At 70.3% G+C, this 52,966-nt stretch carries 67 protein-coding genes and 1 pseudogene (1 of these 68 only partly in view); 54 read left to right on the forward strand and 14 right to left on the reverse strand.

Annotated features, from left to right (window positions below):
• The 34 genes from rplD to glmM form a co-directional block, all read left to right on the forward strand.
• Positions 1–328, forward strand: partial view of a 50S ribosomal protein L4 gene (gene rplD / locus ACFY0I_RS00275; protein WP_030725940.1) — the 3' portion only. 323 nt of this gene lie to the left of the window's left edge; the window shows 328 of its 651 coding nt (coding positions 324–651); the start codon falls outside the window, past its left edge; it ends in the stop codon at positions 326–328.
• Positions 328–651: a 50S ribosomal protein L23 gene (gene rplW, locus ACFY0I_RS00280; RefSeq protein WP_037792012.1), complete on the forward strand. Its 324-nt coding sequence runs from the start codon at positions 328–330 to the stop codon at positions 649–651. Before rplD ends, rplW begins: the two co-directional genes overlap by 1 nt.
• A gap of 39 nt (positions 652–690) precedes the next feature.
• Positions 691–1,527: a 50S ribosomal protein L2 gene (gene rplB / locus ACFY0I_RS00285; protein ID WP_031146577.1), complete on the forward strand. Its 837-nt coding sequence runs from the start codon at positions 691–693 to the stop codon at positions 1,525–1,527.
• 12 nt (positions 1,528–1,539) lie between these two features.
• Positions 1,540–1,821, forward strand: a complete 282-nt coding sequence (gene rpsS, locus ACFY0I_RS00290; protein ID WP_008739713.1) for a 30S ribosomal protein S19 — start codon at positions 1,540–1,542, stop codon at positions 1,819–1,821.
• A 43-nt stretch (positions 1,822–1,864) separates the two neighbouring features.
• Positions 1,865–2,212 carry a 50S ribosomal protein L22 gene (gene rplV, locus ACFY0I_RS00295; RefSeq protein ID WP_007265904.1) on the forward strand — a complete coding sequence of 116 codons (348 nt, stop codon included), beginning with the start codon at positions 1,865–1,867 and terminating at the stop codon, positions 2,210–2,212.
• Positions 2,212–3,054 carry a 30S ribosomal protein S3 gene (gene rpsC / locus ACFY0I_RS00300; RefSeq protein ID WP_008739710.1) on the forward strand — a complete coding sequence of 281 codons (843 nt, stop codon included), beginning with the start codon at positions 2,212–2,214 and terminating at the stop codon, positions 3,052–3,054. Before rplV ends, rpsC begins: the two co-directional genes overlap by 1 nt.
• A gap of 5 nt (positions 3,055–3,059) precedes the next feature.
• On the forward strand, positions 3,060–3,479 hold the full coding sequence (gene rplP / locus ACFY0I_RS00305) for a 50S ribosomal protein L16 (RefSeq protein ID WP_030026326.1): 420 nt from the start codon (positions 3,060–3,062) through the stop codon (positions 3,477–3,479).
• Entirely contained in the window at positions 3,479–3,703 is a 225-nt protein-coding gene (gene rpmC, locus ACFY0I_RS00310) for a 50S ribosomal protein L29 (RefSeq protein ID WP_008739703.1), read from the forward strand. The genes rplP and rpmC overlap by 1 nt, the downstream gene beginning before the upstream one ends.
• Positions 3,703–3,987 carry a 30S ribosomal protein S17 gene (gene rpsQ / locus ACFY0I_RS00315; RefSeq protein WP_008739702.1) on the forward strand — a complete coding sequence of 95 codons (285 nt, stop codon included), beginning with the start codon at positions 3,703–3,705 and terminating at the stop codon, positions 3,985–3,987. Before rpmC ends, rpsQ begins: the two co-directional genes overlap by 1 nt.
• A gap of 109 nt (positions 3,988–4,096) precedes the next feature.
• On the forward strand, positions 4,097–4,465 hold the full coding sequence (rplN, locus tag ACFY0I_RS00320) for a 50S ribosomal protein L14 (protein WP_053682618.1): 369 nt from the start codon (positions 4,097–4,099) through the stop codon (positions 4,463–4,465).
• Between the two features lie 2 nt (positions 4,466–4,467).
• Positions 4,468–4,779, forward strand: coding sequence for a 50S ribosomal protein L24 (gene rplX / locus ACFY0I_RS00325; protein ID WP_030008468.1), 312 nt, complete (start codon positions 4,468–4,470; stop codon positions 4,777–4,779).
• Entirely contained in the window at positions 4,779–5,330 is a 552-nt protein-coding gene (rplE, locus tag ACFY0I_RS00330; RefSeq protein WP_030008469.1) for a 50S ribosomal protein L5, read from the forward strand. The genes rplX and rplE overlap by 1 nt, the downstream gene beginning before the upstream one ends.
• A 5-nt stretch (positions 5,331–5,335) precedes the next feature.
• On the forward strand, positions 5,336–5,521 hold the full coding sequence (locus ACFY0I_RS00335; RefSeq protein ID WP_003956452.1) for a type Z 30S ribosomal protein S14: 186 nt from the start codon (positions 5,336–5,338) through the stop codon (positions 5,519–5,521).
• A gap of 223 nt (positions 5,522–5,744) precedes the next feature.
• Positions 5,745–6,143 (forward strand): 30S ribosomal protein S8, encoded by a 399-nt coding sequence (gene rpsH, locus ACFY0I_RS00340; protein WP_007265911.1) that lies wholly within the window; start codon positions 5,745–5,747, stop codon positions 6,141–6,143.
• A gap of 20 nt (positions 6,144–6,163) precedes the next feature.
• Positions 6,164–6,703 carry a 50S ribosomal protein L6 gene (gene rplF / locus ACFY0I_RS00345; protein WP_281204234.1) on the forward strand — a complete coding sequence of 180 codons (540 nt, stop codon included), beginning with the start codon at positions 6,164–6,166 and terminating at the stop codon, positions 6,701–6,703.
• A gap of 2 nt (positions 6,704–6,705) precedes the next feature.
• Positions 6,706–7,089, forward strand: coding sequence for a 50S ribosomal protein L18 (gene rplR / locus ACFY0I_RS00350; protein ID WP_008739696.1), 384 nt, complete (start codon positions 6,706–6,708; stop codon positions 7,087–7,089).
• A 45-nt stretch (positions 7,090–7,134) separates the two neighbouring features.
• Positions 7,135–7,737, forward strand: coding sequence for a 30S ribosomal protein S5 (gene rpsE, locus ACFY0I_RS00355; protein WP_073912880.1), 603 nt, complete (start codon positions 7,135–7,137; stop codon positions 7,735–7,737).
• Complete coding sequence (rpmD, locus tag ACFY0I_RS00360) at positions 7,737–7,919, forward strand: 50S ribosomal protein L30 (RefSeq protein ID WP_053682614.1); 183 nt, start codon at positions 7,737–7,739, stop codon at positions 7,917–7,919. Before rpsE ends, rpmD begins: the two co-directional genes overlap by 1 nt.
• Before the next feature lies 1 nt (position 7,920).
• Positions 7,921–8,376 carry a 50S ribosomal protein L15 gene (rplO, locus tag ACFY0I_RS00365; RefSeq protein ID WP_008739693.1) on the forward strand — a complete coding sequence of 152 codons (456 nt, stop codon included), beginning with the start codon at positions 7,921–7,923 and terminating at the stop codon, positions 8,374–8,376.
• A gap of 187 nt (positions 8,377–8,563) precedes the next feature.
• Positions 8,564–9,880 carry a preprotein translocase subunit SecY gene (gene secY, locus ACFY0I_RS00370; protein WP_362882671.1) on the forward strand — a complete coding sequence of 439 codons (1,317 nt, stop codon included), beginning with the start codon at positions 8,564–8,566 and terminating at the stop codon, positions 9,878–9,880.
• The gene (locus tag ACFY0I_RS00375; protein WP_388888068.1) at positions 9,880–10,527 is read left to right on the forward strand and encodes an adenylate kinase; all 648 of its coding nucleotides are present in this window, start codon (positions 9,880–9,882) and stop codon (positions 10,525–10,527) included. The genes secY and ACFY0I_RS00375 overlap by 1 nt, the downstream gene beginning before the upstream one ends.
• Positions 10,528–10,625: 98 nt before the next feature.
• Positions 10,626–11,477, forward strand: coding sequence for a type I methionyl aminopeptidase (gene map, locus ACFY0I_RS00380; protein WP_388888070.1), 852 nt, complete (start codon positions 10,626–10,628; stop codon positions 11,475–11,477).
• Between the two features lie 138 nt (positions 11,478–11,615).
• Positions 11,616–11,837: a translation initiation factor IF-1 gene (gene infA, locus ACFY0I_RS00385; RefSeq protein WP_003956442.1), complete on the forward strand. Its 222-nt coding sequence runs from the start codon at positions 11,616–11,618 to the stop codon at positions 11,835–11,837.
• 73 nt (positions 11,838–11,910) lie between these two features.
• The gene (rpmJ, locus tag ACFY0I_RS00390) at positions 11,911–12,024 is read left to right on the forward strand and encodes a 50S ribosomal protein L36 (protein WP_003956441.1); all 114 of its coding nucleotides are present in this window, start codon (positions 11,911–11,913) and stop codon (positions 12,022–12,024) included.
• A gap of 199 nt (positions 12,025–12,223) precedes the next feature.
• A complete protein-coding gene (gene rpsM / locus ACFY0I_RS00395) occupies positions 12,224–12,604 on the forward strand; it encodes a 30S ribosomal protein S13 (protein ID WP_150518306.1) in 381 nt (126 codons plus the stop codon).
• Between the two features lie 54 nt (positions 12,605–12,658).
• On the forward strand, positions 12,659–13,063 hold the full coding sequence (rpsK, locus tag ACFY0I_RS00400; RefSeq protein WP_003956432.1) for a 30S ribosomal protein S11: 405 nt from the start codon (positions 12,659–12,661) through the stop codon (positions 13,061–13,063).
• Positions 13,064–13,213: 150 nt separating this feature from the next.
• On the forward strand, positions 13,214–14,236 hold the full coding sequence (locus ACFY0I_RS00405) for a DNA-directed RNA polymerase subunit alpha (protein WP_008739666.1): 1,023 nt from the start codon (positions 13,214–13,216) through the stop codon (positions 14,234–14,236).
• Between the two features lie 97 nt (positions 14,237–14,333).
• Entirely contained in the window at positions 14,334–14,798 is a 465-nt protein-coding gene (rplQ, locus tag ACFY0I_RS00410) for a 50S ribosomal protein L17 (RefSeq protein ID WP_281204238.1), read from the forward strand.
• Between the two features lie 179 nt (positions 14,799–14,977).
• On the forward strand, positions 14,978–15,829 hold the full coding sequence (truA, locus tag ACFY0I_RS00415) for a tRNA pseudouridine(38-40) synthase TruA (protein ID WP_388888074.1): 852 nt from the start codon (positions 14,978–14,980) through the stop codon (positions 15,827–15,829).
• 43 nt (positions 15,830–15,872) lie between these two features.
• Positions 15,873–17,501, forward strand: coding sequence for an ABC-F family ATP-binding cassette domain-containing protein (locus tag ACFY0I_RS00420; RefSeq protein WP_388888078.1), 1,629 nt, complete (start codon positions 15,873–15,875; stop codon positions 17,499–17,501).
• Positions 17,502–17,608: 107 nt separating this feature from the next.
• Positions 17,609–18,886, forward strand: a complete 1,278-nt coding sequence (locus tag ACFY0I_RS00425) for a glycosyltransferase family 87 protein (protein ID WP_388888081.1) — start codon at positions 17,609–17,611, stop codon at positions 18,884–18,886.
• 232 nt (positions 18,887–19,118) lie between these two features.
• Positions 19,119–19,562 carry a 50S ribosomal protein L13 gene (gene rplM / locus ACFY0I_RS00430; RefSeq protein ID WP_073912858.1) on the forward strand — a complete coding sequence of 148 codons (444 nt, stop codon included), beginning with the start codon at positions 19,119–19,121 and terminating at the stop codon, positions 19,560–19,562.
• A 42-nt stretch (positions 19,563–19,604) separates the two neighbouring features.
• Positions 19,605–20,120, forward strand: coding sequence for a 30S ribosomal protein S9 (gene rpsI, locus ACFY0I_RS00435; protein WP_388888084.1), 516 nt, complete (start codon positions 19,605–19,607; stop codon positions 20,118–20,120).
• A 135-nt stretch (positions 20,121–20,255) separates the two neighbouring features.
• Positions 20,256–21,614 carry a phosphoglucosamine mutase gene (glmM, locus tag ACFY0I_RS00440; RefSeq protein ID WP_388888087.1) on the forward strand — a complete coding sequence of 453 codons (1,359 nt, stop codon included), beginning with the start codon at positions 20,256–20,258 and terminating at the stop codon, positions 21,612–21,614.
• A gap of 41 nt (positions 21,615–21,655) precedes the next feature.
• On the opposite strand, the gene ACFY0I_RS00445 is transcribed toward glmM, so the two are convergent.
• From ACFY0I_RS00445 to ACFY0I_RS00455, 3 genes are all read right to left on the reverse strand, one after another.
• Positions 21,656–22,618: a DUF389 domain-containing protein gene (locus tag ACFY0I_RS00445; protein WP_388888089.1), complete on the reverse strand. Its 963-nt coding sequence runs from the start codon at positions 22,616–22,618 to the stop codon at positions 21,656–21,658.
• Between the two features lie 45 nt (positions 22,619–22,663).
• Entirely contained in the window at positions 22,664–23,683 is a 1,020-nt protein-coding gene (coaA, locus tag ACFY0I_RS00450; protein WP_388888092.1) for a type I pantothenate kinase, read from the reverse strand.
• Positions 23,684–23,763: 80 nt separating this feature from the next.
• Positions 23,764–23,979, reverse strand: a complete 216-nt coding sequence (locus ACFY0I_RS00455) for a hypothetical protein (RefSeq protein ID WP_388888095.1) — start codon at positions 23,977–23,979, stop codon at positions 23,764–23,766.
• 14 nt (positions 23,980–23,993) lie between these two features.
• Here ACFY0I_RS00455 and ACFY0I_RS00460 point away from each other — a divergent pair, with 14 nt between their 5' ends.
• The 8 genes from ACFY0I_RS00460 (at position 23,994) to ACFY0I_RS00495 (ending at position 31,911) form a co-directional block, all read left to right on the forward strand.
• Positions 23,994–24,767, forward strand: a complete 774-nt coding sequence (locus ACFY0I_RS00460) for a hypothetical protein (protein WP_388888097.1) — start codon at positions 23,994–23,996, stop codon at positions 24,765–24,767.
• A gap of 131 nt (positions 24,768–24,898) precedes the next feature.
• Positions 24,899–26,746 (forward strand): glutamine--fructose-6-phosphate transaminase (isomerizing), encoded by a 1,848-nt coding sequence (glmS, locus tag ACFY0I_RS00465; RefSeq protein ID WP_388888099.1) that lies wholly within the window; start codon positions 24,899–24,901, stop codon positions 26,744–26,746.
• Positions 26,747–26,772: 26 nt separating this feature from the next.
• On the forward strand, positions 26,773–27,141 hold the full coding sequence (locus ACFY0I_RS00470; RefSeq protein WP_388888102.1) for a holo-ACP synthase: 369 nt from the start codon (positions 26,773–26,775) through the stop codon (positions 27,139–27,141).
• A 35-nt stretch (positions 27,142–27,176) separates the two neighbouring features.
• Complete coding sequence (locus ACFY0I_RS00475; RefSeq protein WP_388888105.1) at positions 27,177–28,589, forward strand: NAD(P)H-hydrate dehydratase; 1,413 nt, start codon at positions 27,177–27,179, stop codon at positions 28,587–28,589.
• A gap of 103 nt (positions 28,590–28,692) precedes the next feature.
• The gene (gene alr, locus ACFY0I_RS00480) at positions 28,693–29,841 is read left to right on the forward strand and encodes an alanine racemase (protein WP_388888108.1); all 1,149 of its coding nucleotides are present in this window, start codon (positions 28,693–28,695) and stop codon (positions 29,839–29,841) included.
• Between the two features lie 17 nt (positions 29,842–29,858).
• Entirely contained in the window at positions 29,859–31,046 is a 1,188-nt protein-coding gene (locus ACFY0I_RS00485) for an alpha/beta fold hydrolase (protein ID WP_388888111.1), read from the forward strand.
• Positions 31,003–31,560, forward strand: coding sequence for a tRNA (adenosine(37)-N6)-threonylcarbamoyltransferase complex ATPase subunit type 1 TsaE (tsaE, locus tag ACFY0I_RS00490; RefSeq protein WP_388889262.1), 558 nt, complete (start codon positions 31,003–31,005; stop codon positions 31,558–31,560). The genes ACFY0I_RS00485 and tsaE overlap by 44 nt, the downstream gene beginning before the upstream one ends.
• Positions 31,561–31,725: 165 nt before the next feature.
• Positions 31,726–31,911 carry a hypothetical protein gene (locus tag ACFY0I_RS00495; protein WP_388888114.1) on the forward strand — a complete coding sequence of 62 codons (186 nt, stop codon included), beginning with the start codon at positions 31,726–31,728 and terminating at the stop codon, positions 31,909–31,911.
• A gap of 94 nt (positions 31,912–32,005) precedes the next feature.
• Here ACFY0I_RS00495 and ACFY0I_RS00500 read toward each other — a convergent pair whose 3' ends face one another.
• Positions 32,006–32,563, reverse strand: a complete 558-nt coding sequence (locus tag ACFY0I_RS00500; RefSeq protein ID WP_388888117.1) for a hypothetical protein — start codon at positions 32,561–32,563, stop codon at positions 32,006–32,008.
• Positions 32,564–32,699: 136 nt separating this feature from the next.
• On the opposite strand from ACFY0I_RS00500, the gene tsaB reads away from it, so the two are divergent.
• The 5 genes from tsaB to ACFY0I_RS00525 all read left to right on the forward strand — a co-directional run bounded on the left by tsaB (position 32,700) and on the right by ACFY0I_RS00525 (position 36,039).
• Complete coding sequence (gene tsaB, locus ACFY0I_RS00505; protein ID WP_362882702.1) at positions 32,700–33,362, forward strand: tRNA (adenosine(37)-N6)-threonylcarbamoyltransferase complex dimerization subunit type 1 TsaB; 663 nt, start codon at positions 32,700–32,702, stop codon at positions 33,360–33,362.
• A 26-nt stretch (positions 33,363–33,388) separates the two neighbouring features.
• A complete protein-coding gene (gene rimI, locus ACFY0I_RS00510) occupies positions 33,389–33,871 on the forward strand; it encodes a ribosomal protein S18-alanine N-acetyltransferase (protein WP_388889264.1) in 483 nt (160 codons plus the stop codon).
• Positions 33,864–34,997 (forward strand): tRNA (adenosine(37)-N6)-threonylcarbamoyltransferase complex transferase subunit TsaD, encoded by a 1,134-nt coding sequence (gene tsaD, locus ACFY0I_RS00515; protein WP_388888120.1) that lies wholly within the window; start codon positions 33,864–33,866, stop codon positions 34,995–34,997. The genes rimI and tsaD overlap by 8 nt, the downstream gene beginning before the upstream one ends.
• On the forward strand, positions 34,994–35,266 hold the full coding sequence (locus ACFY0I_RS00520; protein WP_388888122.1) for a hypothetical protein: 273 nt from the start codon (positions 34,994–34,996) through the stop codon (positions 35,264–35,266). The genes tsaD and ACFY0I_RS00520 overlap by 4 nt, the downstream gene beginning before the upstream one ends.
• A 110-nt stretch (positions 35,267–35,376) precedes the next feature.
• The gene (locus tag ACFY0I_RS00525) at positions 35,377–36,039 is read left to right on the forward strand and encodes a hypothetical protein (RefSeq protein WP_388888124.1); all 663 of its coding nucleotides are present in this window, start codon (positions 35,377–35,379) and stop codon (positions 36,037–36,039) included.
• Positions 36,040–36,067: 28 nt separating this feature from the next.
• Here ACFY0I_RS00525 and ACFY0I_RS00530 read toward each other — a convergent pair whose 3' ends face one another.
• Positions 36,068–37,252 (reverse strand): methyltransferase domain-containing protein, encoded by a 1,185-nt coding sequence (locus tag ACFY0I_RS00530; RefSeq protein ID WP_388888127.1) that lies wholly within the window; start codon positions 37,250–37,252, stop codon positions 36,068–36,070.
• Between the two features lie 138 nt (positions 37,253–37,390).
• Between ACFY0I_RS00530 and ACFY0I_RS00535 the strand changes: the two genes are divergently transcribed.
• From ACFY0I_RS00535 to ACFY0I_RS00545, 3 genes and pseudogenes are all read left to right on the forward strand, one after another.
• Positions 37,391–38,305: a polysaccharide deacetylase family protein gene (locus ACFY0I_RS00535; RefSeq protein ID WP_388888129.1), complete on the forward strand. Its 915-nt coding sequence runs from the start codon at positions 37,391–37,393 to the stop codon at positions 38,303–38,305.
• Positions 38,305–39,186: a polysaccharide deacetylase family protein gene (locus ACFY0I_RS00540; RefSeq protein ID WP_388888132.1), complete on the forward strand. Its 882-nt coding sequence runs from the start codon at positions 38,305–38,307 to the stop codon at positions 39,184–39,186. Before ACFY0I_RS00535 ends, ACFY0I_RS00540 begins: the two co-directional genes overlap by 1 nt.
• 665 nt (positions 39,187–39,851) lie before the next feature.
• Positions 39,852–39,962 (forward strand): annotated as a pseudogene (locus ACFY0I_RS00545) (GntR family transcriptional regulator); the annotation flags it as partial.
• Positions 39,963–40,025: 63 nt separating this feature from the next.
• Here ACFY0I_RS00545 and ACFY0I_RS00550 read toward each other — a convergent pair.
• From ACFY0I_RS00550 to ACFY0I_RS00575, 6 genes are all read right to left on the reverse strand, one after another.
• On the reverse strand, positions 40,026–40,271 hold the full coding sequence (locus ACFY0I_RS00550; protein WP_362881891.1) for a hypothetical protein: 246 nt from the start codon (positions 40,269–40,271) through the stop codon (positions 40,026–40,028).
• Between the two features lie 528 nt (positions 40,272–40,799).
• Positions 40,800–42,221, reverse strand: a complete 1,422-nt coding sequence (locus ACFY0I_RS00555) for an FtsW/RodA/SpoVE family cell cycle protein (protein ID WP_388888135.1) — start codon at positions 42,219–42,221, stop codon at positions 40,800–40,802.
• On the reverse strand, positions 42,209–43,444 hold the full coding sequence (locus ACFY0I_RS00560) for an LCP family protein (RefSeq protein WP_388888138.1): 1,236 nt from the start codon (positions 43,442–43,444) through the stop codon (positions 42,209–42,211). The genes ACFY0I_RS00555 and ACFY0I_RS00560 overlap by 13 nt, the downstream gene beginning before the upstream one ends.
• Positions 43,445–43,597: 153 nt before the next feature.
• The gene (locus ACFY0I_RS00565) at positions 43,598–45,010 is read right to left on the reverse strand and encodes a sensor histidine kinase (RefSeq protein WP_388888141.1); all 1,413 of its coding nucleotides are present in this window, start codon (positions 45,008–45,010) and stop codon (positions 43,598–43,600) included.
• On the reverse strand, positions 45,003–45,683 hold the full coding sequence (locus tag ACFY0I_RS00570) for a response regulator transcription factor (RefSeq protein WP_388888143.1): 681 nt from the start codon (positions 45,681–45,683) through the stop codon (positions 45,003–45,005). The genes ACFY0I_RS00565 and ACFY0I_RS00570 overlap by 8 nt, the downstream gene beginning before the upstream one ends.
• A gap of 34 nt (positions 45,684–45,717) precedes the next feature.
• On the reverse strand, positions 45,718–46,215 hold the full coding sequence (locus ACFY0I_RS00575; RefSeq protein WP_388888146.1) for a hypothetical protein: 498 nt from the start codon (positions 46,213–46,215) through the stop codon (positions 45,718–45,720).
• A 304-nt stretch (positions 46,216–46,519) separates the two neighbouring features.
• Between ACFY0I_RS00575 and groES the strand changes: the two genes are divergently transcribed.
• Both groES and groL read left to right on the forward strand, forming a co-directional pair.
• A complete protein-coding gene (gene groES, locus ACFY0I_RS00580; protein ID WP_055418319.1) occupies positions 46,520–46,828 on the forward strand; it encodes a co-chaperone GroES in 309 nt (102 codons plus the stop codon).
• 132 nt (positions 46,829–46,960) lie between these two features.
• A complete protein-coding gene (gene groL, locus ACFY0I_RS00585) occupies positions 46,961–48,589 on the forward strand; it encodes a chaperonin GroEL (RefSeq protein WP_388888149.1) in 1,629 nt (542 codons plus the stop codon).
• A gap of 67 nt (positions 48,590–48,656) precedes the next feature.
• Here groL and ACFY0I_RS00590 read toward each other — a convergent pair whose 3' ends face one another.
• Positions 48,657–49,370, reverse strand: coding sequence for an ester cyclase (locus ACFY0I_RS00590; protein WP_388888152.1), 714 nt, complete (start codon positions 49,368–49,370; stop codon positions 48,657–48,659).
• Positions 49,371–49,464: 94 nt separating this feature from the next.
• On the reverse strand, positions 49,465–50,238 hold the full coding sequence (locus tag ACFY0I_RS00595) for an SDR family NAD(P)-dependent oxidoreductase (protein WP_388888154.1): 774 nt from the start codon (positions 50,236–50,238) through the stop codon (positions 49,465–49,467).
• A gap of 182 nt (positions 50,239–50,420) precedes the next feature.
• Here ACFY0I_RS00595 and ACFY0I_RS00600 point away from each other — a divergent pair, with 182 nt between their 5' ends.
• A complete protein-coding gene (locus ACFY0I_RS00600) occupies positions 50,421–51,320 on the forward strand; it encodes a LysR family transcriptional regulator (protein WP_383989143.1) in 900 nt (299 codons plus the stop codon).
• A gap of 122 nt (positions 51,321–51,442) precedes the next feature.
• Here ACFY0I_RS00600 and ACFY0I_RS00605 read toward each other — a convergent pair whose 3' ends face one another.
• Complete coding sequence (locus ACFY0I_RS00605) at positions 51,443–51,769, reverse strand: WhiB family transcriptional regulator (protein ID WP_031145825.1); 327 nt, start codon at positions 51,767–51,769, stop codon at positions 51,443–51,445.
• A 379-nt stretch (positions 51,770–52,148) separates the two neighbouring features.
• Here ACFY0I_RS00605 and ACFY0I_RS00610 point away from each other — a divergent pair, with 379 nt between their 5' ends.
• A complete protein-coding gene (locus ACFY0I_RS00610) occupies positions 52,149–52,760 on the forward strand; it encodes a response regulator transcription factor (protein WP_003948568.1) in 612 nt (203 codons plus the stop codon).
• Positions 52,761–52,966: the final 206 nt, after the last annotated feature.

Consider the following 52,966-nt stretch of genomic DNA (forward strand, 5'->3'; position numbering starts at 1 on the left):
CGCCCTCCGCGGTGCCCTCTCGGACCGTGCGCGTCACTCCCGCATCCACGTCATCACCGGCGTGGTCGAGGGTGCCGCCTCCACGAAGGCCGCCAAGACGCTGTTCGGCAAGATCTCGGAGCGCAAGAACCTGCTCCTGGTCGTCGACCGCGCCGACGAGGCCGCGTGGCTGTCCGCCCGCAACCTGCCCCAGGTTCACATCCTGGAGCCGGGCCAGCTGAACACGTACGACGTGATCGTCTCTGACGACGTGGTCTTCACTCAGGCCGCTTTCGAGTCCTTCGTGTCTGGCCCCAAGGCCGATGAGACCGAAGGGAGCGACGCCTGATGTCTGAGGCGACCGTTACCAGCAAGACCTTCACTGACCCGCGCGACCTGCTGATCAAGCCGGTTGTCTCGGAGAAGAGCTACGCGCTGCTGGACGAGAACAAGTACACGTTCATCGTCGCGCCCGGCGCCAACAAGACCCAGATCAAGCAGGCCGTCGAGGCGGTCTTCTCGGTCAAGGTCACCGGGGTCAACACGATCAACCGTCAGGGTAAGCGCAAGCGCACCAAGACCGGTTTCGGCAAGCGCGCGAACACCAAGCGCGCCATCGTGACCCTCGCTGAGGGCGACCGAATCGACATCTTCGGCGGCCAGGCCTCCTAACGGAGGTCTAGTCGTCCGGAATCGGACGAGGACTGAGAAATGGGTATCCGCAAGTACAAGCCGACGACCCCGGGCCGTCGTGGCTCCAGCGTCGCCGACTTTGTCGAGATCACGCGGTCCACGCCGGAGAAGTCGCTGGTTCGCCCTCTGCACAGCAAGGGCGGCCGTAACAACACCGGTCGGATCACTGTTCGCCACCAGGGTGGCGGTCACAAGCGCGCCTACCGCGTGATCGACTTCCGTCGTCACGACAAGGACGGCGTGCCGGCCAAGGTCGCGCACATCGAGTACGACCCCAACCGCACGGCGCGCATCGCGCTGCTGCACTACGCCGACGGCGAGAAGCGCTACATCATCGCGCCGAAGAGCCTGAAGCAGGGCGACCGGATTGAGAACGGCCCCACGGCCGACATCAAGCCCGGCAACAACCTGGCACTCCGCAACATCCCGGTCGGTACCACGATCCACGCGATCGAGCTCCGTCCCGGTGGCGGCGCCAAGTTCGCCCGCTCCGCCGGTGCCTCGGTGCAGCTGCTCGCGAAGGAGGGCGTCATGGCCCACCTCCGCATGCCGTCCGGCGAGATCCGTCTCGTCGACGCGCGCTGCCGCGCCACGGTCGGCGAGGTCGGCAACGCCGAGCAGTCGAACATCAACTGGGGCAAGGCCGGCCGCATGCGCTGGAAGGGCGTTCGCCCGTCCGTCCGCGGTGTCGCGATGAACCCGGTCGACCACCCGCACGGTGGTGGTGAGGGTAAGACCAGTGGTGGTCGCCACCCGGTCTCCCCGTGGGGTCAGAAGGAGGGTCGTACTCGCTCGCCGAAGAAGGCTTCGAGCAAGTACATCGTCCGCCGCCGCAAGACGAACAAGAAGCGCTAGGAGCGGGTTTAGATGCCGCGCAGTCTCAAGAAGGGGCCCTTCGTCGACGACCACCTCGTAAAGAAGGTGGACGTCCAGAACGAAGCCGGCACCAAGAACGTCATCAAGACCTGGTCCCGTCGCTCGATGATCATCCCCAGCATGCTGGGTCACACCATCGCGGTGCACAACGGCAAGACCCACGTCCCGGTGTTCGTCACCGAGTCGATGGTCGGCCACAAGCTCGGCGAGTTCTCGCCGACTCGCACCTTCCGCGGCCACGTCAAGGACGACCGGAAGTCGAAGCGCCGCTAAAGGCGGGGTGGTTACGACTATGACTTACACCGAAGGGACAACCATGGAAGCCAGGGCCCAGGCGCGGTACATCCGCGTCACGCCCATGAAGGCCCGCCGAGTGGTGGACCTTATCCGTGGCATGGATGCCACGGAGGCTCAGGCGGTCCTGCGTTTCGCCCCGCAGGCCGCGAGCGTGCCGGTTGGCAAGGTGCTCGACAGCGCCATTGCCAACGCCGCACACAACTACAACCACCCGGACGCCTCCACGCTGGTCATCAGCGAGGCGTACGTGGACGAGGGCCCGACCCTGAAGCGGTTCCGTCCGCGTGCCCAGGGCCGTGCCTACCGGATCCGCAAGCGGACCAGCCACATCACCGTGGTCGTCAGCAGCAAGGAAGGTTCCCGGTAATGGGCCAGAAGGTAAACCCGCACGGGTTCCGGCTCGGCATCACCACCGACTTCAAGTCGCGTTGGTACGCCGACAAGCTGTACAAGGACTACGTCAAGGAAGACGTCGCCATCCGCAGGATGATGACGTCCGGCATGGAGCGCGCCGGCATCTCGAAGGTTGAGATCGAGCGCACCCGTGACCGCGTGCGTGTGGACATCCACACCGCTCGTCCGGGCATCGTCATCGGTCGCCGTGGCGCCGAGGCCGACCGCATCCGCGGTGACCTCGAGAAGCTCACGGGCAAGCAGGTCCAGCTGAACATCCTCGAGGTCAAGAACCCCGAGCTCGACGCTCAGCTGGTTGCCCAGGCCGTTGCCGAGCAGCTCTCCTCCCGCGTCTCCTTCCGTCGCGCCATGCGTAAGAGCATGCAGGGCACGATGAAGGCCGGCGCCAAGGGCATCAAGATCCAGTGCGGCGGTCGCCTCGGCGGCGCCGAGATGTCCCGCTCCGAGTTCTACCGCGAGGGTCGTGTGCCGCTGCACACGCTGCGCGCGAACGTGGACTACGGCTTCTTCGAGGCCAAGACCACCTTCGGCCGTATCGGTGTGAAGGTCTGGATCTACAAGGGCGACGTCAAGAACATCGCCGAGGTTCGCGCCGAGAACGCTGCGGCCCGTGCGGGTAACCGCCCGGCCCGTGGCGCGCAGGGCGCTGGCGACCGTCCCGCCGGCCGTGGTGGCCGTGGTGGCGAGCGCGGCGGCCGTGGTGGCCGCAAGCCGCAGCAGGCTGCTGGTGCCGAGGCCCCCAAGGCCGACGCTCCCGCCGCCGCTCCGGCCGAGAGCACCGGAACGGAGGCCTGACCGACATGCTGATCCCTCGTAGGGTCAAGCACCGCAAGCAGCACCACCCGAAGCGCCGCGGTATGGCCAAGGGCGGTACTGAGGTCTCGTTCGGCGAGTACGGCATCCAGGCGCTGACCCCGGCGTACGTGACGAACCGCCAGATCGAGGCGGCTCGTATCGCGATGACCCGCCACATCAAGCGTGGCGGCAAGGTCTGGATCAACATCTACCCGGACCGCCCGCTCACCAAGAAGCCTGCCGAGACCCGCATGGGTTCCGGTAAGGGTTCTCCCGAGTGGTGGATCGCGAACGTGCACCCGGGCCGGGTCATGTTCGAGCTGTCCTACCCGAACGAGAAGATTGCTCGTGAGGCGCTCACCCGCGCTGCTCACAAGCTTCCGATGAAGTGCCGGATTGTTCGGCGCGAGGCAGGTGAGTCGTGATGGCGACGGGAACCAAGGCGTCCGAGCTGCGTGAGCTCGGCAACGAGGAGCTCGTTGGCAAGCTGCGCGAGGCCAAGGAGGAGCTGTTCAAGCTCCGCTTCCAGGCGGCCACGGGTCAGCTGGAGAACAACGGCCGGCTCAAGTCCGTCCGTAAGGACATCGCTCGCATCTACACCCTGATGCACGAGCGTGAGCTCGGTATCGAGACGGTGGAGAGCGCCTGATGAGCGAGAAGAACGTGACTGAGACCACCGAGCAGCGCGGTTTCCGCAAGACCCGTGAGGGTCTGGTCGTCAGCGACAAGATGGACAAGACCGTCGTCGTCGCTGTCGAGGACCGCGTCAAGCACGCGCTGTACGGCAAGGTCATCCGCCGTACCAACAAGCTCAAGGCTCACGACGAGCAGAACGCTGCCGGCGTCGGCGACCGCGTCCTCATCATGGAGACGCGTCCGCTGTCGGCGAGCAAGCGCTGGCGCATCGTCGAGATCCTCGAGAAGGCCAAGTAATCAGTCCGGGGGGTTTCCCCCGGATTCGTTCCGCCAGGCTCGGTGGGGGCGAGCGCTCTTCGGAGCGTGAAGCCCCCGCCGGGAACCGGCAGACAAACAGGAGATACACGTGATCCAGCAGGAGTCGCGACTGCGTGTCGCCGACAACACTGGTGCCAAGGAGATCCTTTGCATCCGTGTTCTCGGTGGTTCCGGTCGCCGCTACGCGGGCGTCGGTGACGTCATCGTCGCCACCGTCAAGGACGCGATCCCCGGCGGCAACGTGAAGAAGGGTGACGTCGTCAAGGCTGTCATCGTTCGCACCGTCAAGGAGCGCCGCCGCCAGGACGGCTCGTACATCCGCTTCGACGAGAACGCCGCCGTCATTCTGAAGAACGACGGCGACCCTCGCGGCACCCGTATCTTCGGCCCGGTGGGCCGTGAGCTGCGCGAGAAGAAGTTCATGAAGATCATCTCGCTCGCGCCGGAGGTGCTGTAAGCATGAAGATCAAGAAGGGCGACCTGGTTCAGGTCATCACCGGTAAGGACAAGGGCAAGCAGGGCAAGGTCATCGTCGCCTTCCCCGCCGACAACCGCGTCCTGGTCGAGGGTGTCAACCGGGTCAAGAAGCACACCAAGGCTGCGCAGAACCAGGCCGGCGGCATCGTCATCACCGAGGCCCCGGTCCACGTGAGCAACGTTCAGCTGGTTGTGGAGAAGGACGGCAAGAAGGTCGTCACCCGCGTCGGCTACCGCTTCGACGACGAGGGCAACAAGATCCGCGTTGCCAAGCGGACGGGTGAGGACATCTGATGGCTACCACTCCGCGTCTCAAGACGAAGTACCGCGAGGACATCGCGGGCAAGCTGCGTGAGGAGTTCTCCTACGAGAACGTCATGCAGATCCCCGGCCTCGTGAAGATCGTGGTCAACATGGGTGTGGGCGACGCCGCCCGCGACTCCAAGCTGATCGACGGCGCCATCAAGGACCTGACGACGATCACCGGTCAGAAGCCGGCCGTCACGAAGGCCCGGAAGTCCATCGCGCAGTTCAAGCTGCGTGAGGGTCAGCCGATCGGCTGCCACGTCACCCTCCGTGGTGACCGCATGTGGGAGTTCCTGGACCGTACGCTGTCGCTCGCGCTGCCGCGTATCCGTGACTTCCGTGGTCTGTCGCCGAAGCAGTTCGACGGCCGTGGCAACTACACCTTCGGTCTCACGGAGCAGGTCATGTTCCACGAGATCGACCAGGACAAGATCGACCGTACCCGGGGTATGGACATCACCGTGGTCACCACGGCGACCAACGACGCTGAGGGCCGCGCGCTCCTTCGTCACCTCGGCTTCCCCTTCAAGGAGGCGTAAGCGAGATGGCGAAGAAGGCTCTCATCGCGAAGGCTGCCCGCAAGCCCAAGTTCGGTGTGCGTGCGTACACCCGCTGCCAGCGCTGCGGTCGCCCCCACTCCGTGTACCGCAAGTTCGGCCTGTGCCGCGTGTGCCTTCGTGAGATGGCTCACCGTGGCGAGCTGCCGGGCGTGACCAAGAGCTCCTGGTAACTCCCTCTCGTCCGCAAGGACTTGAGAAGTACCAGGCACTCTCGGTAAGCATCTGGTCGGCGGATGCCCACCCGCGCATGCCTTAGGCTTGTGTGGTTGGGCGTCCGCCGCTCATAACGACTTACTACGCCGTAGGTCCCCGCGCCGCACCCGTCCCGCCTCTGAGTGGGGAGAGGGATGGTGCATACAGGAAACCCCGGCGAGAGAGGCCGAAGGCCACTTCATGACCATGACTGACCCGATCGCAGACATGCTCACGCGTCTGCGTAACGCTAACTCGGCGTACCACGACACCGTCGTGATGCCGCACAGCAAGATCAAGTCGCACATCGCAGAGATCCTCAAGCAGGAGGGTTTCATCACCGGCTGGAAGGTCGAGGACGCCGAGGTCGGCAAGAACCTCGTCCTCGAGCTGAAGTTCGGGCCGAACCGCGAGCGCTCCATTGCGGGCATCAAGCGGATCTCGAAGCCCGGTCTGCGCGTGTACGCGAAGTCCACCAACCTGCCGAAGGTGCTCGGCGGCCTGGGCGTGGCGATCATCTCCACGTCCCACGGTCTCCTCACCGGCCAGCAGGCAGGCAAGAAGGGCGTAGGTGGGGAAGTCCTCGCCTACGTCTGGTAGTCGGGAACGGAGGAAAAGCAATGTCGCGAATCGGCAAGCTCCCCATCCAGGTTCCCGCCGGTGTGGACGTCACCATCGACGGCCAGACGGTCGCAGTGAAGGGCCCCAAGGGCACCCTCGCGCACACCGTCAAGGCGCCGATCGAGATCGTCAAGGGTGAGGACGGCGTTCTGAACGTCACCCGCCCGAACGACGAGCGTCAGAACAAGGCCCTGCACGGCCTGTCCCGCACGCTGGTGGCGAACATGATCACCGGCGTGACCACGGGATACGTCAAGGCTCTCGAGATCAGCGGTGTCGGTTACCGCGTCGCCGCGAAGGGCTCCAACCTGGAGTTCCAGCTTGGTTACAGCCACCCGATCCTGATCGAGGCGCCCGAGGGCATCTCCTTCAAGGTCGAGTCGCCCACCAAGTTCTCGGTCGAGGGCATCGACAAGCAGAAGGTCGGCGAGGTCGCCGCCAACATCCGCAAGCTGCGGAAGCCCGACCCGTACAAGGCCAAGGGTGTCAAGTACGCCGGCGAAGTCATCCGCCGCAAGGTCGGAAAGGCTGGTAAGTAGCCATGGCATACGGTGTGAAGATCGCCAAGGGCGACGCGTACAAGCGCGCTGCCAAGGCTCGCCGCCACATCCGCATTCGCAAGAACGTGTCGGGTACGGCGGAGCGTCCGCGCCTCGTTGTGACGCGTTCCAACCGCAACATCGTTGCTCAGGTCATCGACGACCTCCAGGGTCACACCCTGGCGTCCGCGTCGACCCTGGACACCTCGATCCGCGGTGGCGAAGGCGACAAGAGCGCCCAGGCCCAGGCCGTCGGCGCGCTCGTGGCCGAGCGTGCGAAGGCTGCCGGCGTGGAGACCGTTGTCTTCGACCGCGGTGGCAACCGATACGCCGGGCGCATTGCCGCTCTGGCTGACGCCGCCCGCGAAGCCGGGCTGAAGTTCTAAGCCCCGGTTCCGGGACTCACGGACGTAACAGAGAGAGGTAATCCAATGGCTGGACCCCAGCGCCGCGGAAGCGGTGCCGGTGGCGGCGAGCGGCGGGACCGGAAGGGTCGCGACGGTGGCCCTGCCGCCGAGAAGACCGCTTACGTTGAGCGCGTTGTCGCGATCAACCGCGTCGCCAAGGTTGTCAAGGGTGGTCGCCGCTTCAGCTTCACCGCGCTGGTCGTGGTGGGCGACGGTGACGGCACTGTAGGTGTCGGTTACGGCAAGGCCAAGGAAGTTCCCGCGGCCATCGCCAAGGGTGTCGAGGAAGCCAAGAAGTCCTTCTTCAAGGTTCCGCGCATCCAGGGCACCATTCCTCACCCGATCACGGGCGAGCGTGCGGCGGGCGTCGTGCTCCTGAAGCCGGCTTCCCCCGGTACCGGCGTTATCGCCGGTGGCCCGGTGCGCGCCGTTCTGGAGTGCGCCGGCGTTCACGACATCCTGTCGAAGTCGCTCGGCTCTTCGAACGCGATCAACATCGTGCACGCGACCGTGGCGGCCCTCAAGGGCCTGCAGCGTCCCGAGGAGATCGCGGCTCGCCGTGGTCTGCCCCTCGAGGACGTCGCCCCCGCGGCTCTGCTTCGTGCACGTGCCGGGGCGGGTGCGTAATGGCTCGCCTCAAGATCACGCAGACGAAGTCGTACATCGGCAGCAAGCAGAACCACCGCGACACTCTGCGTTCGCTCGGGCTCAAGCGCCTGAACGACGTGGTCGTCAAGGAGGACCGCCCCGAGTTCCGCGGAATGGTGCAGACCGTCCGCCACCTCGTGACGGTTGAGGAGGTTGACTAACATGGCTGAGAACAGCCCGCTGAAGGCCCACAACCTCCGTCCCGCCCCCGGCGCCAAGACCGCGAAGACCCGTGTCGGTCGTGGTGAGGCGTCGAAGGGTAAGACGGCCGGTCGTGGTACGAAGGGCCAGAAGGCCCGTTACCAGATCCCGCAGCGCTTCGAGGGTGGGCAGATGCCCCTCCACATGCGTCTGCCGAAGCTCAAGGGCTTCAAGAACCCGTTCCGCACCGAGTTCCAGGTCGTGAACCTGGACAAGCTCGGCGCTCTCTACCCCGAGGGTGGAGAAGTCACGGTGGCCGACCTGGTCGCCAAGGGCGCGGTTCGCAAGAACAGCCTCGTCAAGGTCCTGGGCCAGGGCGAGCTCTCCGTGGCGCTGCAGGTTTCGGTTGACGCCGTTTCCGCCTCCGCCAAGGAGAAGATCGCCGCTGCCGGCGGCACCGTCACCGAGCTCGTCTAAGACAAAACTCAGTGACAAATAGCTAGAAACCCGACCGGGGATGCCTCACATATGGGGCATCCCCGGTTGGTCGTTCCACGGGGGGCGCAGTCGCCGGTAAGGTGGCCTGCACCTTTGCTTGTACGTATTCGTCGATCCCTCAGACCGTCACCTCTGACGCAGTAGCGCGGGGGTCGCAGGAGGCACCGTGCTCACCGCGTTCGCCCGGGCGTTCAAGACGCCCGACCTGCGCAAGAAGCTGCTCTTCACGCTCGGCATCATCGTGCTGTATCGGCTCGGGTCCCACATCCCGGTACCCGGCGTGAGCTATAAGAACGTTCAGATCTGTCTGGACCAGATGGGGAATGGCAGCAACAGCCTCTTCGGTCTGGTCAACATGTTCAGTGGCGGTGCGCTGCTGCAGATCACGATCTTTGCGCTCGGCATCATGCCGTACATCACGGCGAGCATCATCCTGCAGCTGCTGACCGTGGTCATCCCGAAGCTGGAGACCCTCAAAAAAGAGGGACAGTCCGGCACGGCGAAGATCACTCAGTACACGCGCTATTTGACGGTCGCGCTCGCGATCCTGCAGGGCACCGGTCTCGTCGCCACCGCGCGGACCGGAGCGCTGTTCGGGAACTGCTCGGTCGCCTCGCAGATCGTCCCCGACCGGTCGATCTTCACCACCGTCGTCATGGTGATCACCATGACCGCCGGTACCTGTGTCGTCATGTGGCTCGGTGAGCTCATCACCGACCGCGGCATCGGCAACGGAATGTCGATCCTGATGTTCATCTCGATCGCCGCCGGCTTCGTCGGTTCCCTCTGGACGATCAAGCTCCAGGGCAAGATCGCCGGAGGCTGGGTCGAGTTCGGCGTGGTCATGCTCGTCGGTCTCGCGATGGTCGGCCTGGTCGTCTTCGTCGAGCAGGCGCAGCGCCGCATTCCGGTTCAGTACGCGAAGCGCATGATCGGCCGCCGTGCCTACGGCGGTACCTCGACCTACATCCCGCTCAAGGTGAACCAGGCGGGCATCATCCCCGTCATCTTCGCCTCGTCCCTGCTGTACATCCCGGCCCTGGTGGTGCAGTTCAGCGGCTCGACCGCGGGCTGGGCCAACTGGATCCAGAAGCACTTCGTCAAGGGCGACCACCCGTACTACATCGCCGTCTACTTCCTCCTGATCGTCTTCTTCGCGTTCTTCTACGTGGCGATCTCGTTCAACCCCGAGGAAGTTGCCGACAACATGAAGAAGTATGGTGGCTTCATCCCGGGCATCCGCGCCGGCCGGCCCACCGCCGAGTACTTGAGCTACGTACTCAACCGGATCACCTGGCCCGGCTCGCTGTACCTGGGTCTCATCGCTCTTGTGCCGACAATGGCGTTGGCGGGCTTCGGGGCGAACCAGAACTTCCCGTTCGGCGGGACGAGCATCCTGATCATCGTGGGTGTGGGTCTGGAAACCGTGAAGCAGATCGAGAGCCAGCTCCAGCAGCGCAATTACGAAGGGTTCCTCCGCTGATGCGAATCGTCCTCGTCGGACCGCCCGGTGCGGGCAAGGGAACGCAGGCTGCGTACCTCGCCAAGAACCTGAACATCCCGCACATCTCCACGGGCGACCTGTTCCGGGCCAACATCAGCCAGGGCACGGACCTGGGCCTGCGGGCGAAGGCGTTCATGGACGCCGGTGACCTCGTCCCCGACGAGATCACCATCGGCATGGCCAAGGACCGCATGGAGCAGCCGGACGCCGTGAACGGCTTCCTGCTCGACGGGTTCCCGCGCAACGTCTCGCAGGCCGAGGCGCTCGACGCGATGCTCGACTCCGGCAGCATGAAGCTGGACGCCGTCCTCGACCTGGAGGTCGAGGAGGACGAGGTCGTCAAGCGCATCGCCGGCCGTCGCGTCTGCCGCAAGGCCTCCGCGCACGTCTTCCACGTCACGTACGCCGCGCCGAAGACCGAGGGTGTCTGCGACACCTGCGGGGGCGAGCTGTACCAGCGCGACGACGACTCCGAGGCCACGGTCCGCAACCGGCTGGAGGTCTACCACACCCAGACCGAGCCGATCATCGACTACTACAAGGCCCAGGGCCTGCTGGTGACCATCCCCGCCCTCGGTGAGGTCGCGGACGTCACCAAGCGCGCGATGGAAGCCCTCCAGAAGTAGTCCCGCTGTAAATGCGTGCGCGTACGGCCGCGGTGTCCTTGGGGCATCGCGGCCGTACTGTTGAGAAGACCCGGTTTCGAAGGTGGAAGGCCCGTTTCATGGTTCAGATCAAGACCCCCGAGCAGATCGCGAAGATGCGCGAGGCAGGGCTGGTCGTCGCCGCGATCCACGCGGCGACCCGTGAGGCCGCGGTGCCGGGCTCCACGACCAGGGATCTGGACATGGTGGCGCGCAAGGTCATCGCGGACGCCGGTGCCAAGTCGAACTTCCTCGGCTACGGCGGTTTCCCCGCGACGATCTGCACCTCGGTGAACGAGGTCGTCGTCCACGGCATCCCGGACGACAAGACGGTCCTCAGGGACGGCGACATCATCTCCATCGACGCGGGCGCCATCGTCGACGGCTGGCACGGTGACGCGGCCTACACGGCCTTCGTGGGCGAGGGCCACGCCCCGGAGCTGGTCGAGCTGTCCCGGGTCACCGAGGAGTCGATGTGGGCGGGCATCGCGGCGATGAAGCTCGGCAACCGCCTGGTCGACATCTCGAAGGCGATCGAGACGTACATCAAGCGCCAGCCGCGTCCCACGACGGGTGAGCACAGCCTCGGCAAGTTCGGGATCATCGAGGACTACGGCGGCCACGGCATCGGGTCCGAGATGCACATGGACCCGCACCTGCTGAACTACGTCTCGCGCAAGCGGGGCAAGGGGATCAAGCTCGTCCCGGGCCTGTGCCTGGCGATCGAGCCGATGGTCTCGCTGGGCACCGCCCAGACGGAGGTGCTGGCGGACGACTGGACGGTCATCACGACCGACGGGACCTGGTCCTCGCACTGGGAGCATTCCATCGCGCTGACCGAGGCGGGGCCCATCGTCCTGACCAGCCCGGACTGCGGCAAGGCGAAGCTGGCGGAGTACGGCGTCACCACGGCGCCCGACCCCCTCGGTTAATGATCTAGACTCTGGGGCAAACTTTCCGGATTCGTCTTTCTGGGTGCCCTGACGTAGACTGACTCGTCGGCTCTCGTGCACTTCCATGCCTGCATGGCGCACGAAGTCGATCAAGGTAGCCGATTCGAAAGGCGAAGCGTGGCCAAGAAGCAAGGTGCCATCGAAATCGAGGGCACCGTGATCGAGTCCCTCCCGAACGCGATGTTCAAGGTGGAACTCCAGAACGGTCACAAGGTCCTCGCGCACATCAGCGGCAAGATGCGCATGCACTACATCCGCATCCTCCCTGATGACCGGGTCGTCGTGGAGCTCTCCCCGTACGACCTGACGCGTGGCCGGATCGTCTACCGATACAAGTAGATCTTGTCCTCACTCCCGACCGGGCATTTCGTCCGGCGCGGGTGGTGGCACTGACCCGGAGAACCTCACCCACATGAAGGTCAAGCCGAGCGTCAAGAAGATCTGCGACAAGTGCAAGGTGATCCGCCGTCACGGTCGGGTCATGGTCATCTGCGACAACCTGCGCCACAAGCAGCGCCAGGGCTGACGCACGCCGACCGACCTGCCTTCCGCAGTTCTTCGCGCGACGTAAGAAAACGTACATACGCAGAATCCGCCCAGCTCCCACAGGAGCCGGCGGCACCTCCGGCGGGGGCCGGGGACCCGGACGTACCACCACCCATCAGGTGTGGTCGGCGGTCGGGGTCGATTCTGCTGAAGACCCCCGAACACACAGGAGCCATTGAATGGCACGCGTTTCCGGTGTTGACATCCCGCGCGAAAAGCGCGTGGAGATCGCACTCACCTACGTCTTCGGTGTCGGTCGCACCCGGTCCAAGGAAATCCTTGCGGCCACCGGTGTGAACCCGAACACCCGCGTTCGTGACCTGGCCGAAGAGGACCTGGTCAAGATCCGCGAGTACGTGGACGCCAACCTCCGCACCGAGGGTGACCTCCGCCGCGAGATCCAGGCCGACATCCGCCGCAAGGTCGAGATCCAGTGCTACCAGGGTATCCGCCACCGTCGCGGCCTCCCGGTGCACGGTCAGCGCACCAGCACGAACGCCCGTACCCGCAAGGGTCCGCGTCGCGCGATCGCCGGTAAGAAGAAGCCGGGCAAGAAGTAGTCCTGTTCAGCGGTCTTGCGCTGTAGGACCGACCACCTCCCGTAGGAGATTTAGATGCCCCCCAAGGGTCGTCAGGGCGCTGCCAAGAAGGTGCGCCGCAAGGAAAAGAAGAACGTCGCTCACGGGCACGCCCACATCAAGAGCACGTTCAACAACACGATCGTCTCGATCACGGACCCCTCGGGCAACGTGATCTCCTGGGCCTCCGCCGGCCACGTCGGCTTCAAGGGCTCGCGCAAGTCCACCCCCTTCGCCGCGCAGATGGCCGCCGAGTCGGCCGCCCGCCGCGCGCAGGAGCACGGCATGCGCAAGGTCGACGTCTTCGTCAAGGGTCCCGGCTCCGGCCGTGAGACCGCGATCCGCTCCCTCCAGGCCACCGGCCTCGAGGTCGGCTCGATCCAGGACGTCACCCCCACCCCGCACAACGGCTGCCGTCCGCCGAAGCGCCGCCGCGTCTGACGCAGCGGACGCACTTGTGCGTCTTTGAGTGTTCGGGCGGTACGAACCCCTCGCGGGGGACGTACCGCCCGTACCCTTGTAGTCCGCAGCGCCATGCTGCACACCGTCGGGCGTCAAATAGTGGGCGTCCACGAATGAAGGAACACAGACATGCTTATCGCTCAGCGTCCTTCGCTGACCGAAGAGGTCGTCGACGAGTACCGCTCGCGGTTCGTGATCGAGCCGCTGGAGCCGGGCTTCGGCTACACCCTCGGCAACTCCCTGCGCCGCACCCTGCTCTCCTCGATCCCGGGTGCCGCCGTCACGAGCATCCGCGTGGACGGCGTGCTGCACGAGTTCACCACCGTGCCCGGTGTCAAGGAAGACGTCACCGACATCATCCTCAACATCAAGCAGCTGGTCGTCTCCTCGGAGCACGACGAGCCGGTCGTGATGTACCTGCGCAAGCAGGGTCCCGGCCTGGTCACCGCTGCCGACATCGCGCCCCCGGCCGGTGTCGAGGTGCACAACCCGGACCTGGTCCTCGCCACGCTCAACGGCAAGGGCAAGCTGGAGATGGAGCTGACCGTCGAGCGCGGTCGCGGCTACGTCTCCGCCGTCCAGAACAAGCAGCTGGGCCAGGAGATCGGTCGCATCCCGATCGACTCCATCTACAGCCCGGTCCTCAAGGTCACCTACAAGGTCGAGGCGACCCGAGTCGAGCAGCGCACCGACTTCGACAAGCTGATCGTCGACGTCGAGACCAAGCAGGCCATGCGCCCGCGCGACGCCATGGCGTCCGCCGGTAAGACCCTGGTAGAGCTGTTCGGTCTGGCCCGCGAGCTCAACATCGACGCCGAGGGCATCGACATGGGCCCCTCGCCGACGGACGCGGCCCTGGCCGCCGATCTGGCGCTGCCGATCGAGGAGCTCGAGCTCACGGTCCGCTCGTACAACTGCCTCAAGCGCGAGGGCATCCACTCCGTGGGTGAGCTCGTGGCGCGTTCCGAGGCCGACCTGCTCGACATCCGCAACTTCGGTGCGAAGTCGATCGACGAGGTCAAGGCGAAGCTTGCCGGCATGGGCCTGGCCCTCAAGGACAGCCCGCCCGGATTCGACCCGACCGCCGCCGCCGACGCCTTCGGCGCCGACGACGACGCGGACGCCGGTTTCGTCGAGACCGAGCAGTACTGAGCCTCGGCTCGCAGAACAGACTTTCCCGCGGCGTCCGCCTCGGGGGAACTGACACCGGTACCTGACACGGCCGGTGCAGATATGAAGGAGTAACACCATGCCGCGTCCCGCAAAGGGTGCCCGTCTGGGCGGCAGCGCCGCGCACGAGAAGCACCTCCTCGCGAACCTCGCGAAGTCGCTCTTCGAGCACGGCCGCATCACCACCACCGAGGCCAAGGCCCGTCGCCTGCGTCCCTACGCCGAGCGTCTGGTCACCAAGGCCAAGAAGGGCGACATCCACAACCGTCGCCTGGTGCTGCAGACGATCACGGACAAGAGCATCGTGCACACGCTGTTCACCGAGATCGCCCCGCGCTACGAGAACCGCCCCGGTGGTTACACGCGCATCACCAAGATCGGCAACCGTCGTGGCGACAACGCCCCGATGGCCGTCATCGAGCTGGTCGAGGCCCTGACGGTTGCCCAGCAGGCCACCGGTGAGGCCGAGGCCGCCACCAAGCGCGCCGTGAAGGAGGCGGAGGCCACCGAGGCTCCCGCCGCCGAGGAGACCAAGGAGGCCTGATCCCCTTCCGGGATCACGCCGAACGGCTCTGAACGGGCCCGCCCCTTCCCGGGGCGGGCCCGTTCCCGCGTTCTCCCGGGAACACGGCCCGGGACACGGCCCGGGACACGGCCCGGGACACGGCCCGGGAACACGGCCCGGGAACGCGGCCCTGGAACACCCCTGAGAGGATCGGTCACGTGAGTGACGAGGTGGAGCCCGGGTACGTCCGGGTGCGGCTGGACCTGTCGTACGACGGCAAGGACTTCTCCGGCTGGGCGAAGCAGCGCGTGCTGCGGACCGTGCAGGGCGAGCTGGAGTCGGCGCTGCAGATCGTGATGCGGCTCGCGGACCCCGTCGAGCTGACCGTCGCCGGCCGCACCGACGCGGGCGTGCACGCCCGCGGGCAGGTCGCCCAGTTCGACCTGGCCGAGGAGGTGTGGGCCGAGCACCACGACAAGCTGCTGCGCCGCCTCGCCGGACGCCTCCCGCAGGACGTACGGGTCTGGCGGGCCGCCGAGGCCCCCGAGGGCTTCAACGCCCGGTTCTCGGCCATCTGGCGCCGCTACGCCTACCGGGTCGGCGACCACCGGGCCGGGGTCGACCCGCTGCGCCGCGGGCACGTGCTGTGGCACCAGTGGCCGCTGGACGTCGACGCCATGAACGAGGCCGCCGCCGCGCTGCTCGGGGAGCACGACTTCGCCGCGTACTGCAAGAAGCGCGAGGGCGCCACGACGATCCGTACGCTCCAGCAGCTCGGCTGGGAGCGGGCCGACGACGGCATCGTCACCGCGACCGTGCGCGCCGACGCCTTCTGCCACAACATGGTCCGCTCGCTGGTGGGCGCCCTGCTGCACGTCGGCGACGGGCACCGGCCGGTGACCTGGCCCGGCGAGGTGCTGGCCGCCGGCGTACGGGACTCCTCGGTGCACGTGGTGAAGCCGCACGGGCTCACCCTGGAGGAGGTCGGCTACCCCGCCGACGAGCTGCTGGCCGCCCGCAGCAAGGAAGCGCGCAACCTGCGGACCCTGCCGGGAACCGGCTGCTGCTGAGATCCGCTTATGCGTTTGGGCGGATCGCGGGGGGACCGGGACAATGCCCGGCATGGGACATCTCGAAGCCAATCACCTGGAGTACTACCTTCCCGACGGGCGGGTCCTGCTCCCCGACGTCTCCTTCCGCGTGGGGGAGGGCTCGGTGGTGGCCCTGGTGGGGGCGAACGGCGCCGGCAAGACCACTCTGCTCAAGCTGATCTCCGGCGAACTCCAGCCGCACGGCGGCGGCGTCGCCATCAGCGGCGGACTCGGCGTGATGTCGCAGTTCGTGGGCTCGGTCCGGGACGAGACGACCGTACGGGACCTGCTGGTCTCGGTGTCCCAGCCGCGGATCCGGGCCGCGGCGAAGGCCGTGGACCGGGCCGAGCACCTGATCCTGACCGTCGACGACGAGGCCGCGCAGATGGCCTACGCGCAGGCCCTCAGCGACTGGGCCGACGTCCAGGGCTACGAGGCGGAGACCCTGTGGGACGTCTGCACGATGGCCGCGCTGGACATCCCGTACGACAGCGCCCAGTACCGCGAGGTGCGCACGCTGTCGGGCGGTGAGCAGAAGCGGCTCGTCCTGGAGGCGCTGCTGCGCGGACCGGACGAGGTCCTGCTGCTCGACGAGCCGGACAACTACCTCGACGTCCCCGGCAAGCGGTGGCTGGAGGAGCAGCTGAAGGCCACCCGCAAGACGGTGCTCTTCGTCTCCCACGACCGCGAGCTGCTGACCCAGGCCGCGGAGAAGATCATCAGCCTGGAGGCGAGCCCGACCGGCTCCGACGTGTGGGTGCACGGCGCGGGCTTCGGCACGTACCACGACGCCCGCAAGGAGCGCTTCGCCCGCTTCGAGGAGCTCAAGCGGCGCTGGGACGAGGAGCACGCCCGGCTGCGGGCGCTCGTGCTGCGGCTGCGCAACCAGGCGGCGAGCAGCCCGGACATGGCCTCGCGGTACCGGGCGATGCAGACCCGCTTCCAGAAGTTCGAGGACGCCGGCCCGCCGCCGGAGCCGCCGCGGGAGCAGGACATCCGGATGCGGCTCAAGGGCGGCCGTACCGGGGTGCGCGCGCTGACCGTGGAGAACCTGGAGCTCACCGGGCTGATGAAGCCCTTCTCGTTGGAGGTGTTCTACGGGGAGCGGGTCGCGGTGCTCGGCTCGAACGGCTCCGGGAAGTCGCACTTCCTGCGCCTGATGGCGGGCGAGGACGTCAAGCACACCGGTACGTGGAAGCTGGGCGCCCGGGTGGTGCCGGGGCACTTCGCGCAGACCCACGCGCACCCCGAGCTGTTCGGGCGCACGCTCGTGGACATCCTGTGGACGGAGGCCGCCAAGCCGCTCGGCCAGGCGATGGGCGCGCTGCGCCGCTACGAGCTGGAGCGCCAGGGGGACCAGCCCTTCGAGAAGCTTTCGGGCGGCCAGCAGGCGCGCTTCCAGATCCTGTTGCTGGAGTTGGCCGGCACCACGGCGCTGCTGCTGGACGAGCCGACGGACAACCTCGACCTGGAGTCGGCCGAGGCGCTGCAGGACGGCCTGGAGTCGTACGACGGCACTGTGTTGTGCGTCACGCACGACCGGTGGTTCGCGCGCACATTTGACCGTTACCTGGTCTTCGGTTCGGACGGTGTTGTGAGGGAGACTCAGGAGCCCGTCTGGGACGAACGTCGGGTTGAGCGCAAGCGCTGAGGGGAAGCCGCGCGTTCGACGGACGCGGTCCCGCCCGGGACGAACGTCGGGTTGAGCGCGAGCGCTGAGGGGCGACCATCCCCCGCGCCGGTCGAGGGGGAGGCGTCGTGGGGCTGCGGCCTAGCACCTGGCTCATGAAGTGGGACCACCCGGAGGCGGGGGACCGGCTGACCGCCTGGCTGCTCGGGCCGGCGCCCCGGTCCCTGCGGGTGGCCTCCCTCGCGGTCCTGCTGACCGTCGCCGTGTCGACGAGCCTGCGCGCCAACTGGGGTTCGGACAACGCCTTCGTGGTCAAGGCCGCCGACGCCCTGATGGCGGGGATCTCCCCGTACGAGGACAAACGCTTCCTCTACCTGCCGAGCGCCGTGATCATGGCGGTGCCGGAGGCGCTGCTGCCGCGCGAGGTGCTGCGCTGGCTGCTGCCGGTGGGCATCTCGGGTCTGGTCGGGGTGGGTTGGTGGGCGGCGCTGCGCCTGTTCTCGGTGCCGCTGTGCTCCCGGTTCGCGGTGGGTGGCCTCGGCCTGTTGGCGCTGGCCTACAAGCCGTACGCGAACCTCGTGCTGATCGGCAACTGGACGGCGATCTCGGCGGCCGCCCTGCCGGTGGCGCTGCTGCTGGCGCACCGGCGCTCGTGGGGCGCGGCCGGGTTGGTGGTGGGGCTGGCCATCGCCTGCAAGCCCATGCTGGTGCCGATCGGGCTGCTCTTCGTGCTGGCCCGGCAGTGGCGCGGGCTGGCCGTGGCGGTCCTGGTGCCGGTGGGGATGTCGCTGGCCGGGGCGCTGCTGATGCCGAACCCGACGCTGTTCTTCACCAAGACGCTGCCGTTCCTGTTCCAGGGCCAGGACTCCTACGCCCTGCCGTGGGACGCCTCGCCGATCGCGGTGCTGCCCCGGCTGGGGGTGCCGGCGCCGGTGGCGGTGCTGCTGGCCTTCGTGGGGGCCTCGGTCGTTCTGTGGGGGGCGTGGACGCGGTGGCGGCGGCCCGACGGGGACGCGGGGGAGCTGCGGCTGGTGGAGACGGCCTGCATGGTGATGCTCGCCGCATTCCTGGTGTCGCGTCCGTCCTTCGACCACTACCTGCTGGTGGTGCTCCCGCTGCTGCTGGCGTCGGGGGTGCGGGAGGGCTCGATGCCGCGCACGCCCTGGTTCTGGGTGGCCCTGGTGCCGCAGACCGCGGGCATCCCGTGGCCCTCGGAGGCCGAGCGCAAGCGGCGTGCGTTTCGGGACGCGGTGACCCTGTGCGGGCTCGCGTTCCTGCTGGCGCGTCGTGTGCTGCGTCCGGGTCGGGTTACTCTGGTTCCTGTAACAACTGCGGGGTCCCCACCCAGGACCGAACCGGAGTGCGCCGCGACGCCAGCAGAATCGGCATCGCGGACCGCGTTTTGACCCGTCTCGGGTCTGCTGGGTATCCTGCTGGTTTGTTATGCGTATTGGCTTTCTCATTCTCACGTGAAAGGCCTTGCGCCGGTCCACCGGACCGATGACCAGCAGTTCGCGCACGGGTTGCGTCCCCGATGCGAACGAGGGCTGTCGTGATCGTCCGTGGTGACCCTGTCAGGACCTTCCCGTGGGGCTTGCGCCCTTGGGATACCACCACTGAAGAAGCGAAGGCATACGCGTGCGTACGTTCAGCCCCAAGCCCGGCGACATCTCGCGCCAGTGGCTCGTCATCGACGCCCAGGACGTTGTCCTCGGCCGTCTGGCGACCCAGGCCGCTGCCCTCCTGCGGGGTAAGCACAAGCCGACCTACGCCCCCCACATGGACATGGGCGACTTCGTCATCATCGTCAACGCCGACAAGGTTCACCTGTCCGGCAACAAGGCGACCCAGAAGATGGCGTACCGCCACTCGGGTTACCCGGGCGGTCTCCGTTCGGTGCGCTACGACGACCTCCTGGCGAACAACCCGGAGAAGGCCGTCGAGAAGGCCATCAAGGGCATGCTCCCCAAGAACACCCTGGGTCGTCAGATGCTCTCGAAGCTGAAGGTCTACTCGGGCGACCAGCACCCCCACGCTGCCCAGCAGCCGGTGCCGTTCGAGATCACCCAGGTCGCGCAGTAGTTCCGGCCACCCCCTAAGACGTAGAAAATTCTGAGGAGCATCGTGGCCGAGACCACCGCCGAGACCCCCGTCGAAGAGTTCGAGGGCGTCGAGGAGTACACCACCGAGTCCGAGGTTGCAGTCGAGGGCGACTACACCTCCGAGTCGCTTGCCGGTCGCTTCGGCGACCCCCAGCCGGCCGCCGGCCTGGGTCGTCGCAAGAACGCCATCGCCCGCGTCCGGATCGTTCCGGGCACCGGCAAGTGGAAGATCAACGGTCGCACCCTTGAGGACTACTTCCCCAACAAGGTGCACCAGCAGGAAGTCAACGAGCCCTTCAAGCTCCTGGAGCTCGACGGCCGCTACGACGTCATCGCCCGCATCTCGGGTGGCGGCGTCTCCGGCCAGGCCGGTGCCCTGCGCCTCGGTGTCGCCCGTGCGCTGAACGAGGCGGACGTGGACAACAACCGCCCGGCGCTGAAGAAGGCCGGCTTCCTCTCCCGCGACGACCGTGCGGTCGAGCGCAAGAAGGCCGGTCTCAAGAAGGCCCGTAAGGCTCCGCAGTACAGCAAGCGTTAATCTGCGCCTGCTGTTCTGCAACGAAACCGCCCCGGCAGCACTCTCCGTGCTGCCGGGGCGGTTCGTTTACCGCCATAAGCGGCAAAGATCTGTCACTAGCGGTCACAAGCGAAGCGTGAACTCGGGAGGACAACAGTGGGACGACTCTTCGGGACGGACGGTGTACGGGGCGTCGCCAACGCGGATCTGACGGCCGAGCTCGCGCTCGGCCTCTCCGTGGCGGCGGCGCACGTACTGGCCGAGGCGGGCACCTTCGCGGGCCACCGGGCCACGGCGGTCGTCGGCCGCGATCCGCGCGCGTCGGGCGAGTTCCTGGAGGCCGCGGTCGTCGCGGGCCTCGCGAGCGCCGGCGTGGACGTCCTGCGCGTCGGTGTGCTGCCCACCCCGGCGGTGGCGTATCTCACCGGTGCGCTGGGCGCCGACCTCGGCGTGATGCTCTCCGCCAGCCACAACGCGATGCCCGACAACGGCATCAAGTTCTTCGCGCGCGGTGGGCACAAGCTCGCCGACGACCTGGAGGACCGGATCGAGTCCGTCTACGAGGAGCACCGCACGGGCGCGCCCTGGGACCGGCCCACCGGCTCCGGCGTCGGCCGGGTCTCCGACTACACGGAGGGCTTCGACAAGTACGTCGCCCACCTGATCGCCGTCCTGCCCAACCGTCTCGAAGGCCTCAAGGTCGTCCTCGACGAGGCGCACGGCGCGGCGGCGTACGTGTCCCCGGAGGCCTTCGCCCGGGCGGGCGCGGAGATCATCACCATCGGCGCCGCGCCCGACGGCCTGAACATCAACGACGGCTGCGGTTCCACCCACCTCGGCCTGCTGAAGCAGGCCGTCGTGGAGCACGGCGCCGACTTCGGTGTCGCCCACGACGGCGACGCCGACCGCTGCCTCGCGGTGGACCACACCGGCGCCGAGGTCGACGGCGACCAGATCCTCGCGGTGCTGGCCCTGGCCATGCGCGAGGCGGGCCAGCTGCGCGAGAACACCGTGGTCGGCACCGTCATGTCGAACCTGGGCTTCAAGCTGGCGATGGAGGCCGAGGGCATCCAGGTCGTGCAGACCGGGGTCGGCGACCGCTACGTGCTGGAGTCGATGAAGCAGCACGGCTACGCGCTGGGCGGCGAGCAGTCCGGCCACGTGATCATCCTCGATCACGCGACGACGGGCGACGGCACCCTGACCGGGCTGCTGCTGGCGGCGCGCATCGCGGCCACCGGGCGGTCCCTGGCCGAGCTGGCCGGGGTGATGACGCGGCTGCCGCAGATCCTGATCAACGTGCCCGACGTGGACAAGTCCCGGGTGACCACCTCCGGCGAGCTGGCCGCGGCGGTCACCGAGGCCGAGCGCGAGCTGGGTACGACCGGCCGGGTGCTGCTGCGTCCGTCCGGTACGGAGCCGCTGGTACGGGTGATGGTGGAGGCCGCCGACATCGAGCAGGCCCGCGCGGTCGCCGGGCGGCTCGCGGACGTCGTGAAGTCGGCGCTCGGCTAGGGCGTGTGGGCCGGCCCGTACGTCGGGCCGGCCCGTACGCGTCAACGGCCGGGGGCCTCGCCCTTGGCCCGGCGGGTCCAGCGTCCCCGCTGGGTCCGCCACAGTGCTTTCTGCCCGTACAGGGTCAGGACGCCCGCCAGCATGATCCCGGCCAGGTTCAGCATGAGCTGTTCCACCGAGCCCCACATCTGGGCGAACTCCGCGTAGCCGAGGGCCACGGCCGCGTTCGCGGCGGCCGGGACGGTGGTCACCGAGATGGCCACCCCGACCAGCGCCCCCGACTTCGCGGAGGTCAGGGAAAGCACCCCGGCGGCGCCGGCGAGCAGCGAGACCACGAAGGAGAACGGGTCGGGCTGCCAGATGAAGCCGGTGTTCGGGCGGGGCCGATCCAGCATCCCCGGTTCGAACTGGCCGATCGCGTCCATGCCCAGGGTGAAGACGGTGGTGGCGGCCATCGCCGCCGCGAAGCCGATCAGCAGCGCGGACAGGGAGCGCAGCGCGAGCCGCGGCTCCCGCCGCACGACCCCGACGCACACCCCGGCGAGCGGGCCGAACTCCGGTCCGACGGCCATGGCGCCCACGATCAGGATCGCGTTGTCGAGGACCACGCCGCAGGCCGCGATCATCGTCGCGAGGATCATGAACGCGCAGTAGGTGATGCTGAGCGTCGACTCCTCGTGGGTGGCCTCCGTCAGCTGCTTCCACAGCACGGCGTCGGCGGCCTCGCCGGGAGCCTCCTCCTCGGCCGCGTCGGCCCGCCGCGACAGCGACAGGTCGATGTTCTCCACGGCGATGGAACCGTCCGCGTCGACGCCCAGTTCCTGGAGCTCCCGCAGGAGCTCGTCGCCGGCCTCGCGGGCGACGTCGCACAGCACGAGGTCGCCGGGCGGGACGCGGGCCGCGCCCTTCAGCACGACCAGATGGGTGGTTCCGACCGTCTTCTCGACGATCGCGACCACGGCGTCCGTCCGGTCCGGCGGGGTGATCATCCGCAGGTGCAGCATGCCCCGCACCCTAGCGAAGCGGGCCCGGCGCCACGGCCGGCGCCGCTACAGCTTGCGCAGGCTCAGCTTCTGCACCTTGTGGTCCGGTCCCTTGCGCACGACGAGGGTGGCGCGGCCGCGGGTGGGGGCCACGTTCTCCATCAGGTTGGGCTTGTTGACGGTCCGCCACATCGTCTGCGCGTACTCCAGCGCCTCCTCCTCGGAGACCTGCGTGTACTTGCGGAAGTACGAGAACGGGTTCTGGAACGCGGTCGCGCGCAGCTTGCGGAAGCGGCCCAGGTACCAGCGTTCGATGTCCTCCGGGCGGGCGTCCACGTACACGCTGAAGTCGAAGTAGTCGGCGAGGCCGACACGGGTCCGACCGTCCTTGCCGGGCAGGGCCGGCTGGAGGACGTTGAGGCCCTCGACGATGAGGATGTCCGGGCGCCGCACCACCAGTTGCTCGTCCGGGACGATGTCGTAGATGAGGTGGGAGTAGACCGGGGCGGTCACCTCGTCCTTGCCGGCCTTGATGTCGGCGACGAACCGGGTCAGCGCGCGGCGGTCGTAGGACTCGGGGAAGCCCTTGCGGGAGGTCAGGCCGCGCCGCTGGAGCTCCTTCATCGGGTACAGGAAGCCGTCCGTGGTGACCAGTTCCACCCGGGGGTGCTCCGGCCAGCGGGCCAGCAGCGCCTGGAGCAGACGGGCCACGGTGGACTTGCCGACGGCGACCGAACCGGCGACGCCTATGACGAACGGGGTGCCCTGCTGGGCGCCGTGTCCGTTGCCCGCGTCGCCGAGGAAGGTGTTCAGGGTGCCGCGCAGGTTGCTGGTGGCCCCGACGTACAGGTTCAGGAGCCGGGACAGCGGCAGGTAGACGTCGCGCACCTCGTCGAGGTCGATGACGTCCCCCAGCCCGCGCAGCTGCTCCACCTCGTCCGCGGTCAGGGGCAGTGGCGTGCGCTCGCGCAGCGCGCTCCACTCCGCCCGGGTGAGGTCGACGTACGGGGAGGCGTCGGGGGCCCGGCGGGGGCCGGTGCGCTCCGTTGCGCGGTCCGGCGTGCCACGCGTCGGCGATGTGATCACACGGCCATTGTCGGGGCTCGGGGGCGTCCGTGGGTGGTGGGGTCGGTCACGTCGCCCGGTCCGGGACGGATCGGGGCAGGTCAGACATGGTTTCGGCGGAAGTGCGCAGGGTTGTGCGCGAACAGGTATCGATCGGAGTCCCGGGAAGTCTCGTCGGCATCACGATTGTCGGGGCGCGCGGCCATCCCGATCGCTCGATCGACGGGCGACCGTACATTGATCGTCATCGCGGCCCTGACGCACGCCCCGCCGAGCGGGGCGCCGCTCGGGCTGCCCTGCTGCTCGTCGTGACTCATGGGGGAGATCCATCGTGCGTACCGCACTCGTCCGTCGTACCGTCCTGACCGCTTCCGCGGTGTCCCTGGGCCTGCTGGTCACCGCCTGCGGTTCGGGCGACTCCGACGCCAAGACGGACGCCAAGCCGTCGGCGTCCGCCGCCGGCGCGGCGTCCTCGGCCGCGCCGGGCGCGAAGGGCAAGTCGGACGCGGAGGTGGCGGCCCTGGTCGTCACCCAGGCCGACCTCGCGGACCAGGTCGTCTCGGCGGAGAGCGCCGCCAAGGTCGTCGCGATGCCGGCCGAGGCCGACAACGCCGCCTGCAGGCCGCTGGTCCAGATCATGGCGTCGCAGAAGCCCGGCGCGGCCACCGGCCTCGGGCGCACCGGCTCCAAGGACAAGCCCAAGGAGCTGCCGGCGAGCGCCACCGCCGAGGAGAAGGTCGAGGCCGCGCTGAAGGCGATCGGCGGCTCCCAGACCCTGGTCACCGTCTCCTCGTACGACGGCAAGGGCGCCGAGGAGGCCCTCGCCGCCGTGAAGACCGCGGCCACCGCCTGCGCCGCCGGTTTCACCGTCACCTCGGACGGCGACAAGGTGAAGTTCGGCGCCGTCGCGCCGGGCGCCGCCGTCACCGGTGGCGACGAGGCCGTGTCCTACTCCGCGCCCATGGACCTGGAGGACGGCGACAAGTCCGCCACCCACTTCGTGGTGGTGCGCAAGGGCAACTCGCTGGCCACCTTCTACACCTGGGGCCTGAAGGCCGAGCAGCCGAAGACCGTCGTCGACGCACAGGTCAAGAAGCTGGGCTGACCCGGCCGCGCCCGACCCGGCGCCCGCGTTCGAACAGGTCGTCGACCCCGTTCCGGTGGATTCACCGGAGCGGGGTTTTCGTCCTGTTCGGGTACGGGGCACGGGGCCGACATCGGCGTACGCTGCCGCCTATGTGCGGAATTGTGGGTTACGTAGGAGCGCAATCGGCGCTCGATGTGGTCATCGCCGGACTGAAGCGGCTGGAGTACCGCGGCTACGACTCGGCGGGCATCGCCGTGCTGGCCGACGGGGAACTCGCCAACGTCAAGAAGGCCGGCAAGCTCGTCAACCTGGAGAAGGAACTCGTCGGACAGCCCCTGCCGGTCGGCTCCACGGGCCTCGGGCACACCCGGTGGGCCACCCACGGCGGGCCCACCGACATCAACGCCCATCCCCATCTGGACAACTCCGGCCGGGTGGCCGTCGTCCACAACGGCATCATCGAGAACTTCGCCGAACTGCGCGGCGAACTGGCCGAGCGCGGGCACCGGCTGGAGTCCGAGACCGACACCGAGGTCGTCGCGCACCTGCTCGCCGAGCAGTTCGCGGTCCACGGGGACCTCGCCGAATCCATGCGCCGGGTCTGCCGGCGGCTCCAGGGCGCCTTCACCCTGGTCGCGGTGCACGCCGACCAGCCGGACGTCGTCGTCGGCGCCCGCCGCAACTCCCCGCTGGTGGTGGGCGTCGGCGAAGGCGAGAACTTCCTCGCCTCGGACGTCGCCGCCTTCATCGCGCACACCCGCGCCGCGATCGAACTCGGCCAGGACCAGGTCGTCGAACTGCGCCGCGACGGGGTCGTGGTCACCGACTTCGACGGCGCGCCGGCCGAAGTGCGGGCGTACCACGTCGACTGGGACGCCTCCGCCGCCGAGAAGGGCGGCTACGACTACTTCATGCTCAAGGAGATCGCCGAGCAGCCGAAGGCCGTCGCCGACACCCTCCTCGGCCGGATCGACGGCAACGGCCTGCTGACGCTCGACGAGGTCCGCATCCCCACCTCGGTGCTCCGCGAGGTCGACAAGGTCGTCATCGTGGCCTGCGGCACGGCCTACCACGCCGGCATGATCGCCAAGCTGGCCATCGAGCACTGGACCCGCATCCCCTGCGAGACCGAACTCGCCAGCGAGTTCCGCTACCGCGACCCGATCCTCGACCAGCGGACCCTCGTCATCGCGATCTCGCAGTCCGGCGAGACCATGGACACCCTGATGGCCCTGCGGCACGCCCGCGAGCAGGGCGCCAAGGTGCTGGCCGTCTGCAACACCAACGGCTCCACGATCCCGCGCGAATCGGACGCCGTGCTCTACACGCACGCCGGCCCCGAGGTCGCCGTCGCCTCCACCAAGGCGTTCCTGACGCAACTGGTGGCCTGCTACCTCGTCGCGCTCTACCTCGGCCAGGTCCGCGGCACCAAGTGGGGCGACGAGATCCGGGCGGTGATCCGGGAGCTGTCGGACATCGCCGCCGCCGTGGACACCGTGCTGGAGACGATGGAACCCGTACGGGCCCTCGCACGCTCCCTCGCCGACAAGAACACCGTGCTGTTCCTCGGCCGGCACGTCGGCTACCCGGTCGCCCTGGAGGGCGCGCTCAAGCTCAAGGAACTCGCGTACATGCACGCCGAGGGCTTCGCGGCGGGCGAGCTCAAGCACGGGCCGATCGCGCTGATCGAACAGGACCTGCCGGTGGTGGTCGTCGTACCGTCCCCGCGCGGCCGGTCCGTGCTCCACGACAAGATCGTGTCGAACATCCAGGAGATCCGGGCCCGCGGGGCGCGCACCATCGTGATCGCGGAGGAGGGCGACGAGGCCGTCGTCCCGTACGCCGACCACCTGATCCGGATCCCGGCGACGCCCACGCTGCTCCAGCCGCTGGTGGCGACCGTGCCGCTCCAGGTGTTCGCCTGCGAACTGGCGACCGCGCGCGGCAACGAGGTCGACCAGCCGCGTAACCTCGCCAAGTCGGTGACCGTGGAGTGAGCGATCAGTAGGGCTGGTTCGTTGCTGTGATTGTCGGTGTGGGGATTGACGTTGCCGAGATCGAGCGGTTCGGCGCCGCGCTGGAGCGCACGCCGAACATGGCGCACCGCCTCTTCCTCGAATCCGAGCTGACGCTGCCGAGCGGCGAGCGACGCGGAACCGCCTCGCTCGCCGCCCGCTTCGCCGCCAAGGAAGCCCTCGCCAAGGCCCTCGGCGCGCCCGGCGGGCTGCTGTGGACCGACGCCGAGGTGTACGTGGAGGACACCGGACAGCCCCGGCTGCGCGTGCGCGGGACGGTCGCCGCGCGGGCCGCGGCCCTCGGGGTGAAGTCCTGGCACATCTCGCTGAGCCACGACGCCGGCATCGCGTCGGCGGTGGTGATCGCCGAGGCCTAGGCCTCCCTGCCGCCGTTTCGGGCAGGCTGGTGAGCATGCGTACTGCTTACAGCGTGGAGACCGTACGGGCCGCCGAGCGCGAGCTGCAGGCCCGGCTGCCCGAAGGCACCCTGATGGCGCGGGCGGCGGCCGGACTGGCCGTCGTCTGCGCGGGCCTGCTCACCCGCCGCCGCGGCCGGGTCTACGGCTCGAAGGTCGTGCTGCTGGTCGGCGCCGGCGACAACGGCGGCGACGCGCTGTACGCCGGCGCCCGCCTGGCCCGGCGCGGCGCCGGGGTGACGGCCGTGCCGATGGACCCCGAGCGGGTGCACCCGGGCGGGCTGGCCGCGCTGCTGGCCGCCGGAGGCCGGCTCGCGCCGACCGTCCCGGCGCGGGCGGACCTCGTCGTGGACGGGCTGCTCGGCATCGGCGGCCGCGGCGGACTGCGGCCGGCCGCCGCCGCCCTCGTGGAGCGCGTGCCCGACGGGGCGCTCGTCGTCGCCGCCGACCTGCCCAGCGGGGTCGACGCCGACACCGGGGAGACGGCGGGCCCGGCCGTCACGGCCGACGTCACCGTCACCTTCGGGGCGTACAAGCCCGGGCTGCTCATCGACCCGGGGGCCTCGCGGGCCGGCGCCGTACGGCTCGTCGACATCGGGCTGGAACTGCCCGCCCCCGACCTGGAGGCCCTCCAACACGCCGACGTGGCCCGGCTGCTGCCCGCCCCGACGGCGTCGAGCGACAAGTACCGGCGGGGCGTCGTCGGCATCGTCGCCGGGTCGGACCGCTACCCGGGCGCGGCGGTGCTGGCCGTCGCCGGGGCCCTGCGCGGCGGCGCCGGCGCGGTCCGGTACGTGGGCCCCCCGGCCGTCGCGGAGGCCGTGCTCGCCCGGTACCCGGAGACCCTGATCGGCCGGGGCCGGGTGCAGGCCTGGGTGGTCGGGCCGGGCATCGGCGACGGGCGGGGCGCGGACGTCGCCGCGGCCCTGGCCGACCAGGACGCGGCCGTGCTCGTCGACGCCGACGGGCTGCGCGGACTGGACCCGGCCGTGGTGCGCGCACGCCGGGCGGCGACCCTGCTGACCCCGCACGCGGGCGAGGCCGCGGCCCTGCTCGGGGTGGACCGCTCGGCGGTCGAGGCGGGCCGGCTGGCCTCCGTACGGGCGCCGGCCGCGCGGTACGGGGCGACCGTGCTGCTGAAGGGGTCGACGACGCTGGTCGCCTCCGGCGCGGCCCCCGTACGGGCCAACCCGACCGGGACCCCGTGGTTGGCCACCGCCGGGAGCGGCGACGTGCTGTCGGGGCTGGCCGGATCGCTGCTCGCGGCCGGGCTCGGCGGGGTCGACGCCGGGTCGGTGGCGGCGTACCTGCACGGACTGGCTGCCCGCCGCGCCGCCTCCGGGGCCCCGGTGACGGCCCACGAGGTGGCGCACGCCCTGCCCGAGGCGTGGCGCGACGTCCTGCGCTGAAGCGGCGCCCGCGCGGTGGTTTTGCCCCGGAGCGCCGGATTGGCCCCGTACCGCGGCCGGTGCGGGGCGGGCGGTACGGGGCGGTTCTGAGAGACTGACCCCGATGAACGAGACTCCGACGCGCGTGTACGCCGAGATCGACCTTGACGCAGTACGGGAGAACGTGCGCGCACTGCGCGCGCGGGCGCCCCGTTCCCGGCTGATGGCCGTCGTCAAGGCGAACGCCTACGGGCACGGGGCCGTCCCCTGCGCCCGCGCGGCCCAGGAGGCCGGCGCCGACTGGCTCGGGACCGCCACCCCGGAGGAAGCCCTCGAACTGCGCGCCGCCGGCATCGGGGGACCGGTCCTGTGCTGGCTGTGGACCCCGGGCGGCCCCTGGCGGGAAGCCATCGAGGCCGACATCGACGTGTCCGTCAGCGCCATGTGGGCCCTGGACGAGGTGCGCGCCGCCGCCCGCGCCGCCGGCCGCCCCGCCCGCGTCCAGCTCAAGGCCGACACCGGCCTCGGCCGCAACGGCTGCCAGCCCGCCGACTGGGCGGAACTGGTCGGCGCCGCCGTCGCCGCCCAGGCCGAGGGCACCGTCCAGGTCACCGGCGTCTGGTCGCACTTCGCCTGCGCGGACGAGCCCGGCCACCCCTCCATCCAGCTCCAGCTCGCCGCCTTCCGCGACATGCTCGCGTACGCGGAGAAGGAGGGCGTCGACCCCGAGGTCCGGCACATCGCCAACTCCCCGGCCACGCTCACCCTCCCCGAGAGCCACTTCGACCTCGTGCGCCCCGGCCTCGCCGTCTACGGCGTCTCGCCCGCGCCCGAACTCGGCACCCCCGCCCAGCTGGGCCTGCGCCCCGCCATGACCGTCAGGGCGTCCGTCGCCCTGGTCAAGACGGTCCCCGCCGGGCACGGCGTGAGCTACGGCCACCACCACGTCACCGAGGCCGAGACGACGCTCGCCCTGATCCCCGCCGGGTACGCCGACGGCTTCCCGCGCAACGCCTCCGACGCCGGGCCCGTCCTGGTCGGCGGGCGGATCCACCGCGCGGCCGGGCGGATCGCCATGGACCAGTTCGTCGTCGACCTCGGATCCGACCCCGCGGCCGCGGAGGTCCGCGCCGGCGACGAGGCCGTGCTGTTCGGCGACGCCGAACGGGGCGAACCCACCGCCGAGGACTGGGCTCGAGCGGCGCATACGATCGGGTATGAGATCGTCACCCGTATCGGAGGCCGGGTCCCCCGGGTGTACCTGGGCGGCTGAGTGAGGACGGCGACGGCATGAGCGAGAACTGGCGCAAGGCCGGCTGGGCCGGCGCGGCCATCGGCGTGCTGGCGGCGGGCGCGGCGGCCGGTGTCGCCGTCGAACGGATCACCGTCGGCCGGGGCCTGCGGATGAAGGCCCGCCTCGCGCTCGACGCGGCCGGCGACTACGGCTCCCTGCGCGGCACCGAGGGCACCTGCCGGGCCGAGGACGGCACCGAGCTGTACTACGAGAGCGACGAACTGCCCGACGGATCGGCCCTCGACGGCAAGAAGCGGCGCACCCGCCGCCCGGCCGCGCCCGGCGCCACCGTCGTCTTCTGTCACGGCTACTGCCTGGGTCAGGACTCCTGGCACTTCCAGCGCGCCGCCCTGCGCGGGGTCGTCCGCGCCGTCTACTGGGACCAGCGCAGCCACGGCCGCAGCGCCCGCGGCGTCGCCCAGGCCGAGGGCGTACCGGTGACCATCGAGCAGCTCGGCCGGGACCTGAAGGCCGTCATCGACGCCGCCGCCCCCGAGGGCCCCCTCGTGCTCGTCGGCCACTCGATGGGCGGAATGACCGTCATGGCGCTCGCCGAGCAGTTCCCCGACCTGGTGCGCGAACGCGTCGTCGGGGTGGCGCTCGTCGGCACCTCCAGCGGCCGGCTCGACGAGGTGACGTACGGGCTGCCCGCCTACGGCCTGGGCGCCGTACGCCGCATGCTCCCCGGCGTGCTCCGGGCCCTCGGCTCCCAGACCGAGCTGGTGGAGCGGGGCCGGCGGGCCACCGCCGACCTCTTCGCGGGCATGATCAAGATGTACTCGTTCGGCTCCCGGGACGTGGACCCCGGCGTCGCCCGGTTCGCCGAGCGGCTGATCGAGGCGACCCCGATCGACGTCGTCGCCGCGTTCTACCCGGCGTTCCAGATCCACGACAAGACCGTCGCGCTCCAGCGGTTCGCGGACGTCCCCGTCACCGTCATCGCCGCGGACCGCGACATGATCACCCCGCCCGAACACAGCGTGGCCATCAAGGAGACCCTGCCGGCCGCCGAGCTGGTGGTCCTGGAGGACACCGGGCACCTGATGATGCTGGAGCGCCCCGACATCGTGACCGGGCTGCTGACCGACCTCCTGGCGCGCGCGGGGGCCCTGCCCGCAGCGGCTAACGTTGGGACGCATGATGGAAGAAGTACCGCGGGAAGCGCCGCGCAGCCCGGCCGCTGAGGTCCTCGCCGGAACCGCCGCCGAAACCCTGATCACCGTCGACTCGCCCGCCTCCATGCAGGAGTTGGGCCGCAGGATCGCCGGCCTGCTGCGCCCCGGCGACCTCGTCCTGCTGACCGGCGAGCTCGGTGCGGGCAAGACCACCCTGACCCGGGGCCTCGGCGAGGGGCTCGGCGTGCGCGGGGCGGTGACCTCCCCGACCTTCGTGATCGCCCGGGTGCACCCGCCCCTGGCCGACGGACCGGCGCTGGTGCACGTGGACGCGTACCGGCTCGGCGGCGGGCTCGACGAGATGGAGGACCTGGACCTCGACGTCTCGCTGCCCGAGTCCGTGGTCATCGTCGAATGGGGCGACGGCAAGGTGGAGGAGCTCTCCGACGACCGGCTGCACGTCGTCATCGGCCGGGCGGTCGGCCACGAGGAGGTCCTGGACGACGTGCGCGAGGTCGCGGTGCGCGGCGTCGGGGCGCGCTGGGCCGGCGCGGGGCTGACGGGACTGGCCGGGCCGCTGTAGGAGCCGCGGGGCGGCGGGTCCTCGCACCTTCGGGGGACCCGTGCGAAAAAAGGTACCGACAAGTCGTCGGGAAAACATTGCGCCGGCGGCGGGCTGCGTGGTCACATGGTACTCAGCACTGGTTAGGTTTACCTAAGTACGGTGTCCCGGGTCCAGGAGGCAGCCATGTCGGCAGCAGGAGCAGAGCGAGCGTCCGTCGTGTCCATGCGGGTCCTGCTCGCGGCGGGCGCGGCCGCCACGGCGGTCTCGACCCCGCCCTCGTGGCGCGGCCGGGCCCCGGAGGCCCCGAGGGCCGGCGCCGCGCCCGCGCCCCACGCGGAACAGGCCGCTCCGGAGTCGGAAGCGGCCTGATACCACGTACGGGTGAACTGCGGCGGAAGCGTCGGGCGGGGCGGTCGGAAGGCGTCGGGCCAGGGAACGCCGTCGGATCAGGGCAAGGCGTCGGTCAGGAAACGACGACGATCTTCGCGCCGATCGTCGCGAACGCCCACATCGCGTCCCCGTCGGCACGCGCCATGCGGATGCCGCCGGTCTTCTTCCCCGCGTCCGGCGCCGGCGTCGCGCCGTCGACACGGGCGCTGAAGCCCACCGCGATGCCCTCGGTGGTGGTGAACCGTACGACGTGCTCGATCGGCACCCCGTCGGTGCCGGTGACCGAACCCGAGCGCGAGGTGACCGCGTAGCTGCCGGGCGGCGGGTTGACCGTGCTCGGCATCACCGTGAAGGTCCGCGGCTCCGGAGCCCCCTCCGTGACCAGCCACACCCGCTTCTGCGCCAGCGAGTACACGACGCGCGTCCCGGCCCCGGATTCCGCCGGCAGGGCCCCCGGCTTCGCGGGCTGCTGGGCCTGCGCCTGGTCGGGGGCGGGTGTCGCGGGAGCGGACGGGGCCGCCTTCGGGGGAAGCGCGGGTGCGGTCGCCGAGGCCTGGTAGCCGAGGAACCCGACGGCGGCGATCGCCGCGACCGTGAGCCCGGCCACGATTCCCGAGCTGCTGCGTGCCACCTTGCTCCACCTCTCCGCGCCTGTTGTGGACCTGCGTCCGGACTTGGGTGCGATAACCCCGGTCGAAAGGTAGCAGCAGGACCGCCCGACGCCCCGGCCGCAAGGCCCGGGGGCCCGGGAGTCGTAGGCTGTTCGCGTGCTCTTGCTCGCTGTAGATACCGCCACGCCCGCCGTCACCGTCGCCCTGCACGACGGGGAGTCCGTCCTCGCCGAGTCGAACCAGGTCGACGCCCGCCGCCACGGGGAGCTCCTGCTGCCCTCCGTGGACAAGGTCCTCGCCGAGGCAGGGGTGAAGCTCGAAGCCGTCACCGGCATCGTCGTCGGCGTCGGCCCCGGCCCCTACACCGGACTCCGCGTCGGCCTCGTCACCGCCTCCACCTTCGCCTCCGTCCTCGGCGTCCCGGTCCACGGCCTGTGCACCCTCGACGGCCTCGCCTACGCCGCAGGCGCCGCCGGGATCGAGGGCCCCTTCACCGTCGCCACCGACGCGCGGCGCAAGGAGGTCTACTGGGCCCGGTACGAGGACCCCCGCACCCGGACCGGTGAGCCGGCCGTGGACCGTCCGGCCGACATCGCCGAGCGCGTCGCCGGACTGCCCGCCGTGGGCCAGGGCGCCCACCTCTACCCCGAGGTGTTCACGGACGCGCGCGCCCCCGAGCACCAGTCGGCCGCCTCCCTCGCGGCGCTCGCCGCCGAACGGCTCGCGGCGGGAGCGGAGTTCCTCCCGCCCACCCCGCTCTACCTGCGCCGGCCCGACGCCCAGGTGCCCAAGAACTACAAGGTGGTCACCCCGAAGTGACCCCCGAGACCCCCGCGCTGCGCGAGATGCGCTGGTGGGACATCGACCCGGTGCTGGAGCTGGAACACCAGCTCTTCCCCGACGACGCCTGGTCCGCCGGCATGTTCTGGTCCGAACTCGCCCACGCGCGCGGCCCGCAGGCCACCCGCCGCTACGTCGTCGCCGAGGACCCGGCGACCGGCCGGCTCGCCGGCTACGCCGGGCTGGCCTCCGCCGGTGACCTGGCCGACGTACAGACCATCGCGGTCGCCCGCGAGCAGTGGGGCACCGGCCTCGGCGCCCGGCTGCTGACCGAACTGCTGCGCGCCGCGACCGCCTTCGAATGCGCCGAGGTGCTGCTGGAGGTCCGGGTCGACAACACCCGCGCCCAGCGGCTCTACGAGCGCTTCGGCTTCGAACCGATCGGCTTCCGCCGCGGCTACTACCAGCCCGGGAACGCCGACGCGCTCGTGATGCGACTGACCGACCCCGCACAAGCACGAACTGAGAGCAGTGAGAGCAATGGCTGACGAACCTCTCGTCCTCGGCATCGAGACCTCCTGCGACGAGACCGGCGTCGGCGTCGTCCGCGGCACGACCCTGCTCGCGGACGCGATCGCGTCGAGCGTCGACGAGCACGCCCGCTTCGGCGGCGTGGTGCCCGAGGTCGCCTCCCGGGCCCACCTGGAGGCCATGGTCCCGACCATCGAGCGCGCCCTGAAGGAGGCCGGCGTCAGCGCCCGCGACCTCGACGGCATCGCGGTCACCGCCGGACCCGGCCTCGCGGGGGCGCTGCTGGTGGGCGTGTCGGCGGCGAAGGCGTACGCGTACGCCCTGGGCAAGCCGCTCTACGGGGTCAACCACCTCGCCTCGCACATCTGCGTCGACCAGCTGGAGCACGGGCCGCTGCCCGAGCCGACCATGGCGCTGCTGGTGTCCGGCGGCCACTCCTCGCTGCTGCTGGCCCCGGACATCACCTCCGACGTCCGGCCGCTCGGCGCGACCATCGACGACGCGGCCGGCGAGGCCTTCGACAAGATCGCCCGGGTGCTCCAGCTCGGCTTCCCCGGCGGCCCGGTCATCGACCGGCTCGCCCGCGAGGGCGACCCGAAGGCGATCAACTTCCCGCGCGGTCTGACGGGGCCGCGCGACGCGGCGTACGACTTCTCCTTCTCCGGCCTCAAGACGGCCGTCGCCCGCTGGATCGAGGCGAAGCGGAAAGCGGGCGAGGAGGTGCCGGTGCGCGACGTGGCCGCCTCCTTCCAGGAAGCGGTGGTGGACGTGCTGACCCGCAAGGCGATCCGCGCCTGCAAGGACGAGGGCGTCGACCACCTGATGATCGGCGGCGGCGTCGCCGCCAACTCCCGGCTCCGCTCGCTCGCGCAGGAACGCTGCGACGACGCGGGGATCATCCTGCGGGTGCCGCGGCCCAAGCTGTGCACGGACAACGGCGCGATGGTCGCGGCGCTGGGCGCCGAGATGGTCAAGCGGAACCGACCGGCCTCCGACTGGGACCTGTCCGCCGACTCCTCGTTGCCGGTGACCGAACCGCACGTCCCGGGGGAGTCGCACGGGGGCGGGCACAGCCACGGGCACGGCCACGGACACGATCATGACCACGTGCACGAGCTCAGCAAGGACAACCTGTACTCGTGAGCACCGTCGCGCTGATGTGGGAGGCCCGGGCCGTCGAGGGCCGGGGCAACGAGCTGCTGGAGTGGGCCCGGGCGCAGGTCCTGGCCCGGGAGCCGGTGCGCCGCGAGGTGCTGCGGGCCGGCCAGGACCGGGTGCTCGTCGTCACCTGGTGGGAGGCCGCCGAGGGCACGGCGGCGGACCTGCCGCAGCTGCCGGAACCGGCCGACGACCTGATCACGCGGGCCGTGCACCGGTGGCGGTTCGAGTCGGTGGAGGTCACGGGCGGCTGAGGCCCTCCGGCCCGCTCGCGGCCCCGGCCCGCCCGCGGTGGCCGGCGGCTGGAGCGCGGGTCGAAGAAGGCTCCGCCGGGGCTGTATCGACGGCCGCTATGGTCATGTCCATGTCTCGTCGTGACCTCCCGCCCCCGCCGCCGCCCGCGCACCTGCGCGAGTGGCTGGACGAGGACGCCGTACGCGCCGACCGGGCGCGGTTCCTGGCGGACCTGAGCCGGCGCAGCCTGGGTCTGGGACGGCTGCTGCTGCTCTGGGCCGTCGCCGCGCTGTTCGTGATCGGCTGGACCTTCGTCGGCATGGCCGTCGCCGCCTTCGAGTCGGGCGATCCGCTCTCGTGCTTCTTCGGGTTCGTCTTCGGCCTGATCGGGCTGGGCGTACTGGTACCGGCCGGGTCCTGGTTCGTCCACGGCGTCCGGCAGGAGCGCCGGCTCAGCCGGCTGCTGTGGGCCTGGGTCGAAGCGGTACGCGACCCCGCCGCCACCGGCGACGGGCTGCGCGCGCCCGGGCGGAGCCTGGTGTGGCTGGCCGGCTCGCTCGTCCTGGGCGCGATCGGGCTCCGGGTGGCGTTCGGCGCCGCGGCCGGGGCGCGGCCGGGGGAGCACACGTACGGCGAGGTCGCCTGGTTCGTGGGACTCGGCATGATCCTGTGGATCACCGGCCTGCTGGGGTTGGCCCGGGCGGGCGTGCACCACCACCGGCTGGCCCGCTCCGGCCGCCCCGTACGGGCGGCCCGCCCGGCCCTGCCGGTGCTCCAGGACACGGCGTACTGACGGAACCCGGGCGGGGCCGGCGTCCGCGTCAGGCCCCCGGGGTCTGGGCGGGCGAGCCGATCAACATCGAGGGGGCTCCCGCCACCCGGGTCAGGAACACGGTCGCGGAGTTCGGCCCCTGCGGCTTCACCTTCTTGCGGAGTTCCTCCGGCTCGATGGCCGACCCGCGCTTCTTCACGGTCAGGATGCCGACCTCGCGCTCGCGCATCAGGGCCTTCAGCCTCTTGAGCCCGAACGGCAGCACGTCGGTGATCTCGTACGCAGTGGCGTACGGCGTCGGGCGTAGCTCGTCGGCGGTGACGTAGGCGATGGTCGGGTCGATGAGCCGACCCGCCAGCTCCTCGGCCACCTCGGCGACGAGGTGGGCGCGGATGACCGCCCCGTCCGGCTCGTAGAGCCAGCGGCCGACCGGGCCGGCCTCCGGGTCGGGCAGCGGGTCGGTGGTGTGCAGCTGCCGAGGGCCGGGCAGCAGGGTGGCCCGTACGGTGCCGGGAGCGGTCCCGAACCACAGCACGGCTTCCTTCACGTCCCCGTGGTCGGAGATCCACTCCGCCTCGGCCTCCTCCGGCACCGCCTCGTGCGGGATGCCGGGGGCGACCTTGAGGGCCGCGAACTTCGCCGTCCGTGCGGTGGCCACCGCCCACGACAGCGGCGGCGAGTAGGACTCCGGGTCGAAGACGCGGCCGCGGCCGCCCCGGCGCGCGGGGTCGATGAACACGGCGTCGTACCCGGACACGTCGACGTCCGTCACGTCCGCCTCCCGGACGTCGATCAGGTCGGCCAGGCCCAGGGCCTCGGCGTTGGCCCGGGCGACGGCCACCGTCAACGGATCGATGTCCACCGCCAGCACCCGGATCCCGAGCCGGGCCAGGGCGAGGGCGTCCCCGCCGATGCCGCAGCACAGGTCCGCGACGCTGCGTACGCCGAGCTCCGCGAGCCGGCCCGCGCGGTAGGCGGCCACCGGCGCGCGGGTGGCCATCTCGCCGCCGCCGGGCGTGAAGTACATCCGGAACGCGTCCTCGGCCCCGAACTTCGCCACCGCCCGCTGCCGCAGCCTGGCCTGACCCAGCGCGGCCGACACCAGGGGGGCGGGGTGCTCGCGGCGCAGCCGGGTGGCGAGGGCCAGCTCCTGGGCGGGGTCGTGGTCGCTGAGCGAGTCGAGGAGGGCGCGGCCCTCGGGGGCGAGGAGCGCGGCGAAGTCTTCGGGGGTCACCGCACCATTGTGGGCCAGTCGGTGGAAGGGGGGAGTCCGGCCGTGGTGTCGGCCGGGGTGTCGGCCCGGACGGGCGGTTGTCCGATGTAAAGATCCGCAGCTATGCAGCTAGTACGACAAAAGGGAAAGACCGCGCACATGGGTCACCGGTCCGCGGCACGTCCGCGCGGCCGGTACGGGGTGGCCGCGGCCGCGCTGCTGGTGGCCGCCCTCGGAACGGGGTGCGGCGCCGGGGAGCACGAGACGCCGGCCAAGTCCAAGCCCGCCAAGGGCGCCGAGGCGGGGACCGGAGCGGCGGGCGCGGCCGGCAGCGTCGCCGAACGGCTCAAGGCCGCCCAACAGGCCCGGATCGCCGCCGCGAAGCGGTGGGGCCTGGCCAAGTCGCCCCTCGTCGCCCCGCCGGGGCCGAAGGAGAAGCCGACGATCACCACCCGCGACGGCTTCGAGGTCGAGGACCAGGAGGAGCTCCCGCCCGTCTTCACGACGGTCCCGACGGAGGACAAGGTCGTCTTCCTGACGGTCGACGACGGCGCGGAGAAGGACCCCGAGTTCATCAAGATGATGAAGGAGCTGAAGATCCCGTACACGGCGTTCCTCAGTGACTACATCGTCCGCGACAACTACCCCTACTTCAAGGAGATGCAGGCCGCCGGCGTCACCTTGAACAACCACACCCTCAACCACCGCTACATGCCGGCGCTCTCGTACGAGAAGCAGCGCCAGGAGATCTGCGGGCAGCAGGACACCATCCAGAAGACGTTCGGCAAGCGCCCCACGCTCTTCCGCCCGCCGTACGGCAACTACAACCAGGACACGCTCATGGCGGCGAAGTCCTGCGGCATCAAGGCCGTCCCGCTGTGGAACGCCGAGGCCTTCCCGAATCGGATGGACTACCGGGAGTGGGACCGCGACCTGCACCCCGGTGACATCATCCTGACCCACTTCCGGGGACGGGAGGACTGGAAGGGCACGATGCCTGACATGATCCGTCATGTCATGAAGACCGTCACGGACAAGGGGTACGCCGTGGCCCGCCTGGAGGACTACCTGTGATGTACGCGCGCCGGCTGCTGGCCGGGACGCTGACGGCCGGCGCGCTCGCGCTTTCCCTGTCGGGGTGCGGGAACAGCGTGGATCCCATCGAACGGCTCGGCCGCAAGGCCACCCAGGACGGGGCGACCCCCACGGCCTCCCCGTCCGTCGGGGCCTCCTCGTCCCCTTCCTCGTCCACGCGTTCCTCGGACGAGGCGTACCGCAAGTGGGGGCTGACCGCCCCCGTCCAGTACGCCCCCAAGCCGGACCGCAAGCCCCAACTGCCGAAGGCGGCCCCGGGCAAGGCGGCGGTCGTCGACCGAATACCCGTCGCGCCGCAGGAGAAGGTCGTCTTCCTGACCTTCGACGACGGCGCGGAGAAGGATCCCGAGTTCCTGAAGATGGCGGCGGACCTCAAGCTGCCGATCAGTATGTTCCTCACCGACAACGTGGCCGCCGCGGACTACGGACACTTCGAGAAGCTCCGCGACAACGGCTCCGGCAGCACGGTGAACAACCACACCCTGACGCACCCGAACCTGCGGACCCTGCCCTTCGCCGCGCAGAAGAGGGAGATATGCGGCCAGCAGGACCGCCTGCAACAGCGCTTCGGCCAGCGCCCGCCGCTCTTCCGCCCGCCGTTCGGCAACTACAACGACGACACCCTCAAGGCCGCCGCCGAGTGCGGCATCTCCTCGGTCGTCCTGTGGCGCGCGTCGATGCAGATCAACAACTTCCAGTACGCCGAGGGTTCCACCCTCCAGCCGGGCGACATCGTCCTGGCCCACTTCCGCGGCCCGTCGGAACTCAAGGGCACGACGGAAACCCAGATGACCACGCGCATGCTCCGCAGCATCCAGGAACAGGGCTACCGCATAGGGCGGTTGGAGGACTGGCTGTAGGGGGCGGGGGCGGGATCTGCGAGGCGGGGCCGGGGTCGGGGTGCGGGTGGTCGGGGTTCCGGACGCCGGGTCGGGGTTCCGGTGGGGGCGGGATCTCGTTGATCCGGATCAGGGCGGGTTTGGTGGTTTCCCGCCGGTCTCATCGTCTCCCCGTGCCGTACCGGTCCCTCAAGGGCGCTCCCTTCGGTCGCGTCGCTTCGCGATGGCCTTCGGCCACCCTTGACCGACCGGCACGTCCCGGAAAGCCGAAGACCGCCGGGAACCCCCCAAAAGAACGGTCACGGGTCAATGGACGAGGGACGGGCGTCTCAGTGACGAGACGAGGGACCGTGCGCCGGCCAATTGGGCATACGGGCACGCCGGAGGCCCTGCGGCCGGGCCACGGGCGAGGCCAAGGGCCCTACCCGCCCGTCAGGACGACTGGAGCGACCTGGGAGGTAGTGGGCCGCTTCAGACCGTTGGGCCCGCCACGTGGGACGGCGTTTGCGGGCCGGCCGGGGCTGGTCGTAGGTGGTCTGGACGTCGTCGGACCCTCGTGGTGAACTCGCGTCCGGACGCGGTCGGGTGTGCGCAGAGGGCGTGAATGGGGCGATGGCCGGTCAGCCGAAGTGCCGGCGGATCGCCGATGCGCTGAGGGCGGGTATCGATGCGGGCGAGTGCGGGCGGTCATCCGGATCGTCCGCACCGCGTTCGCCGAGGACGGGCGCGCGGTCGAGATCAACGAGATGACGCTGGACTCCGCGTCCTACGTCCTGGAGTACGACTTCGACGCGTAGGGCGGCGCACAGCGCGGGAGCGGCCGACGTTCACGTCGACCGCTCCCGCGCCACGTCTGTGGATCAGTTGGCGCCGAGGTGGGCGAAGTCCGCCCACTCCTTCTCGCCTTCCTTCGTGGCGTTCGAGGTGTAGACGGGGCCGAACGCGGCGGGGATGGCGGCGACCGAGGCCTTGGTGGCAGCGAAGCCGGCGTGGCCGAGGGAGGCGCTACCGATCTCGACGCCATCGTCGGCCAGAGCGGCACCGGCGCCGCCCAGCAGGATGCCCGCAGCGAGGACACAGGCGGCGAGGGAAGAGCGCGTACGCATATCTACTCCTAGAAATGATCGGATGACGCGAGCCCGGAAAGGGACGAGTCGGCCGGTTCAACTCCGGGAGAGGTACGCGGGAAGCGGTGTCTCACTCCGATGGCGCACAGCCAAAACGAGAGGGTCCGTTCATGGCTCACCCGCCTACCCGCCTCTCCGCCTCTCCGGTTGATCTCGTCGTCCTGATGGGTGGGTAGGGCCCCCTTGGCCGCGCTCGTGGTCCTGCCCAGGTCTCTTGGCGTGCCCGTGTGCCTGGTTGGGCAGCCCCCGGCCCCTCGTCTCGTCACTGAGACACCCGTCCCTCGTCCATTGCCCCGTGACCGTTCTTTTGGGGGGTTCCCGTCGGTCTTCGGATTTTCGTGGCGGGTCGGTCGGTCAAGGGTGGCCGTAGGCCATCGCGAAGCGACGCGACCGAAGGGAGCGCCCTTGAGGGACCGGCCCGACGCGGAGAGACGATGAGACCGGCGGGAAACCACCAAACCCTCCCTGATCCGGATCACGGGCACCCCGCCCACCCCCGACCCCGCCCTACCCCCGCCCCGCCCCGGCCCCGGCTCCCACCCCCACCATCGGGGTGATCGTCGTTTCCGCCGGGTCGTGGATGTCCGCTTCGCGTTGGCGTTCGGCGCTGTCGCTGATGCGGAGCAGCAGGGCGATCATGATCCAGTTGGCCAGCAGGGACGAGCCGCCCTTCGCGAGGAAGGGGAGGGCCTTGCCGGTCAGGGGGATGAGGCCCGTGACGCCGCCGGCGACCACGAACACCTGGAGCGCCAGCGCCGCGGCCAGGCCCACCGCCAGGAGCTTCCCGAACGGGTCCCGCGCCGCCAGTGCCATCCGCAACCCGCGCTGTACGAGGAGTGCGTAGAGCAGGATCACGGCCATGACGCCGGCCAGGCCGAGTTCCTCGCCCACCGTCGTCAGGATGAAGTCGCTGCGGCCGGCGAACGCGATCAGTTCGGGGTGGCCCAGGCCGAGGCCGGTGCCCGAGATGCCGCCCGTGCCGAAGCTGAACAGGGCCTGGGCGGACTGGTCCGAGGTGACGCCCGGCGGCCGGAACTCCCAGTAGTACGACAGCGGGTTCAGCCAGGCCGCCACGCGGGCCTTCACGTGGGGCTCGGTCGATCCGACCACGAAGGCGCCCACGGACGCCATGACCAGGCCGCACACGATCCAGCTGGTGCGTTCGGTGGCGACGTACAGCATGACCACGAAGACCCCGAAGAAGATCAGCGAGGTGCCCAGGTCGCGTTCGAAGACCAGGACCAGCATGGACAGGATCCACACGGTGATGATCGGACCGAGCTGGCGCATGGGGGGCAGCCGCATGCCGAGGAACTTTCGGCCGGTCAGCGCGAGCGAGTCGCGGTGGACGACCAGGTAGCCCGCGAAGAAGACCGCGATCATGATCTTCACGAACTCGCCGGGCTGGAGCGAGAAGCCGAACAGCTTGATCCACCGCTTCGCGCCGTACGTGTCCGCGCCGAAGAACGCCGGCGCGATCAGCAGCACCAGCGAGACGGCCATCGTGATGTAGATGAACCGTTGCAGCAGCCGGTGGTCGCGCAGCAGCGCCACGACGAGCAGACAGGCGGCGACGCCGACCACCGTCCACATCAGCTGGCCCGGCGCGTTCGCGTCCGAGTTGTACCGCTCGATGTACCCCTGGTCGAGCCGGTGGATGAGTACGAGCCCGAGCCCCGTCAGCAGCATGGCCAGCGGGAAGACCAGGGGATCCGCGTACGCGGCGAACCGCCGGATGCCCAGGTGCCCGACGAGGGACAGCAGGCTCATGCTGATCACGAAGCTGGTCAGGTGCTGCGGCAGCTCGCCGTTCATGGCGAGGCCGGCGCTCACGTGGCCGAAGACGGCGATGACGACGACGAGGACGAGCAGCAGCGCTTCGGTGCGTCGGCGGGGCCCCGCCGACGTGCGGGGCCTCAGTCCACGCACGGGACGCCGCCGCCGTCGATGCTGCCCTTCTGCGGCTGCGGTGACTCCTGCGGCTGCGGTGACTCCTGCGGCTGCGGTGACTCCTGCTGTGGGGGTGACGCGGAGGACGGGGATGAAGACGGCGCAGGCGCACCCGGTGCACTGGGATGCGCAGTGGTCCGGGGACCGATCTGCTCGGCTATGAGGCGCTTTATCTTCATATCATCTACGACGTTGATGTCCTCCCCATGGTTCCTTCCGAACCCTTCGATGGGGAGTGTCGTGAATTGCACTTTGCCCCCGGACAGGTTCTTCGCCTGCTTCACGAACGACAGCAGGTCCCACCCGGAGTCCGTCACGACGTCCTTCTTCGCCGTGTCGATCAGTTTGACCAGCTTCACCGGATCGGTGAAGGTCCCCGCCGAGTTCAGTTTCTGGGTGGCCCCCGCCAGGAAGGCCTGCTGCCGCTTCGTCCGGTCGAGGTCGCCCCTCTCCAGGCCGTGCCGCTGGCGTACGAAGGCCAGTGACTGCCGGCCGTCCAGTTGCTGCCGGCCCGCCGGGAAGTCCGCCCCCGACCAACGGTCCTTGACCGGCTTGTTCAGGCACACCGGGACCCCGTCCAGGGCGTCCGCGAGGTGGTAGAACCCGGCCAGGTTCAGTTCCGCGAAGTGATCGACCGGCACGCCCAGGAAGTTCCGTACGGTGTCGATCTGCGCCCGGCGCCCCGCCTCGCGGCCCTCCTGCTCCAGCTGTCGCCGGTCCTTGACGCCCTGCGCCGACAGCTGGTCCTCCTTGGCGGCCTTCGCCAGCCCGTACGCCTTCTTGATCTTGTCCTGGCCGTGGCCGGGTATCGCGACGAAGTCGTCGCGGGGGATCGAGAAGGCCTTCGCCCCGCTGCCGTCGGCGGGCACGTGCAGCAGGATCATGGTGTTCGCGTTGTAGCCGCCGATGTCGGAACTGCCCGCGTGCAGCTTGTCGAGCACCTCGTCCGGCAGCGGGTCGCCGTTCTGGTCGCGCCGGCTGTCCAGCCCCATGAGCAGGACGTTCACGTCCCCGTGCGCCGACTTCTCGGCGCCCTCCAGGGCCTTGGAGCTGCCGATGCTCGACACCAGGTCCCGGTAGACGTACCAGGCGGTGCCGCCCGCCACCGCCGTCAGCACGCAGCCGGTGATCAGCAGCGTGCGGCCGATCCGGCGCGGCGAGGGCCTGCGGCGGCGGCTGGTCTTCCTCCGTTGCGCGCTCATGCCCACCGATGCTGACGCACGCCCGCTGAAGGAATCCTGAGGGCGGCGACCACCGGCCGGCACAGTCGCCCGCGACAGCCGTCCACGACAACCGCCCGCGACAACCGGCCGGGACAACCGGCCGGGACAACCGGCCGGGACAACCGGCCGGGATCAGCCGCCCGCCTCCGGGCCGGCCCTCGCCCCCGCCCCCGGGATCCGCAGTCGGAGCCGCGCGCCCCCGTCGCGCGCGGGGAGGGCGCGTACGTCGCCGCCGTGCGCCCGGGCGATCTCCCGGGTGATGGCCAGGCCCAGGCCGGTTCCGCCGGCGGCCCGGCCCCGGTCGGCGTCCAGCCGGACGAACCGCTCGAAGACGCGGGACCGGTCCGCGTCCGGGATGCCCGGACCGTCGTCCAGCACCTCCAGCTCCGCCCAGTCGCCGCAGGTCCGCGCCCGTACGACGACCCCGCCGGCGGCATGGCGCAGGGCGTTGTCCACCAGGTTCGCCAGGGCCCGTTCCAGCCGGGCCGGATCCCCGTACGCCGCCACGGGCGCGGCTGCCTCCAGCCGCAGCGGGACCCGGGGCGCGGGCCGGCGGGCCGCGTCCTCGGCGGCCAGCAGGGCGAGGTCGACGGGCTCGGGGCGCGGCGCCGGGCCGCCGTCGAGGCGGGCGAGCAGCAGCAGATCGGCGGCGATCCGCTGGAGCCGTTCGGTGTCGGCCAGCGCGGCGGCCACCGATGCCCGGTCGGGCCGCTCCATGGCCAGCGCCACCTCCAGCCGGGAGCGGACGGCGGCGAGCGGGTTGCGCAGCTCGTGGGAGGCGTCGGCGGTGAACTGCCGCTGCCGCGCGTCGGAGCGTTCCAGCCGGTCGAGGGTGTCGTTGACGGTCCGGGCCAGCCGGGCGATCTCGTCCGCGCCGCCCGGGTCGGGCACCCGCCGGTCCAGCTCGCTCGCGGTGACGGTGGCCAGCCCGGTACGGATCGCGGTGACGGGGCGCAGGGCGTGGCCGGTGACCCACCAGGCCAGGGCTGCGGCGAAGGCGACGAGCGGGGGCGCGCCGGCGAGCAGGCCGGCGGCGATGGCACGGGTGGCGTCGTCCACGTCGCCGAGCACGGTCATCGCGTACACGGCGTACGGACCACGCTCCCCGACAGCCCCGACAGCCCCGCCGCCGCCCGCCGCCCCCGGCGTCGCGACCACCACCACCGCGCGGCGCTGGCCGTCGGGGTGGGCCGGGGGCAGGACCGTCGAGCGGGAGTCGTCGCCGGGGCCGGGGCCGGGCAGGAGCGCGCCGAAGTCCGGGGCGTCCCGGGGGTCGCCGCTCGCGGCGACCGTCCGCCCGGCCGCGTCCCGGACCAGGACCAGGTCGACCCCGCCCTCGGGCGCGGGCAACCGCCCGCCGGGGGACAGGGCGCGGGCGTCGAACTGGGCGGCGGCCTTCCGGGCGGCGAGCTCGGTGCGGCCGGTGGTGTTGTCGAGGAGGTTGGCGCGCAGGACGGCGTGCAGCCACAGCCCGCCGACGGCCAGGACCGCGGTCATGGCGAGGGCCGCGGCCAGGGCGGTACGGGCCCGCAGGCTGCTAACCACCGTCGGGCGCCATCCGGTAGCCGGTGCCGTGGACGGTGAGGATGGAGCGGCGGCCGAAGGGCGCGTCGATCTTCTTGCGCAGGGAGGAGACGTACACCTCCACGATGTTCGGATCGATGGCGTGCGGTGCGTCCCAGACCTCGTCGAGGATGTCCTGTTTGGCGACGGCCCGACCGGGCCGTTCCATCAGGCAGGCGAGGACGCCCAGTTCGCGGGCGGTCAGTTCGATGTCCCGGGTGCCGCGCCGGCAGCGCCGGTCCTGCGGGTCGAGGACGAGGTCCCCGACCCGGAGCACGGTGGGTTCGGGGGAGGCGGCCCGCCGGGCGAGGGCCCGCAGGCGGGCGCCGAGCACGACGAAGGAGAACGGTTTGGTCAGGTAGTCGTCGGCGCCGGCGTCGAGCCCCTCGGCCTCGTCGCGTTCCCCGTCCCGGGCCGTCAGCATCAGGACGGGGGTGGGGTCGCCGTGGGCGCGCATCCGGGTGCAGATCTCGTGGCCGCCGAGGCCCGGGAGCATCAGGTCCAGGACCACGACGTCGTACGGCCCGCCGGTGCGGGCCAGGTCGAGGCCGCGGTGCCCGTCGTGGGCCACCTCGACGCGGTGGCCGTCGGCGGACAGGCCCTGCCGGAGGGATTCGGCCAGGTTCTCTTCGTCTTCGACCACCAGGATGCGCACCGCTCAAGCGTCACATACCGGACGTGAATGCCCTTCAGGCCGTGGCCGGCCCGGCCGCGGCGGTGGTACCCGACCCCGCCCGGGAGGCGCGGACGGTGCGCGCGATGGAGCGGACGTTCCAGACGGCGACGGCGAGGCAGAGCAGCCCGGTGGCGCCCGGCAGGACCCAGGCCCGGCGCTCGGCGGAGACGGCCTCGGTGGCGTCGGGCCCGCTGACGACGGCCGCGACGGGGGAGGTCGGCGGGGCGTCGAAGGTGGTGTCCACGGAGACCCGGGCGAGGGAGAAGGATCCGTCCCCGGCGGTGAAGCCGCCGCTGCACATCACGCTGTCGCTGTCGCGGCGGGACTCGTACGGGGTGCAGGACACGGCGGTGAAGGAGCCCTCGACGCCGGTCAGCTGGGTGGTCATCCGGGGGATGACGAAGTAGAGCAGGATCACCGTTCCGGCGATGGAGATGGCGGTCGAGTACAGACGTCCGAAGCCGATGCCGCCCGCCGTGCGGCGCCGCCCTGCCCCCGTTGAGGTGTTCATGATCGCGATCATAGGTGTCCTCGACCTGCGGGGACACGGAAAAAAATCGGGGCCGCGCACCCTCGGGAACGCCTGTGACCAGGCCCCAACACGCCTTCCGGGCGGCCGGATCCGCGCGGCTCGGCCGGCGCGTGTTGGCACTCCGCTTGACCGAGTGCTAATCGCCGGAATAGTGTCGCACCTGGCACTCGCCACTGGTGAGTGCCAACACAGCGACAGGCTGGTCCGGCACCCGCGACGACGGATCGACCTGGTCGCCACCTCAGACAGTTAACCCCGGATCTCCGAAGGGGGAGGTCGGATCGTGACGACCACCAGCTCCAAGGTTGCCATCAAGCCGCTCGAGGACCGCATTGTGGTCCAGCCGCTCGACGCCGAGCAGACCACGGCCTCTGGCCTGGTCATTCCGGACACCGCGAAGGAGAAGCCCCAGGAGGGCGTCGTCCTTGCCGTCGGTCCCGGTCGCTTCGAGGACGGCAACCGTCTTCCGCTCGACGTCACCGTCGGCGACGTCGTCCTGTACTCCAAGTACGGCGGCACCGAAGTGAAGTACAACGGCGAGGAGTACCTCGTCCTCTCGGCTCGCGACGTTCTCGCGATCGTCGAGAAGTAATCACTTCTCCAGTTTTGCTGTGAGCTACGCCCCTGGTCACCCTGCTGATGCCGGGCGGCGAGGGGCGTAGTTCGTTTCCATGCGGTCGCGGTGAGCGGCCGAGGATCGCAACGAGAGGGCGGAACCGCTCCCATGCCGAAGATTCTGAAGTTTGACGAGGACGCCCGTCGCGCCCTCGAGCGCGGCGTCAACAAGCTTGCCGACACGGTCAAGGTGACGATCGGCCCCAAGGGCCGCAACGTCGTCATCGACAAGAAGTTCGGCGCGCCCACCATCACCAACGACGGTGTCACCATCGCCCGCGAGGTCGAGCTGGACGACCCGTACGAGAACCTGGGCGCGCAGCTCGTGAAGGAGGTGGCGACCAAGACCAACGACATCGCGGGTGACGGCACCACCACCGCCACCGTGCTGGCCCAGGCGCTGGTGCGCGAGGGTCTGCGCAACGTCGCCGCGGGTGCTTCCCCGGCCGCCCTGAAGAAGGGCATCGACGCCGCGGTCAAGGCCGTGTCCGAGGAGCTCCTCGCGACCGCCCGCCCGATCGAGGACAAGTCCGACATCGCCGCCGTGGCCGCGCTCTCCGCGCAGGACTCGCAGGTCGGCGAGCTCATCGCCGAGGCGATGGACAAGGTCGGCAAGGACGGTGTCATCACCGTCGAGGAGTCCAACGCCTTCGGCCTGGAGCTCGAGTTCACCGAGGGCATGGCCTTCGACAAGGGCTACCTGTCGCCGTACATGGTGTCCGACCAGGAGCGTATGGAGGCCATCCTCGATGACCCGTACATCCTGATCCACCAGGGCAAGATCTCCTCGATCCAGGACCTGCTGCCGCTGCTGGAGAAGGTCATCCAGGCCGGCGCCTCCAAGCCGCTGCTGATCATCGCCGAGGACGTCGAGGGCGAGGCGCTCTCCACCCTCGTCGTCAACAAGATCCGCGGCACCTTCAACGCGGTCGCCGTCAAGGCCCCCGGCTTCGGCGACCGCCGCAAGGCCATGCTCCAGGACATCGCCACCCTCACCGGTGCGACCGTCATCGCCGAGGAGGTCGGCCTCAAGCTCGACCAGGCCGGTCTGGACATCCTGGGCTCCGCGCGCCGCGTGACCGTCTCCAAGGACGACACGACCATCGTCGACGGCGGCGGCAACTCCGCCGACGTCGCGGGCCGCGTCAACCAGATCAAGGCCGAGATCGAGTCGACCGACTCGGACTGGGACCGCGAGAAGCTGCAGGAGCGCCTGGCGAAGCTCGCCGGTGGCGTCTGCGTCATCAAGGTCGGCGCCGCCACCGAGGTGGAGCTCAAGGAGAAGAAGCACCGCCTCGAGGACGCCATCTCGGCGACCCGCGCCGCGGTCGAGGAGGGCATCGTCTCCGGCGGTGGCTCCGCGCTCGTCCACGCCGTCAAGGTCCTGGAGGGCAACCTCGGCCTGACCGGCGACGAGGGCACCGGCGTCTCCGTCGTGCGCCGCGCCGCCGTCGAGCCGCTGCGCTGGATCGCCGAGAACGCCGGCCTCGAGGGTTACGTCATCACCTCGAAGGTCGCCGAGCTCGACAAGGGCCAGGGCTTCAACGCCGCCACCGGCGAGTACGGCGACCTGGTCAAGGCCGGCGTCATCGACCCGGTCAAGGTCACCCGTTCCGCGCTGGAGAACGCCGCCTCCATCGCCTCGCTGCTGCTCACGACCGAGACCCTGGTCGTCGAGAAGCCGGCCGAGGAAGAGGGCGACGCCGGTCACGGCCACGGTCACGGCCACAGCCACTGATCGCACGCACCGCGCCGAGAAGGCCCCGTCCCGCAGCCGCGGGACGGGGCCTTCCCCGTGTGCGGGTTCAGGACCCGTACGGGGTACCCGATCCGCCCATCTGCCGTTGCAGGGCTCCCGGGTTGTAGTGCCACCACCCCTCGACGATCTCGCCGCCCACGCACCGGAACGTGGTGCTCCCGGACATCTCGTACGTCTTCCCGGTCGGTGCGACCCCCATGAACGGGCCCTTGTCGTGGGTGCCGCGCCAGTTCCACAGCGTGGTGACCAGATCGCCCTCGGCCAGCCGGGCCGTCGGTTCGAAGACCATGTCGAAGGCTCCGCGCCAGGTTTCGATGTCCGACCGCATGCCCTCCCGTCCGATGACGGTGGACTCCTCCTTGCTGATGTCGTGGTCGATGTAGTTCGCCGCGAAGCACTCGTCGAGGACGCTCATGTCCCCGCCCATGACGGCGTCCTGGAACACCCGCTCCACGAGCTGCTTGTTGAGGTGCTCGTCGCGGACCACGTCGAGGTTCATGAACGTCGGCATGCCCTCGCAGAGGGACACCATCTCCTGGAACATGCGCTCGGTCTCGGGGAGGTGGGAGTTCGTCATGGCCTCCTCGTACGAGGAGAACTCCACCATGTCCACGTAGTGGTTCCGCGCCTCCCGGTCCTGACCGAGCATCGCGCGCGTGGCGGTGCGCCGACCGCTGCTCTGCTCCGCCCAGCGGTCGATCAGCGCGTTCATCTCGGCGAACCGTCTGGTCTCGTAGTCGATCACCTGTACGAATGTCATCGCGTCGCCTCCCAGGCCGGATCGGGATACGTCCAGTTTAAGGAGATTTCACCCGTTCGGCGGGTTTATGTGCCGCCCAAACGGGTCGTACGGACTACTGCGGCCCGTACTTGCGCCCCGTGCGCGACGACACCCCGCCGAGCAGCCCGCGCGGCGTCAGCTTCACCACGCCCATGAGCGCCTTGTAGCGCGGGTCCGGGATCGACACGGTCCTGCCGCGGGCCAGGTCGGCCAGCGCCGCGGCCACCAGCTTGTCGGCGTCCAACCACAGCCAGCCGGGGATGTTGTCCGTGCCCATGCCGGCCCGCTCGTGGAACTCGGTCCGCACGAAGCCCGGGCACAGGGCCATCAGCCGCACCCCCGAACCCGCCAGGTCCTTGGCCGCCCCCTGGGTGAACTGCACGACCCAGGCCTTGCTGGCGCCGTAGGTCCCGCGCGGCACGAAGGCCGCCACCGAGGCCACGTTGATGACCCCGCCGCGACCGCGCGAGCGCATCGACGCGGTGGCCGCCGAGGTCAGCCGCAGCACCGCCTCGATGTGCACCTTGATCATGGTCAGCTCGTCGGCCATGGACACTTCGAGGTAGCGCCCCTTGTTGCCGAAACCGGCGTTGTTGACCAGCAGGTCCACCGGGTGCGTACGGTCCTCCAGGCGGGTCTCGACGGCCGCGATGCCTTCCTCGGTGGAGAGGTCCGCGGCCAGTACCTCGGCCTCGATCCCGTGCCGGTCGTGCAGCTCGGTGGCCTGCTCGGCCAGTCGCTCGGTGTCCCGTGCCACCAGCACGAGGTTGTGCCCCTGGGAGGCGAGTCGGCGGGCGAAGGCGGCGCCGATGCCCGCCGTGGATCCCGTAATCAGCGCAGTCGTCATAGGCGCAACCTAGCCGCCCGGGTCAGGGGGTGTCCCGCGGGGCGGGGCCGGTGTTCGGGCCGTCCCGCGATCGGCTACCGACCGTGCCCGCGCGGGGTGGATGCCGCCACGGCCGACCGGGCGTGCCCAAAGCAACACCCCGGTACGGGCGTCGCGGTCAAAGTCGGGCTTATGCTCAAGGGGTGATAGAGGCACGTCATCTCCGGGTCCTGCGCGCCGTCGCCGGGACCGGCTCCTTCTCCGCCGCCGCGCGCGAACTCGGCTGCACCCAGCCCGCCGTCTCCCAGCAGATGAAGGCCCTCGAACAGTCCGCGGGAACTCCGCTGCTGATCCGTACGGGCCGCGAGATGCGCCTGACGCAGGCGGGCGAGGCCCTGGTGCGGCACGCGGCCGGGATCCTGGCCGGACTGACCGCCGCCGAGGAGGAGGTCGCGGCCATCGCGGGCCTGCGCGCCGGCCGGGTCCGCCTCGTGTCCTTCCCCAGCGGCAGCTCCACGTTGGTGCCGACCGCGCTCGCGGCCATGCGCGCCGCGCACCCCGGCACCCGGATCTCGCTGGTCGAGGCCGAACCCCCGCGCTCCGTCGAGATGTTGCGCGAGGGCGACTGCGACCTGGCGCTGGCGTTCCGCTACGGCGCGGCGGCCGGTCCGGCGTCCGAATGGGAGGACCTCGTCGTCACGCCCCTGCTCACCGACCGCCTCGTCGGGCTGGTCCCGGAGGGGCACCGGCTGGCGGGCGCGGAACGGGTGGGCATGGCGGAGCTGGCGGACGAGCCCTGGATCGCGGGCTGTCCGCGCTGCCGCCGGCACCTCGTGGAGGTCTGCGAGGGCGTCGGCTTCACCCCGCGCATCGACTTCGCCACCGACGACTACCCGGCCGTGGTCGGCCTGGTCGGCGCGGGGCTCGGCGTCGCCGTGCTGCCGGAGCTCGCGGTGGAGTCCGTACGGGCCAAGGGCGTCAGCACCCTGGCCGTGGAGCCGGCCGTCGAGCGCGAGGTCGTGGCCCTGACGCTGCCGGACCTCGCGCGGGTGCCGGCCGTGGCGGCGACCCTGGGCGAACTGGCGCGGGCCGCCACGCGCTGACCGTACGGCGGTACGGCCGAACGCGTGACGCCCCGACCCCGGTGGCCCGTCGGACCCGTGGGACGGGTCGACGGATCCGAGGAAACGTTCCTTCGGTTCCTTCGGTCGCTTCGGCGTGCGGGTCAGTGCGGCGCGATCGGTCCGATCGCACTGGATGCCGGGATCAGGCGGTGCCGTGCGCGGCCCATCAGCTCCTCGCGTTCGTCCTCGGTCAGGCCGCCCCACACCCCGTAGGGCTCGCGGACGGCGAGTGCGTGCGCGGCGCATTCCGCACGCACCGGGCATCTCATGCAGACCTCTTTAGCCGAGGCCTCGCGCGCGCTCCTGGCCGCGCCCCGCTCGCCTTCCGGATGGAAGAACAGGGAGCTGTCGACCCCGCGGCAGGCGGCGAGCAGCTGCCAGTCCCACAGGTCGGCGTTCGGTCCGGGGAGGCGGGAGAAATCTGCCATTGGTAGTCCTCTTGGTGCCGGTACTGAGGCGGATACGGTCCATGTCTCCACACCTACTGTCGGAGTAGATGTAAATATGACTCATTGGGAATCTAGCCTCAGACATGTGCCAAACGGAAGGAAAGCCGCCAAATAGGGCATAGCTCCAGATGGAGGACGCCCGGCACGCGCCTCCACCAACGTGATCGCTTCCTCACGTAGGGTGCTGAAGGTGTCCGTCCGACCCGTAACTCTTTCGAGTGACCATCGTTGAGAGTGCGAAGGCGGTTGAACCAAGAAGTTCTCGGACAGGTGTCCGGGGACATCGACCGCACAGGTGACGATACGTACCAGCCTGGAGGCTCAAGGTGACGCGCATCAGCAGCTGCGGAGGGCGGTCATGACATCCGTCCTCGTCTGCGACGATTCCCCGCTTGCCCGAGAGGCGCTCCGTCGCGCGGTTGCCACCGTGCCCGGCGTCGAGCGTGTGACGACGGCGGCCAACGGTGAGGAAGTCCTCCGCCGCTGGGGTGCCGACCGATCCGACCTCATCCTGATGGATGTCCGGATGCCCGGTCTCGGCGGTGTCGAGACGGTCCGCCGGCTCCTCTCGGCCGACCCCGGCGCCCGCATCATCATGCTGACGGTCGCGGAGGACCTGGACGGCGTGGCGCTCGCCGTCGCCGCCGGCGCCCGGGGTTACCTGCACAAGGACGCCTCGCGCGCCGAACTGCGGGCCACGGTCACCCAGGCCCTCGCCGACCCGACCTGGAGGCTGGCCCCGCGCCGGCTGCGCTCGGCGGAGATGGGTGCGGCGCCCACCCTCACCGCACGCGAGATCCAGGTGCTGGAGGGCATGAGCCACGGCCGGTCCAACGCGGAGATCGGGCGCGAGCTCTTCCTCTCCGAGGACACGGTCAAGACCCACGCCCGCCGGTTGTTCAAGAAGCTGGGCGCCTCCGACCGGGCGCACGCCGTGGCGCTCGGGTTCCGCTGGGGCCTCGTCCGCTGACCGAGGGGTCCCGGGGTCGGCCGCCGCGAGCGGTCCCGTCCGCCACCGGCGGACGGGGCGGTACCTCCCGGTAGCCCTTCGGGCGGCGCCCCCGCGGGTGTCCCCCGCGACCGCGGCGCCGCGTGCTGCCCGTGTCCCGCCGAACCCGGTGCACGCCCGGGGATTGGCGGGGCACAATCAAGGGGACGTGTCGCTTCGGGCGCGAT

Source organism: Streptomyces sp. NPDC001568 (genome assembly GCF_042893755.1).
GTDB lineage: Bacteria > Actinomycetota > Actinomycetes > Streptomycetales > Streptomycetaceae > Streptomyces.

What these genes read in the sequence shown, in the direction of transcription:
- rplW (WP_037792012.1), top strand. Translation starts at nt 328, where the DNA reads ATGTCTGAGGCGACCGTTACCAGCAAGACCTTCACTGACCCGCGCGAC.
- rplB (WP_031146577.1), top strand. Translation starts at nt 691, where the DNA reads ATGGGTATCCGCAAGTACAAGCCGACGACCCCGGGCCGTCGTGGCTCC.
- rpsS (WP_008739713.1), top strand. Translation starts at nt 1,540, where the DNA reads ATGCCGCGCAGTCTCAAGAAGGGGCCCTTCGTCGACGACCACCTCGTA.
- rplV (WP_007265904.1), top strand. Translation starts at nt 1,865, where the DNA reads ATGGAAGCCAGGGCCCAGGCGCGGTACATCCGCGTCACGCCCATGAAG.
- rpsC (WP_008739710.1), top strand. Translation starts at nt 2,212, where the DNA reads ATGGGCCAGAAGGTAAACCCGCACGGGTTCCGGCTCGGCATCACCACC.
- rplP (WP_030026326.1), top strand. Translation starts at nt 3,060, where the DNA reads ATGCTGATCCCTCGTAGGGTCAAGCACCGCAAGCAGCACCACCCGAAG.
- rpmC (WP_008739703.1), top strand. Translation starts at nt 3,479, where the DNA reads ATGGCGACGGGAACCAAGGCGTCCGAGCTGCGTGAGCTCGGCAACGAG.
- rpsQ (WP_008739702.1), top strand. Translation starts at nt 3,703, where the DNA reads ATGAGCGAGAAGAACGTGACTGAGACCACCGAGCAGCGCGGTTTCCGC.
- rplX (WP_030008468.1), top strand. Translation starts at nt 4,468, where the DNA reads ATGAAGATCAAGAAGGGCGACCTGGTTCAGGTCATCACCGGTAAGGAC.
- rplE (WP_030008469.1), top strand. Translation starts at nt 4,779, where the DNA reads ATGGCTACCACTCCGCGTCTCAAGACGAAGTACCGCGAGGACATCGCG.
- ACFY0I_RS00335 (WP_003956452.1), top strand. Translation starts at nt 5,336, where the DNA reads ATGGCGAAGAAGGCTCTCATCGCGAAGGCTGCCCGCAAGCCCAAGTTC.
- rpsH (WP_007265911.1), top strand. Translation starts at nt 5,745, where the DNA reads ATGACCATGACTGACCCGATCGCAGACATGCTCACGCGTCTGCGTAAC.
- rplF (WP_281204234.1), top strand. Translation starts at nt 6,164, where the DNA reads ATGTCGCGAATCGGCAAGCTCCCCATCCAGGTTCCCGCCGGTGTGGAC.
- rplR (WP_008739696.1), top strand. Translation starts at nt 6,706, where the DNA reads ATGGCATACGGTGTGAAGATCGCCAAGGGCGACGCGTACAAGCGCGCT.
- rpsE (WP_073912880.1), top strand. Translation starts at nt 7,135, where the DNA reads ATGGCTGGACCCCAGCGCCGCGGAAGCGGTGCCGGTGGCGGCGAGCGG.
- rpmD (WP_053682614.1), top strand. Translation starts at nt 7,737, where the DNA reads ATGGCTCGCCTCAAGATCACGCAGACGAAGTCGTACATCGGCAGCAAG.
- rplO (WP_008739693.1), top strand. Translation starts at nt 7,921, where the DNA reads ATGGCTGAGAACAGCCCGCTGAAGGCCCACAACCTCCGTCCCGCCCCC.
- ACFY0I_RS00375 (WP_388888068.1), top strand. Translation starts at nt 9,880, where the DNA reads ATGCGAATCGTCCTCGTCGGACCGCCCGGTGCGGGCAAGGGAACGCAG.
- map (WP_388888070.1), top strand. Translation starts at nt 10,626, where the DNA reads ATGGTTCAGATCAAGACCCCCGAGCAGATCGCGAAGATGCGCGAGGCA.
- rpmJ (WP_003956441.1), top strand. Translation starts at nt 11,911, where the DNA reads ATGAAGGTCAAGCCGAGCGTCAAGAAGATCTGCGACAAGTGCAAGGTG.
- rpsM (WP_150518306.1), top strand. Translation starts at nt 12,224, where the DNA reads ATGGCACGCGTTTCCGGTGTTGACATCCCGCGCGAAAAGCGCGTGGAG.
- rpsK (WP_003956432.1), top strand. Translation starts at nt 12,659, where the DNA reads ATGCCCCCCAAGGGTCGTCAGGGCGCTGCCAAGAAGGTGCGCCGCAAG.
- ACFY0I_RS00405 (WP_008739666.1), top strand. Translation starts at nt 13,214, where the DNA reads ATGCTTATCGCTCAGCGTCCTTCGCTGACCGAAGAGGTCGTCGACGAG.
- rplQ (WP_281204238.1), top strand. Translation starts at nt 14,334, where the DNA reads ATGCCGCGTCCCGCAAAGGGTGCCCGTCTGGGCGGCAGCGCCGCGCAC.
- ACFY0I_RS00420 (WP_388888078.1), top strand. Translation starts at nt 15,873, where the DNA reads ATGCCCGGCATGGGACATCTCGAAGCCAATCACCTGGAGTACTACCTT.
- ACFY0I_RS00445 (WP_388888089.1), bottom strand. Translation starts at nt 22,618, where the DNA reads ATGCTGCACCTGCGGATGATCACCCCGCCGGACCGGACGGACGCCGTG.
- ACFY0I_RS00455 (WP_388888095.1), bottom strand. Translation starts at nt 23,979, where the DNA reads ATGAGTCACGACGAGCAGCAGGGCAGCCCGAGCGGCGCCCCGCTCGGC.
- glmS (WP_388888099.1), top strand. Translation starts at nt 24,899, where the DNA reads ATGTGCGGAATTGTGGGTTACGTAGGAGCGCAATCGGCGCTCGATGTG.
- ACFY0I_RS00475 (WP_388888105.1), top strand. Translation starts at nt 27,177, where the DNA reads ATGCGTACTGCTTACAGCGTGGAGACCGTACGGGCCGCCGAGCGCGAG.
- alr (WP_388888108.1), top strand. Translation starts at nt 28,693, where the DNA reads ATGAACGAGACTCCGACGCGCGTGTACGCCGAGATCGACCTTGACGCA.
- ACFY0I_RS00485 (WP_388888111.1), top strand. Translation starts at nt 29,859, where the DNA reads ATGAGCGAGAACTGGCGCAAGGCCGGCTGGGCCGGCGCGGCCATCGGC.
- tsaE (WP_388889262.1), top strand. Translation starts at nt 31,003, where the DNA reads ATGGAAGAAGTACCGCGGGAAGCGCCGCGCAGCCCGGCCGCTGAGGTC.
- ACFY0I_RS00495 (WP_388888114.1), top strand. Translation starts at nt 31,726, where the DNA reads ATGTCGGCAGCAGGAGCAGAGCGAGCGTCCGTCGTGTCCATGCGGGTC.
- rimI (WP_388889264.1), top strand. Translation starts at nt 33,389, where the DNA reads ATGCGCTGGTGGGACATCGACCCGGTGCTGGAGCTGGAACACCAGCTC.
- tsaD (WP_388888120.1), top strand. Translation starts at nt 33,864, where the DNA reads ATGGCTGACGAACCTCTCGTCCTCGGCATCGAGACCTCCTGCGACGAG.
- ACFY0I_RS00525 (WP_388888124.1), top strand. Translation starts at nt 35,377, where the DNA reads ATGTCTCGTCGTGACCTCCCGCCCCCGCCGCCGCCCGCGCACCTGCGC.
- ACFY0I_RS00535 (WP_388888129.1), top strand. Translation starts at nt 37,391, where the DNA reads ATGGGTCACCGGTCCGCGGCACGTCCGCGCGGCCGGTACGGGGTGGCC.
- ACFY0I_RS00540 (WP_388888132.1), top strand. Translation starts at nt 38,305, where the DNA reads ATGTACGCGCGCCGGCTGCTGGCCGGGACGCTGACGGCCGGCGCGCTC.
- ACFY0I_RS00550 (WP_362881891.1), bottom strand. Translation starts at nt 40,271, where the DNA reads ATGCGTACGCGCTCTTCCCTCGCCGCCTGTGTCCTCGCTGCGGGCATC.
- ACFY0I_RS00560 (WP_388888138.1), bottom strand. Translation starts at nt 43,444, where the DNA reads ATGAGCGCGCAACGGAGGAAGACCAGCCGCCGCCGCAGGCCCTCGCCG.
- ACFY0I_RS00575 (WP_388888146.1), bottom strand. Translation starts at nt 46,215, where the DNA reads ATGAACACCTCAACGGGGGCAGGGCGGCGCCGCACGGCGGGCGGCATC.
- groL (WP_388888149.1), top strand. Translation starts at nt 46,961, where the DNA reads ATGCCGAAGATTCTGAAGTTTGACGAGGACGCCCGTCGCGCCCTCGAG.
- ACFY0I_RS00590 (WP_388888152.1), bottom strand. Translation starts at nt 49,370, where the DNA reads ATGACATTCGTACAGGTGATCGACTACGAGACCAGACGGTTCGCCGAG.
- ACFY0I_RS00595 (WP_388888154.1), bottom strand. Translation starts at nt 50,238, where the DNA reads ATGACGACTGCGCTGATTACGGGATCCACGGCGGGCATCGGCGCCGCC.
- ACFY0I_RS00605 (WP_031145825.1), bottom strand. Translation starts at nt 51,769, where the DNA reads ATGGCAGATTTCTCCCGCCTCCCCGGACCGAACGCCGACCTGTGGGAC.
- ACFY0I_RS00610 (WP_003948568.1), top strand. Translation starts at nt 52,149, where the DNA reads ATGACATCCGTCCTCGTCTGCGACGATTCCCCGCTTGCCCGAGAGGCG.